The sequence below is a fragment of the Acinetobacter sp. YH12068_T genome, assembly GCF_024606005.1.
GTDB lineage: Bacteria > Pseudomonadota > Gammaproteobacteria > Pseudomonadales > Moraxellaceae > Acinetobacter > Acinetobacter amyesii.
Genome location: NZ_CP094555.1, coordinates 2592267 through 2649937 on the forward strand (window position 1 = coordinate 2592267; position 57671 = coordinate 2649937).

The 57671-nt window shown below is 41.0% G+C and carries 54 protein-coding genes, 2 tRNA genes, 2 rRNA genes and 1 pseudogene (2 of these 59 cut by a window edge); 28 read left to right on the top strand and 31 right to left on the bottom strand.

The window, feature by feature from the left end:
- The 6 genes from MST18_RS12360 to MST18_RS12385 form a co-directional block, all read right to left on the bottom strand.
- Positions 1-24: the 5' end (the start) of a nucleoside deaminase gene (locus MST18_RS12360; protein ID WP_180133685.1), read on the bottom strand. Its footprint begins 435 nt before the window's first position; only the first 24 of its 459 coding nucleotides appear in the window; its start codon is at positions 22-24; its stop codon lies off the left edge, out of view.
- Positions 25-63: 39 nt separating this feature from the next.
- Positions 64-708, bottom strand: a complete 645-nt coding sequence (gene bioD / locus MST18_RS12365; protein WP_180133684.1) for a dethiobiotin synthase — start codon at positions 706-708, stop codon at positions 64-66.
- Positions 705-1493 (bottom strand): malonyl-ACP O-methyltransferase BioC, encoded by a 789-nt coding sequence (bioC, locus tag MST18_RS12370; RefSeq protein WP_180077436.1) that lies wholly within the window; start codon positions 1491-1493, stop codon positions 705-707. The genes bioD and bioC overlap by 4 nt, the downstream gene beginning before the upstream one ends.
- Positions 1494-1500: 7 nt before the next feature.
- Positions 1501-2658, bottom strand: a complete 1158-nt coding sequence (locus MST18_RS12375; RefSeq protein ID WP_180133683.1) for an 8-amino-7-oxononanoate synthase — start codon at positions 2656-2658, stop codon at positions 1501-1503.
- Positions 2655-3947: an adenosylmethionine--8-amino-7-oxononanoate transaminase gene (bioA, locus tag MST18_RS12380; RefSeq protein WP_180133682.1), complete on the bottom strand. Its 1293-nt coding sequence runs from the start codon at positions 3945-3947 to the stop codon at positions 2655-2657. The genes MST18_RS12375 and bioA overlap by 4 nt, the downstream gene beginning before the upstream one ends.
- An 86-nt stretch (positions 3948-4033) precedes the next feature.
- Complete coding sequence (locus MST18_RS12385) at positions 4034-4795, bottom strand: hydrolase (RefSeq protein ID WP_180008174.1); 762 nt, start codon at positions 4793-4795, stop codon at positions 4034-4036.
- A gap of 193 nt (positions 4796-4988) precedes the next feature.
- Between MST18_RS12385 and MST18_RS12390 the strand changes: the two genes are divergently transcribed.
- Positions 4989-5522, top strand: coding sequence for a peroxiredoxin (locus MST18_RS12390; protein ID WP_373686677.1), 534 nt, complete (start codon positions 4989-4991; stop codon positions 5520-5522).
- A 57-nt stretch (positions 5523-5579) separates the two neighbouring features.
- On the opposite strand, the gene bfr is transcribed toward MST18_RS12390, so the two are convergent.
- The 3 genes from bfr to MST18_RS12405 form a co-directional block, all read right to left on the bottom strand.
- Positions 5580-6044 (bottom strand): bacterioferritin, encoded by a 465-nt coding sequence (bfr, locus tag MST18_RS12395; RefSeq protein WP_067762676.1) that lies wholly within the window; start codon positions 6042-6044, stop codon positions 5580-5582.
- 361 nt (positions 6045-6405) lie between these two features.
- Complete coding sequence (rlmF, locus tag MST18_RS12400; protein WP_180133680.1) at positions 6406-7380, bottom strand: 23S rRNA (adenine(1618)-N(6))-methyltransferase RlmF; 975 nt, start codon at positions 7378-7380, stop codon at positions 6406-6408.
- Between the two features lie 351 nt (positions 7381-7731).
- Entirely contained in the window at positions 7732-8220 is a 489-nt protein-coding gene (locus MST18_RS12405; protein ID WP_078194246.1) for an immunity 26/phosphotriesterase HocA family protein, read from the bottom strand.
- A gap of 243 nt (positions 8221-8463) precedes the next feature.
- Here MST18_RS12405 and MST18_RS12410 point away from each other — a divergent pair, with 243 nt between their 5' ends.
- On the top strand, positions 8464-9798 hold the full coding sequence (locus tag MST18_RS12410; RefSeq protein ID WP_016658832.1) for an ISNCY family transposase: 1335 nt from the start codon (positions 8464-8466) through the stop codon (positions 9796-9798).
- A 334-nt stretch (positions 9799-10132) separates the two neighbouring features.
- Positions 10133-11221, top strand: a complete 1089-nt coding sequence (locus MST18_RS12415) for an aldehyde reductase (RefSeq protein ID WP_257227553.1) — start codon at positions 10133-10135, stop codon at positions 11219-11221.
- 65 nt (positions 11222-11286) lie between these two features.
- Here MST18_RS12415 and MST18_RS12420 read toward each other — a convergent pair whose 3' ends face one another.
- Positions 11287-13467: a TonB-dependent siderophore receptor gene (locus tag MST18_RS12420; protein WP_180133922.1), complete on the bottom strand. Its 2181-nt coding sequence runs from the start codon at positions 13465-13467 to the stop codon at positions 11287-11289.
- A 422-nt stretch (positions 13468-13889) separates the two neighbouring features.
- Complete coding sequence (omp38, locus tag MST18_RS12425; RefSeq protein ID WP_180133921.1) at positions 13890-14942, bottom strand: outer membrane protein Omp38; 1053 nt, start codon at positions 14940-14942, stop codon at positions 13890-13892.
- Between the two features lie 377 nt (positions 14943-15319).
- On the opposite strand from omp38, the gene MST18_RS12430 reads away from it, so the two are divergent.
- From MST18_RS12430 to MST18_RS12440, 3 genes are all read left to right on the top strand, one after another.
- Positions 15320-15841, top strand: coding sequence for a GspH/FimT family pseudopilin (locus MST18_RS12430; protein WP_180133920.1), 522 nt, complete (start codon positions 15320-15322; stop codon positions 15839-15841).
- 113 nt (positions 15842-15954) lie between these two features.
- Positions 15955-17130 carry a thiolase family protein gene (locus MST18_RS12435; RefSeq protein WP_180133919.1) on the top strand — a complete coding sequence of 392 codons (1176 nt, stop codon included), beginning with the start codon at positions 15955-15957 and terminating at the stop codon, positions 17128-17130.
- Positions 17131-17336: 206 nt separating this feature from the next.
- The gene (locus MST18_RS12440; RefSeq protein ID WP_180133918.1) at positions 17337-17786 is read left to right on the top strand and encodes a VOC family protein; all 450 of its coding nucleotides are present in this window, start codon (positions 17337-17339) and stop codon (positions 17784-17786) included.
- Between the two features lie 69 nt (positions 17787-17855).
- On the opposite strand, the gene MST18_RS12445 is transcribed toward MST18_RS12440, so the two are convergent.
- The 5 genes from MST18_RS12445 to MST18_RS12465 all read right to left on the bottom strand — a co-directional run bounded on the left by MST18_RS12445 (position 17856) and on the right by MST18_RS12465 (position 25395).
- Positions 17856-18341, bottom strand: coding sequence for a DUF934 domain-containing protein (locus MST18_RS12445; protein WP_180133917.1), 486 nt, complete (start codon positions 18339-18341; stop codon positions 17856-17858).
- The gene (locus tag MST18_RS12450; protein ID WP_180133916.1) at positions 18334-19977 is read right to left on the bottom strand and encodes a nitrite/sulfite reductase; all 1644 of its coding nucleotides are present in this window, start codon (positions 19975-19977) and stop codon (positions 18334-18336) included. Before MST18_RS12450 ends, MST18_RS12445 begins: the two co-directional genes overlap by 8 nt.
- A gap of 265 nt (positions 19978-20242) precedes the next feature.
- A complete protein-coding gene (locus tag MST18_RS12455) occupies positions 20243-22648 on the bottom strand; it encodes a glucose/quinate/shikimate family membrane-bound PQQ-dependent dehydrogenase (RefSeq protein ID WP_180133915.1) in 2406 nt (801 codons plus the stop codon).
- Between the two features lie 170 nt (positions 22649-22818).
- Entirely contained in the window at positions 22819-24057 is a 1239-nt protein-coding gene (locus MST18_RS12460) for a carbohydrate porin (protein WP_257227554.1), read from the bottom strand.
- Positions 24058-24273: 216 nt separating this feature from the next.
- Entirely contained in the window at positions 24274-25395 is a 1122-nt protein-coding gene (locus MST18_RS12465) for a CaiB/BaiF CoA-transferase family protein (protein ID WP_078194258.1), read from the bottom strand.
- A gap of 210 nt (positions 25396-25605) precedes the next feature.
- Between MST18_RS12465 and MST18_RS12470 the strand changes: the two genes are divergently transcribed.
- A complete protein-coding gene (locus MST18_RS12470) occupies positions 25606-26616 on the top strand; it encodes an AraC family transcriptional regulator (protein ID WP_078190094.1) in 1011 nt (336 codons plus the stop codon).
- A 50-nt stretch (positions 26617-26666) separates the two neighbouring features.
- Here the strand turns inward: MST18_RS12470 and MST18_RS12475 are convergent, their stop codons facing one another.
- Positions 26667-27104, bottom strand: coding sequence for a hypothetical protein (locus tag MST18_RS12475; RefSeq protein WP_257227552.1), 438 nt, complete (start codon positions 27102-27104; stop codon positions 26667-26669).
- 38 nt (positions 27105-27142) lie between these two features.
- On the opposite strand from MST18_RS12475, the gene MST18_RS12480 reads away from it, so the two are divergent.
- The 3 genes from MST18_RS12480 to MST18_RS12490 all read left to right on the top strand — a co-directional run bounded on the left by MST18_RS12480 (position 27143) and on the right by MST18_RS12490 (position 31015).
- Complete coding sequence (locus tag MST18_RS12480) at positions 27143-28348, top strand: acetyl-CoA C-acetyltransferase (RefSeq protein WP_111885008.1); 1206 nt, start codon at positions 27143-27145, stop codon at positions 28346-28348.
- Positions 28349-28359: 11 nt separating this feature from the next.
- Positions 28360-30492, top strand: a complete 2133-nt coding sequence (locus MST18_RS12485) for a 3-hydroxyacyl-CoA dehydrogenase NAD-binding domain-containing protein (RefSeq protein ID WP_180133913.1) — start codon at positions 28360-28362, stop codon at positions 30490-30492.
- A gap of 184 nt (positions 30493-30676) precedes the next feature.
- Positions 30677-31015: a hypothetical protein gene (locus MST18_RS12490; protein ID WP_078190097.1), complete on the top strand. Its 339-nt coding sequence runs from the start codon at positions 30677-30679 to the stop codon at positions 31013-31015.
- Positions 31016-31091: 76 nt separating this feature from the next.
- On the opposite strand, the gene MST18_RS12495 is transcribed toward MST18_RS12490, so the two are convergent.
- Together MST18_RS12495 and MST18_RS12500 are read right to left on the bottom strand one after the other, a co-directional pair.
- Positions 31092-31517 carry a GNAT family N-acetyltransferase gene (locus tag MST18_RS12495; protein ID WP_257227551.1) on the bottom strand — a complete coding sequence of 142 codons (426 nt, stop codon included), beginning with the start codon at positions 31515-31517 and terminating at the stop codon, positions 31092-31094.
- Positions 31518-31528: 11 nt separating this feature from the next.
- Positions 31529-32751: pseudogene (locus MST18_RS12500) on the bottom strand (SAM-dependent methyltransferase).
- A 107-nt stretch (positions 32752-32858) separates the two neighbouring features.
- On the opposite strand from MST18_RS12500, the gene MST18_RS12505 reads away from it, so the two are divergent.
- Both MST18_RS12505 and MST18_RS12510 read left to right on the top strand, forming a co-directional pair.
- Complete coding sequence (locus tag MST18_RS12505; RefSeq protein ID WP_180011623.1) at positions 32859-33500, top strand: hemolysin III family protein; 642 nt, start codon at positions 32859-32861, stop codon at positions 33498-33500.
- A 145-nt stretch (positions 33501-33645) separates the two neighbouring features.
- Entirely contained in the window at positions 33646-34959 is a 1314-nt protein-coding gene (locus MST18_RS12510) for an MFS transporter (RefSeq protein WP_078194265.1), read from the top strand.
- A 291-nt stretch (positions 34960-35250) separates the two neighbouring features.
- Here the strand turns inward: MST18_RS12510 and MST18_RS12515 are convergent, their stop codons facing one another.
- On the bottom strand, positions 35251-36261 hold the full coding sequence (locus MST18_RS12515; RefSeq protein WP_180133911.1) for a metallophosphoesterase: 1011 nt from the start codon (positions 36259-36261) through the stop codon (positions 35251-35253).
- A gap of 104 nt (positions 36262-36365) precedes the next feature.
- Between MST18_RS12515 and MST18_RS12520 the strand changes: the two genes are divergently transcribed.
- Positions 36366-37985, top strand: a complete 1620-nt coding sequence (locus tag MST18_RS12520; RefSeq protein WP_257227549.1) for a phospholipase D family protein — start codon at positions 36366-36368, stop codon at positions 37983-37985.
- Positions 37986-38033: 48 nt separating this feature from the next.
- On the opposite strand, the gene MST18_RS12525 is transcribed toward MST18_RS12520, so the two are convergent.
- The gene (locus tag MST18_RS12525; RefSeq protein ID WP_180133923.1) at positions 38034-38855 is read right to left on the bottom strand and encodes a 1-acyl-sn-glycerol-3-phosphate acyltransferase; all 822 of its coding nucleotides are present in this window, start codon (positions 38853-38855) and stop codon (positions 38034-38036) included.
- A gap of 478 nt (positions 38856-39333) precedes the next feature.
- Between MST18_RS12525 and hflX the strand changes: the two genes are divergently transcribed.
- The 6 genes from hflX to MST18_RS12555 all read left to right on the top strand — a co-directional run bounded on the left by hflX (position 39334) and on the right by MST18_RS12555 (position 43500).
- Positions 39334-40602 (top strand): ribosome rescue GTPase HflX, encoded by a 1269-nt coding sequence (gene hflX, locus MST18_RS12530; protein ID WP_218952717.1) that lies wholly within the window; start codon positions 39334-39336, stop codon positions 40600-40602.
- 43 nt (positions 40603-40645) lie between these two features.
- Positions 40646-41017 carry a hypothetical protein gene (locus MST18_RS12535; protein WP_078190105.1) on the top strand — a complete coding sequence of 124 codons (372 nt, stop codon included), beginning with the start codon at positions 40646-40648 and terminating at the stop codon, positions 41015-41017.
- A 10-nt stretch (positions 41018-41027) separates the two neighbouring features.
- Positions 41028-41702 carry an LrgB family protein gene (locus tag MST18_RS12540; RefSeq protein WP_180077471.1) on the top strand — a complete coding sequence of 225 codons (675 nt, stop codon included), beginning with the start codon at positions 41028-41030 and terminating at the stop codon, positions 41700-41702.
- Between the two features lie 248 nt (positions 41703-41950).
- Positions 41951-42403 (top strand): DUF2147 domain-containing protein, encoded by a 453-nt coding sequence (locus tag MST18_RS12545; protein ID WP_180024995.1) that lies wholly within the window; start codon positions 41951-41953, stop codon positions 42401-42403.
- Positions 42404-42463: 60 nt separating this feature from the next.
- Entirely contained in the window at positions 42464-42913 is a 450-nt protein-coding gene (locus MST18_RS12550; protein ID WP_180102447.1) for a DUF2147 domain-containing protein, read from the top strand.
- Positions 42914-43053: 140 nt separating this feature from the next.
- Positions 43054-43500: a DUF2147 domain-containing protein gene (locus MST18_RS12555; protein WP_078194271.1), complete on the top strand. Its 447-nt coding sequence runs from the start codon at positions 43054-43056 to the stop codon at positions 43498-43500.
- A gap of 52 nt (positions 43501-43552) precedes the next feature.
- On the opposite strand, the gene MST18_RS12560 is transcribed toward MST18_RS12555, so the two are convergent.
- The 5 genes from MST18_RS12560 to MST18_RS12580 form a co-directional block, all read right to left on the bottom strand.
- Positions 43553-44398 (bottom strand): symmetrical bis(5'-nucleosyl)-tetraphosphatase, encoded by an 846-nt coding sequence (locus MST18_RS12560; protein WP_180133908.1) that lies wholly within the window; start codon positions 44396-44398, stop codon positions 43553-43555.
- A gap of 5 nt (positions 44399-44403) precedes the next feature.
- Positions 44404-45216, bottom strand: a complete 813-nt coding sequence (rsmA, locus tag MST18_RS12565; protein ID WP_180133907.1) for a 16S rRNA (adenine(1518)-N(6)/adenine(1519)-N(6))-dimethyltransferase RsmA — start codon at positions 45214-45216, stop codon at positions 44404-44406.
- 30 nt (positions 45217-45246) lie between these two features.
- Positions 45247-46056 carry a pilus assembly protein PilJ gene (locus MST18_RS12570; protein WP_180133906.1) on the bottom strand — a complete coding sequence of 270 codons (810 nt, stop codon included), beginning with the start codon at positions 46054-46056 and terminating at the stop codon, positions 45247-45249.
- 69 nt (positions 46057-46125) lie between these two features.
- Positions 46126-47109 carry a 4-hydroxythreonine-4-phosphate dehydrogenase PdxA gene (gene pdxA, locus MST18_RS12575; RefSeq protein ID WP_180133905.1) on the bottom strand — a complete coding sequence of 328 codons (984 nt, stop codon included), beginning with the start codon at positions 47107-47109 and terminating at the stop codon, positions 46126-46128.
- A gap of 90 nt (positions 47110-47199) precedes the next feature.
- The gene (locus tag MST18_RS12580; RefSeq protein WP_180009219.1) at positions 47200-47580 is read right to left on the bottom strand and encodes a hypothetical protein; all 381 of its coding nucleotides are present in this window, start codon (positions 47578-47580) and stop codon (positions 47200-47202) included.
- A gap of 191 nt (positions 47581-47771) precedes the next feature.
- Here MST18_RS12580 and rplM point away from each other — a divergent pair, with 191 nt between their 5' ends.
- Positions 47772-48200, top strand: coding sequence for a 50S ribosomal protein L13 (gene rplM / locus MST18_RS12585; RefSeq protein ID WP_004722943.1), 429 nt, complete (start codon positions 47772-47774; stop codon positions 48198-48200).
- Between the two features lie 12 nt (positions 48201-48212).
- Positions 48213-48599 carry a 30S ribosomal protein S9 gene (rpsI, locus tag MST18_RS12590; RefSeq protein WP_078190115.1) on the top strand — a complete coding sequence of 129 codons (387 nt, stop codon included), beginning with the start codon at positions 48213-48215 and terminating at the stop codon, positions 48597-48599.
- A gap of 62 nt (positions 48600-48661) precedes the next feature.
- Here rpsI and MST18_RS12595 read toward each other — a convergent pair whose 3' ends face one another.
- Positions 48662-48907 carry a hypothetical protein gene (locus tag MST18_RS12595; protein ID WP_180133904.1) on the bottom strand — a complete coding sequence of 82 codons (246 nt, stop codon included), beginning with the start codon at positions 48905-48907 and terminating at the stop codon, positions 48662-48664.
- A 165-nt stretch (positions 48908-49072) separates the two neighbouring features.
- Here MST18_RS12595 and MST18_RS12600 point away from each other — a divergent pair, with 165 nt between their 5' ends.
- From MST18_RS12600 to MST18_RS12630, 7 genes are all read left to right on the top strand, one after another.
- Positions 49073-49726: a glutathione S-transferase N-terminal domain-containing protein gene (locus MST18_RS12600; protein ID WP_180024986.1), complete on the top strand. Its 654-nt coding sequence runs from the start codon at positions 49073-49075 to the stop codon at positions 49724-49726.
- A 27-nt stretch (positions 49727-49753) separates the two neighbouring features.
- Positions 49754-50182, top strand: coding sequence for a ClpXP protease specificity-enhancing factor (locus MST18_RS12605; RefSeq protein WP_180133903.1), 429 nt, complete (start codon positions 49754-49756; stop codon positions 50180-50182).
- 18 nt (positions 50183-50200) lie between these two features.
- Positions 50201-50842 (top strand): hypothetical protein, encoded by a 642-nt coding sequence (locus MST18_RS12610; protein WP_180133902.1) that lies wholly within the window; start codon positions 50201-50203, stop codon positions 50840-50842.
- A 426-nt stretch (positions 50843-51268) separates the two neighbouring features.
- Positions 51269-51628, top strand: a complete 360-nt coding sequence (locus MST18_RS12615) for a hypothetical protein (RefSeq protein WP_078194280.1) — start codon at positions 51269-51271, stop codon at positions 51626-51628.
- Between the two features lie 86 nt (positions 51629-51714).
- On the top strand, positions 51715-52689 hold the full coding sequence (locus tag MST18_RS12620; RefSeq protein WP_180133901.1) for a hypothetical protein: 975 nt from the start codon (positions 51715-51717) through the stop codon (positions 52687-52689).
- 15 nt (positions 52690-52704) lie between these two features.
- Positions 52705-53250 carry an ATP/GTP-binding protein gene (locus MST18_RS12625; protein ID WP_180133900.1) on the top strand — a complete coding sequence of 182 codons (546 nt, stop codon included), beginning with the start codon at positions 52705-52707 and terminating at the stop codon, positions 53248-53250.
- A gap of 10 nt (positions 53251-53260) precedes the next feature.
- The gene (locus MST18_RS12630) at positions 53261-53671 is read left to right on the top strand and encodes a hypothetical protein (protein ID WP_078194283.1); all 411 of its coding nucleotides are present in this window, start codon (positions 53261-53263) and stop codon (positions 53669-53671) included.
- Positions 53672-53847: 176 nt separating this feature from the next.
- Here the strand turns inward: MST18_RS12630 and rrf are convergent.
- The 4 genes from rrf to MST18_RS12650 form a co-directional block, all read right to left on the bottom strand.
- Positions 53848-53962: ribosomal RNA gene (gene rrf / locus MST18_RS12635) — 5S ribosomal RNA — on the bottom strand.
- Positions 53963-54158: 196 nt separating this feature from the next.
- A 23S ribosomal RNA gene (locus MST18_RS12640) occupies positions 54159-57052 on the bottom strand.
- 413 nt (positions 57053-57465) lie between these two features.
- A tRNA-Ala gene (locus MST18_RS12645) sits at positions 57466-57541 on the bottom strand.
- Positions 57542-57615: 74 nt separating this feature from the next.
- Positions 57616-57671, bottom strand: a tRNA-Ile gene (locus MST18_RS12650) (it continues 21 nt past the right edge of the window).

The window sequence follows — 57671 nt, forward strand, 5'->3', positions numbered from 1 at the left end:
TTCTATAAACGCATGATCCGTCATAAATACGCCCAATCATTGTTAATATAAAGAGTTAGCCCATTATGCCAATACAGGAACATCAATCCATAACGCCCCTGAAAAGTGTTTGGCTAAATATGCTTTTAAATATTCAGCAGTATCTTTAGAAATCAATGCATCTTGCGATTCATCATTTAAATTATAAGCCAGTGCATAAAGCACTAAGCCACGACTTTTTAGTGCTTCCAAACTTAAAATCGTATGGTTAATGCTGCCCAAACGACCTGATGTCACCAAAATAATGGGATATTGTTTCTCTACAACATAGTCGATGGTTAAAAGATCCGTGGTTAATGGCACCATCAACCCACCCGCACCTTCGAGTAAAACGTTGTCATATTTTTCAGTTAAACGTTTTGTCGCGTATTCGATTTTAGCAAAATCGATTTCACGCCCATCGAGTTTGGTGGCGAGATGTGGCGACGCAGGATAACTAAATATTTCAGGCATCGTGAGTTTGGTTTCATCTTCGACCAACAACCCCGTACCCATAATTTGACGATGTTGTTCTATATCCTCAGAAATATCGACATTGCCTGTTTGGATCAACTTTTGCGTGATCGTTCGCGCCCCTTGTTCATTCCATATTTTAGCCAAATAGCCCGTGGTATATGTTTTACCGATGCCTGTATCGATCCCACTAATGAAATAAACTTGCCCTGTCATGGCATTCTCCGTGCAATACAAAAAATCGGATGATAGGTCAGTGTATAACGCATCTGCCCAGTTTCATCACGCAAAGAAAACTGTTGATATGCTGAATAAAAATCAAAGAGCGATTGTTTCGTCCAACGAAAATGTGAGGCTGTCGCAGTCACACCTGTCGCTTTTAAATGCTGCAAAACCTGCTTTGGATGATCAAAATATAATGCCGCTGTCTGCTCTGAAAGATGCAGAATTTCAAAACCATTTTGACTTAATATAGCTTGAAGCATGTCGATATCGAGGTAGTCCAAACCCTGCCCAGTCAAAGCTTTTATTTCCTGTAAATTCTGCTGTCCAAAGGTCGAAAAACAAAAATATGCCTCTGGATTTAAACTTTGAAAGGCTTTTTCAACAATGCCCGCAAAGTTCCCTACCCATTGCAAAGCCGAACTCGATGCGATCAAGTCGATATGCTGTGGAAATTCAAGTTGTTCGATATCTCCAAGTCTGTACTGAATCTGCGGACTTGACTGAAAATGCTGTTGAATTTCTGCATATAGATCATTTAAAACCAAACGATTGATTTGCATATTTTCCAGCATTAAATGGCTTAAATTCCCCGAGCCACATCCAATTTCAAAAAGCGTTTCCACAGGATGATTTTGCAACTTTGGACAATACTGCTGCATCAACTCAAATAAATGTTGAGCAATCTCTTTTTGTGCTACGGCATGTTCAGCATAGCTGTGCCCTGCCTGAGCAAAGCGTAACGCCACTTGGGATTTATCAATCTCAAAATTATTCACAAGTCACTCACAACAATTGAGTCAACTGATCCAAATCAGTTTGTGTAATCTGAGCAGTGAGTGAAATGCGTAAGCGCGAACTATGCTGCGGCACAGTGGGTGGACGTACAGGCATGATATAAAAACCTGCCGCTTGCAAAGCTTGAGCCTTGGCAACTGTTTTATTCGACTCGCCAATAATGACAGGCACAATATGTGATGTAGATGGACAATCAAAACCTTTGGCTTGCACAGCTTGTTGCAAATTTTGACTGATTTGCTGTAAATGGTGACGCTCTGCTTTTAAATTTAAAACATTCTTGAAAATAAAATCTGTCCACGCCATACAGATCGGGGGCTGTGCGGTACTAAAAATCAACGGTCGCATCGAGTTAATCAAATAGTCACGAATAATCGCATGACAGATGAGATATCCCCCTATTGAAGCCAGTGCTTTACCAAATGTCCCGACTAAAAGATCAATATCATCCATCACCCGATATTGCTCAGCACAGCCTAAACCACGCTCACCGCGCACACCGATCGCATGCGCCTCATCGACATACAACATCACTTTGGAAAATTGTTTTTTGATCCGTACCAGTTCAGCCAAATCGGTTTCATCACCATCCATACTGAAAATCGATTCAGTCACCACAATGATCCGCTCAAAAGCCTCATCTTCATGATATTTGCATAAAAGCTGAGAAAGATGCGCCAAATCATTATGGCGATAACGTACATATTTCGCAGTCGATAATCGGATGCCATCAATCAAACTGGCATGAATTAACTTATCCGCCAATATCAAGGTTTTACTGTCTGCCAGTGCAGGTAAAATCCCGATATTCATGTGATAGCCGCTGTTAAATAACAGTGCAGATCGGCCATGAAAGGCATCACTTAATGTTGATTCAAGTTGTTCATATTCAGGAAAGTTTCCTGTCAATAAACGCGATGAGGATGAACTCATCCAACGCTGTGCGTTCGGGGTTTCATCAAAGAATTGTTCACGTAGGTGTAGGTTTGAAGCCAAACCTAAATAGTCATTTGACGCTAAATTCAACATGGTATGATCGTGAATACTAATGTAACGATCATGCTGATGATTTGAAGTGAACTGACGTAAGTTGCCTTGCTGTTTTAGTTGATCAAGTTGATCTGAAAAATGGTTGAGCAGATTCATGCTGGCTGCACCTTGTTTTTCACCACCTCAACCATGTGTTCTAACAAATTTTTTAATTCATGCTCTGAAATAATATATGGGGGCATAACATAAACCAGCTTACCGAATGGACGAATCCAAATACCACGACGGACAAACTCCTGTTGTAGGGTTTTCATATCTACATTAAAGGTCAATTCCACCACACCAATTGCACCAAGTATTCGCACATCTTTGACATGTTCAAGCGATGAAAGTGCTGGTAAATGAAACTTAAATTGTGTTTCGATACGTCGAATATTCGCTTGCCAATCTCGAGACAGCAGCAGTTCGGTACTTTTTACAGCCACAGCGCAAGCCAAAGGATTTGCCATAAAGGTTGGCCCATGCATAAATACACCTGCCTCACCTTGACTAATGGTTTCTGCGATATACTTGGTAGTCAGAGCTGCTGACAAAGTCATATATCCGCCAGTCAAGCCTTTGCCAATACACATAATGTCCGGCTCAACTTCAGCCCATTCCCATGCAAATAATTTTCCGGTACGGCCAAAGCCTGTGGCAATTTCATCAAAAATCAATAAGACCTGATATTTCTCACAGAGTAATTTAGCTTGACGCAAATATTCAGGGTGGTAGAAACGCATGCCTCCCGCACCTTGCACAATCGGCTCAAGAATCAATCCCGCAATATTTTCATGCTGTTCAGAGAGAGTCTTTTCTAGTTCAGCAATATCCGCAGGATTCCACGCTTGGTTAAAGCCAACTTGCGGCGCAGGAACAAAAATTCGATTTGGCAAACTTGGGCCAAAAATTTGATGCATCCCAGTCACGGGATCACACACAGACATCGCATTCCAAGTGTCGCCATGATAGCCAGAACGTGGTGTGACAAAATTGGTTTTATTCGGTTGATGTAAAGATGCCCAATACTGCACTGCCATTTTCAAGGCTACTTCGACAGCAACCGAACCTGAATCGGCAAAGAAGATTTTATCTAAACTGGGCGGTGTGATTTTTAACAGTAATTTAGCCAGTTGAATCGCGGGATCATGTGTCAATCCACCAAACATGATATGAGACATCTGTTGCAGTTGATCGGTCACAGCTTGATTTAGCTCAGGATGGTTATAACCATGAATCGCACACCACCATGAAGACATACCATCAATCAATTGACGACCATCTTCAAGCTCAATCATCACCCCTTGCGCACGTTTCACTTTAAACGTTGGAAGGGGCTGAGTCATCGATGTATAGGGATGCCAAATATGCTGCTGATCAAATTGTAGATCGGTTAAATTGGCCATCCCTCACTCCATGTATCAGGCTAAAACATCAATGTGGCAAGATGTTACCCCCACGGCAATAAAAAATAAATTGCCGTAAAGCCCAGCTAGTCAGAGATTTGTTCTATTTTCTTTAAATATTGGCATATTTTGCAACTTATGACTTCAGATTGAAACAATGGAAAGCCATGTGAGCCAGAAACCAATTCTGTCTCCAAAAACTTTACAGCCAAATTACGCAATAATCGCTCAACTTTGTAACTAACCAAATAATCTTGCTTAGCAAAAATATGGTATTGATGACCTGTGTAGTTTTTCAAGATACTGACATTATTGAGCTTCTCCAAACAATTCAATCCAGCTCGAAGCACATCTAAATTTTGCGCTTGAATCAAACTTTGCAAGATGATGAAATCTTGCTTGGTGCTATCAGTACCCTGACAAACCATATAACCAAACTTCTTTAAGGTAGAAATCGCATCCTGCTCGAAAGATTGTTTGAAGCTTTGAAAACTTGCTTGATCCATCGCAACAGGCCACTGTTCATCAGCCACAAAACTTGGATTTGAGCCTAATGTGATCAGCACTTTCTGTTGTTGATATTTTTTTTGAATTTCATCTACCAAAATCGTCGCCAATTGACCACCAAGAGACCAGCCAATAATCACATCAAATTGCTGCGCAAATTCAACTTTCTGTTCGAGCACTTCTAAATTTAAGGCATCAAAAATATTCCATAATTCAACCTGATAACCTTGTGCGATCAATGCCTGCTGTAAAGGAGCAAGTAATTTACGACCGCCGCCCCAGCCAGTAATAAGTAAAATATGTTGATTCAATACAAACTCTAAAATTAAACGATTCCACATAGTATAAAAGTTCAAAGCACGTTTGATAGTGGCATTTCAGCACAACAACCGATTTGCCAAAAGACATTCGCAATCGACTTTGATAAATATAAAATCAGCCTGCCTACAGTGCTTTAAAATTTGCTAAGATCGGATAAAGAACAATATAAACTGATGCTCTATGAAAGTTTCTTCATTGCTTAAAATCTGTTTCATGACATGTGCTTTAATAGCAACTACCCAAATCACAGTTGCTGAAACATCAATACTCAGCACCAGTCAAAACAAACAAAAACAATGGGTAGGCACACCGGCACCCAACTTTAAATTGCAAGATCAAAATGGAAAATGGCACGAACTGAAGCAATATCAAGGGAAATGGCTCGTTCTGTACTTTTATCCCAAAGACAACTCACCCGGTTGTACAGAAGAAGCCAATCAATTTAAAACCCTGTATCCACAATTTTTAAAAACTAATGCGGTTGTTTTGGGCGCAAGCTTAGATGATGTTGCATCACATCAAAAGTTCTCTAAAGCACTCGGACTTCCCTTTCCAATTCTTGCCGACCAACAGCATAAGCTGGCGACACAGTTAGGTATTGTACGAAACTTAGGGATTTTGAAAGTTGCCAAACGTGAAACCTTTCTGATTGATCCGAAAGGCATTATTGTGTATCACTACAGTAGTGTGAATACACAGACACATGCGGCGCAAGTTTTGGCAGATATCAAAAAACTACAACAATAGTTTTCATGACTTAATAAAAAACCCAGCTTGTGCTGGGTCTTTAGATTCTTTCGCAATTTACATTTGAGACTGAATATAGTTTGGTAAGCCAATCAGTTCGATCAAACGCATTTGCTTTTCAAGCCAGTAGGTATGATCTTCTTCAGTATCCGACATTTGCTGACGTAGCATGTCACGGGTCACATAGTCACCTTTTTCTTCACACAATTTTACGCCTTGTGCTAGTTTCTCACGAACATGATATTCAAGCGCCAAATCTGCTTTTAAACAGGTCACGACGTCTGTACCGACTTCAATATCATCACGATTCATATTCGGCGTACCTTCAAGGAACAATACACGACGAATCAATGCATCTGCATGTGAGCCTTCTTCTTGGCTTTCATGATCGATACGTTCAAAGATTTTACTTAAGCCCCAATCTTCATACATACGGGAATGAATTAAGTATTGATCACGAGCAGCCAGTTCGCCACCGATCAGCATATTTAAGTAGTCTACGACTTCTGGATTGCCACGCATTTTCTTCACTCCATACCCTTTTCAAATATTATGGACAAGTTTCAAAATGAATGCAAAATATAATTTTTGTAAGTTTATGATTTATATAAAATTTAAATGATAAACATACGCATTTGCAGTTCAATTCCGCGCATTTTTCACATATAAAAGAAGCCCTTGCAGAATATTCAAGGCATTTAGAACACGTAATAATCAAAAATCGCTGTATGCTGTTTTTTGTAACAATTAACAATGCGTCTTGTTTAGCAAAAATATCTCCAGATTGATTCAACACACTGTGCTTATCGCTATGGGAAACTTTATATTGATGCTCTATGCATTGCTGTCAAAGACAAGGCGAAAATCTCCAAAGAAGACAGACTTAAGCTGAAGTCCAACGTGCATTCTTCCACGCTTGCTGCTGCCTTGAATCTAAAAAAGTCCAAGCGACAAAACGGCTTTCTTTTTGTCCCTGCGTCATTTTAATGGTTTTCACATCCACTGCACCGCTCTTCGCTAAGGCCTTTAAAAGCACTGGCAATGTTGTTTTCTTGGAAACCAGCGTACTAAACCAAAGACATTGTTCAGCAAACTGGATGCTCTCTTGTACCATTTGGCAGACAAATCGCTCTTCGCCGCCATCACACCAGAGTTCGTTCTTTTGACCGCCAAAGTTTAATACCACCTTGCTCCGATCAACTGGCTTGCCCAGTTTTCTTAATTTTTGCGTTGCTGTCGCGTTGGCTTCATCTTGCGAGGCATGAAATGGTGGATTACACATGGTCAAATCAAAACGATCTGAAGGTTTAATCACACCATTAAAAATATTGCTCACTTTTTTTTGCAATCGAATCTGAATGCCTTTACGCAGATTCGGATTTGCCTCCACAATAAATTGAGCACTTTTAACCGATGCAGCATGTATGTCTGAGCCGACAAATTTCCAGCCATAGCTGCGATGACCAATAATCGGATAAATACAGTTCGCACCCACCCCAATATCTAAGACTTGAACGGTGTGTCCTGTTAGAATCTGCCCTTTGTTGTTGGCACTTAACAAGTCAGCCAAATAGTGAATATAGTCCGCTCGCCCCGGAATAGGCGGGCAAAGAAAATCTTTGGGAATATCCCAATATTGAATGCCATAAAAATGCTTGAGCAATGCTTTATTCAGCATTTTCACAGCGTGTGGATCAGAAAAATCTACCGATAAATCATTATATTTATTTGGGCTGACAAAAGGCGCAAGTTCCGGACAGCTCTTGATGAGTTGAGGAAAATCGTAACGACTGCGATGCAGATTTCGTGCATGTAATTCCGATTTTTGCTGCGGAAAAGATTTCTTTGCTTGCGCCATGTGTATGCCAATATTCAACGGGAGAACAGAATCAACTGATAAGGCAGGATCTATACCTGCAAATTAATCGATATTGTACGTGAATTTGACCATCAATGACGCCCCAATCCTTTTATTTGTCTATCTGCAAAATTAATAACAACTAAGATATTTATGCTTATTTTATCTAGACATTTTTGTTTGCTATATCATTAAACAAAACCGCGGAACATTGATTGAATAATAGTCGCGAAACATGAAGAATCAACAAAAAAAACCAATCAGTGTTGATTGGGCTTTTTATATAAATATAAGATATTGATTTATATGAAATAAAAAATAGAATTTCGTATAAGGTGTATTATGTTAATTTTAAGATGCAGAGGGTTTAGGGCGTAATTGTTTAACCCACTCATTCGGAACACCATTAAAATGATCTCTTAAACGATCTTCTACATGTTCAGGATCCCATACAGCAGCACGTTCCAAATCTTTTACTTCTTCATATGTTGCTGGAATATCGATACCTTCAGTTCCATCTTCATAATAAATAGAAATTGAATGATCAAACATATCTTGCTTAAAGAAGTAAACCTTCTGTTTTAAATCGTCATTTAATTCTACATTCCCAATAATATGCCATTTCTCGGATTTAAATGCGTAATTCATGACAGGTACTTTAAACAAAATCGAATGTGATGTTATGAAATTAACATTCAATTCTAAATTTTTCGTCTGTAAATTGTAGAACCCTGCCAATGGAGATTTTAAAACTATGCCATAGCCATAGCTTAGATTCCCCAAATTAATTGCAATCACATCACCTTCTTTAATTCTCTTACGTTTTGTTCTTTGTTCCATAATTTCTGATCTACTTACCAAAATCTCAAATACATTCCTGCAAATAATAAGGTTCTGTCACATTAAGAAACTAGCTTAATTTACTATTGAGCTTTACAGAAGCTAATAGAAATAAACTATTTAACATAATGGCTGTTATACGAAATGAAGATGTTAGAACCCATTTAAAGTGTCTATATTCTCACCAATAAAAATGTCTAGTTTATGATGGTTTTTATCACCATGGACTGGATATAAATATAGATGCTGATCACTATGTCTGACAAAGAAATTCAACGACTTGCAGTTCTGCAAGACGTTCGAGATCATCGTATTACCCAGGTCCGTGGTGCTGAAATCCTCAATCTTTCAACCCGTCAAATTACCCGGTTATTACAAAAGCTCAATCAAGATGGTGTCTCAGGTATGGCACATGCCAGTCGTGGTCAACCAGGTCATCGTCGCCATGATGATTTATTAAAATCAAAATGTCTTTCCATTATTTCTGAACATCTGCTTGGATTTGGACCCACCTTGGCCCATGAGAAGCTCAGCAGCATGTTTGACCTAGATATCCCGGTAGAAACGCTTCGGCGCTGGATGACTGCAAATGACCTCTGGATTCCGCGATCCAAGCGCCTTAAACGTCCATATCAGCCACGTTATAACCGGGATTGCTTCGGTGAGCTGATCCAGATTGATGGCTCATATCATGACTGGTTCGAAGGACGCGCTGCTAAGTGCTGTTTATTGGTGTATATCGATGATGCCACTGGAAAGCTGTTGCATCTGCGCTTCTGTGAGGCGGAAACGACCTTCGATTATATGCTTTCGACTAGAGCCTACATTGAGCAATACGGCAAGCCTCTGGCCTTTTATAGCGATAAACACTCGGTCTTCCGAGTGAATCAGAAATCGAGCCAGGACAGCAAGATCACGCAATTTGGGCGGATTCTGAATGAGTTAAACATTGATATTATCTTTGCCAACTCACCACAAGCAAAAGGACGTGTGGAACGTGCCAACAGGACACTTCAGGACCGTCTGATCAAGGAGATGCGCCTGGAGGGTATCAGTTCGATTGCCGAAGCAAATGCCTGGCTGCCCTGCTTTATTGAGCAGTTCAATCAGAAGTTCGCCAAATGTGCGCGAAACTCAAAGAATTTACATCGACCATTAACCGAATCTGATGCTGAGCTGGAGGATATTTTTACTTGGCAGGAACCGCGTAAGGTCACGAAGAACCTGACCATCACTTATGACAAGTGTATTTATATGCTTGAGCCAACAGCACTGAATCACAAACTTGTTGGGCAATACATTTCATTTCTGGAGTACCCGGATGGCACTGTAGCCATCATGCACGAAGGCCGAAAGCTCAATTACAGCATCTTCAATAAATTGGCTGGGCTACAGCAAAATGAGATTGTTGAGAATAAAAGATTAGGCTCAGTTCTGGCGCATATCCAGCAACAGCATGAAGAGTTGGAAAAACAAAATAAACGTTCCCGCCTCAAGAAAAGTATGCCGAGTCGTAAAGCTCAGAAAGCTGTTATTGAACAAAGAAATTTAAATCCTGTTCTTGACTCTTGCAGTTAAAAACAGGACATTTTAAATGGTTTATCGCATAGACATTTTAATTGGTGAATAACAGAAGAAGCCTATAACTCTTATCTAGGCTTTAAATTAAAGCTCACAAGTTAGATATGACTCTTTGTCCATTTATTTGTGAGATTTTGCGTCCATAATCATAATAATATGCATCTATCCAACATTCATCCCATATTCACACTTTTTAAGATCATAAAAAAGTACTTTTACAGCATTCACATGCATTCTCTGCTGAATTTAGTGCGCATTAAACCCAATCATCAACATATATTTTTTCAAATCAATCAAAGACAAAACTAAATATTCTCAATATGATAAAAAAATGCGTCAATTAAAGTTGAAGAATATGAATAGCAAGACAACAAGACAGATACTCGTCACAGGCGCGACAGGCTATATTGCCAGTTGGGTCATTAAAAACTTACTTGAATTAGGTCATACAGTGCATGCCACAGTTCGAGATCTGAATAAAACATCAGGATTTGCACATCTCGAAAAAATTGCAGCTAAAACAACTGGCGCTTTAAAACTGTTTCAAGCCAATTTATTGGATGAGGGTGCATTTGATTCAGCCATGCAAGGTTGTGACATTGTGATCCATATGGCATCCCCTTTTGTTGTGACCAACTATAAAGACGCAATAAAAGACATTATTGAGCCGGCTATTTTAGGCACTGAAAATGTACTCAACAGTGTCAATAAAACAGAATCTGTACAACGTGTTGTCGTGACTTCAAGCATCGCATCAACCTATGGTGATGCTATTGATATTCTACAGACCGAGCATAATGAATTTGATGAATCGCATTGGAACACTTCTAGCTCTGAGACGCATCAGCCTTATCCGTATTCAAAAGTTATGGCAGAGCGAAAAGCATGGGATATGCAAAAAGCACAACAACGCTGGAATTTGGTTTGTGTAAATCCAGCCTTAGTGATGGGCCCTTCATTAACAGCATCAACTCAGTCTGGCAGTGTTGAGGTTTTACAGCAGTTTGCCAACGGTATGACTTTGGCGGGTGTTCCACCAATGTGGAATGGAATTGTCGATGTCCGTGATGTCGCCGATGCGCACGTACAAGCAGCATTAAACCCTAAAGCATCAGGTCGTTATATCATTAGCGGTGGTACTTTAAGTTTATTAGAAATGGGGAAAATATTACGCTCGCATTTTGGTAATAAATTTCCATTTCCGCGCAATACCTTACCGAAGTTTGCCTTTAAAGCATTTGGCCCTCTTGTAGGTTTCCCACGAAAGTTTGTTGAACTGAATATGGGTTACCCAATTTACTTTAATGCTGAAAAAAGTAAAAAAGAATTGGGCATTGAGTACCGAAATATTCAACAAAGTGTGGTTGAACATTTCCAACAATTACTCGATGACGGTGTGGTTAAGCAATATATTCCGTAAATCATTCATTTGCAAAAAAGCCACCTTGAATATGTGGCTTTTTATATTAAAAAAACTAATCTAACTTAGAAATCAAAAGTCACGCCGACTTTATAGGTACGTGGACCACCCACTAAGGCATAACCTGAGTTGAATGTACCTTCCCAATATTTCTCATCAGTCACGTTAGCAATATTGGCTAAGAATGTAGTATTTACACCACCCAAATTGGTTTTATAACGCGCACCTAAATCTAAGATTGTATAGTCTGGTAGTTTAAGACTATTAGTTTCATTTAAATATTGTTCACTCACATAATTTGCACGCGCATTCACATTTAAACCATCTACATAAGGTACCGCATAATCTAAGCCAAGCGTTGCGGTAAAGTCAGGAATACCATATACCGTATTGCCTTGATTAGTTACACCATTTTTCACCGCTGCTTTGGTATATTCAGCATCGATATAAGCCATGCTGCCCATCAGATTCAACCCTTGATAGATTTCACCTGAAAAAGCCCACTCTATACCACGTGAACGTGTTTCAGCGCCATCCGTTGTGATTTGGGTGATATCACCGTTGGTTGGGTCTCTATAAGTGTCGTCAACCATCGTGCCCGGCTTTTCTATCTGGTATAGCGCAAATGTATTTAGCCATGAACCATTTTGGTATTTTGCTCCAACTTCGTATTGCTTAGTTTGAAATGGCGCAAAGGTCACATTATGATTGGCATCCTTTTGATTGTTTACCGTTGAACCTTCAGCTAGACCCTCAACATAGTTGGCATAGATTGAAAGGTTGTCGCCGAATGGTTTCACCACCACGCCTAAGCTTGGTGAAATTTTATCTTCCTGATATTCAGTCTTGTTTTTTAAATTCTTGGTATCAATATCTTGATAACGTGCACCAATGATTAGTTGTAACTTGTCATCTAACATTGAAAGCTGATCTGTCAGGGTATAACTGACATATTGATTATCCAAAAGTGGTGTCATCACTGGTTTTATCGCAGGCATATCGCCTGCAAGAATTGGGTCATATAAATTTGTTTCAAATGTAACTGGCGTTGAGCCTTGACTGCTGTGCTGACGGGTTTCACGGCTGAGGTAATCTGCACGCAGACCAACTTTGTGTTTGATTTCCGCCGTTTCAAAATTACTTTCAATCCCTAAGTTTGCAGTGGTATTTTTTTCATCCATTCCTACACGATAGTACTGTGAGGTTGCATGACCATCTTCACCCCCCACAACCAATCGTGTACCAAAAATGTGCCCACGATAAGCTTTTTCTACATGCCCTACACCAGCAGAAATCTTGGCTTCAGGAGTCATGTGAAACTCACCACTTAGACCAACAAATTCGCTATCCGTGTGACCTGTTAAATTTTTAAAATAGTTGCTATCGCCTTTCGGTGCATCCAGCACACCATTGTAAATATGCTTATGCGCATCTGCCACGCCAAATCCGACCATCGCAGGTGAACCACCATTACGATCATCACGTACCGCATAGGCATCAAAATTAAGTTTTAACTTATCCGTTGTATAGTCTGCAGCAATTGCACCTGATGCATGTTTATCTTCCATGCCTTCAATAATGTGCTCACCTTGACCATAAGCACCATTCACACGTAGACCAAATTCTTTTTCAGCACCAAAACGTCGCGAAACGTCAAAATCTGATTGGTAAAAACCACCTTCTTCCATTGAAGCTGAAACTTGAGTTTTTTCTTTATCTGCACGCTTAGTTTTAGCGATGACCACACCACCGACTCCGCCAGCAGGCGACATACCTGCAACCAAGGCATTCGGGCCTTTTAAAACCGTTACCGAATCTAGAAATTCAGTCGGTACGCGTCCATAAGGCGCCATACCGTACATACCATTGAGTGCAATGTCATCGTGATTGATGTCAAAGCCACGAATATTAAAGTTTTCGTTTAAATGACCTTGGTTGGTTGTAATACGGATACTCGCATCATTTTTTAATACTTCACCAACAGTCGTAGCCTGCTGTTCTTCAATTAACTTTTCACTATATGCAGCAACGCTAAATGGCGTATCAACATTTTTTTTATTTCCCAAAGCACCAAGTTCTGTCTGCGCTTTCAACTTACCATTTGCAAGTTGCTTTTCTGCAGGTACCTCAATTTCAATTGTTTCAAGCACGGTTCGCTCTGCTGCATTTACTACTGCAGATGTGCCCACCCCTAAGATCGCGATTGAAATCGCACGGACTAAATGAGTTTTTGGAAAATTGATCATTGTTGAACGCTTAATTTATTTGAATAAGAATCATTATTATATTTAGAATAATTCTTAACTGCATCATGAATCCCGATAATTATATTTTTTTAATGAAAAATATAAATATTCATTTTTTATAAATTGTAGATAAGACAAATGTAAATAATTGTTTATTATTGATTTTATAAAAAAATAAATACAATCTGTGTATGTTCAATTAAAGCTCTTAGGCAAACAAATGATTAATTAACATACAAATAATTTGAATTTTTACATGCTTTATTGCCTTTGAATAGATGTATCCATTTACATCCTACGATTATTCAAAAGTTAATAAGGCATTTTGGTTAGTGCCTGTTAGCCTAATTTAAGTCCCTTTTTTAAATTAAAAAAAAGCGGCTCAAAAGAGCCGCTTTTTTCTAACCGAAGTTAAACTCAAATTATTGAGCTTGACCAGGTTGAGCCACTACAGTACGGCTACCAGAAATCGTAGCGAATACGCGACGGTTCATAGCACGGCCTTCTTTAGTGTTGTTGTCAGCGATCGGTTGATCCCACGCGAAACCTTGAGTAGATAAACGAGCTGGGTCAACGTTGTATTCGTTAACAAGTGAAGATTTAACAGAGTTAGCACGAGCTAGTGATAAACGTTCGTTTAGAGCACGTGGACCAGTGTTGTCTGTGTGACCTTCGATTTTAGCTGTAGCATTAGGGTATTCGCCTAATTTTTCAGCTACTTTAGCGATTTCAGGTTTGTATTGATCTTTGATGTTTGATTTGTTTGTATCAAAGAACACACGAAGTTCCATGTTAAGATCTTCAGTCAACTCTTGAGGAGCTGGAGCAACTGGAGCAACTGGAGTTACAGGAGCAACTTCAACTACAGGAGCAGCAGGTTTCAAGTGACCGCCAAGAACTACGTTAAGACCAGCTAAAGCTGTGTAGTTCCAGAAATCTTCATCGATGTTGTAAGTAGCACGAGCTTCAGTACGTAGCGATAAAGCATCATTTAAGCGCCAGAAAGCACCAAGACCAGCATTACCTAAAGTACCTTCTTCAGTAGTACCACGATCTACACCAGCAACACCACGAGCACGAGCTTCGTCAAATTTGTATTTGTAGTGACCAGCACCTAACAATACATATGGCTTAACTTTGCTGTCATAGTTTTTAGTGATCAAATCAGAGGTAGCATAGAAGTTACCGTTAATTTGGGTTTGTTTGTATTCGCCGTGATCAACGTCTACATCACCTTTAACTTGGTTATATTCAGCTTCGAAACCTAACCATGGAGTTAATTCAACACCAAGTGCTGCACCAACAAACAAGTCGTCTTGTAGCTCTGGACCTTCAGTAAGGTTACCACGGCTGTTGTTGTGTTGAGAATCTTGGAAAGTGTAACCAAGCATTAATGGAGTAACAGTTACGCCTGCGTTTGCAGCTGCTAAAGGAGCAGCTACGAGCATTGCTAATGCAATACGACTCATTTTCATGGATTTATCCTCCAGAGATAACAATTGTTGTTCAAGCTCAAGCCGAAAAATTGGCTATCCTGAGATAGGCTTTCTTATACCCCAGTTTTTTTTTAAGCTATTCACGCTGAATCATACAAACACTTTTTTCTTTTTCCAAGTGCTTGATTAATCTAATCAAGTAAATTATTGACAAAATTACTTACAATTTCCGTTGTAATTCGGTAAATTTTTACTCAATTTTGAGCAGTGAATCGCCTATTGTCACTTGCTATTTTCATTTTAACAGCTTTATCTAAAATTGAGTAATAAAATTCTATACTCAAAATTAATATCGCCATTAAAAACACATATAACATTAGACATATAAAAATAATATTAAATTTTGGATTAAATCAATGCTTTACAATAAAGAAACCGGCTTTACGTTATTTGAACTTTTGGTCTCAATTGCGATTATGGTCATTATCGTGACGATAGCTTTACCACATTTCAACAATTTAATGGCGCAGCGAGAAGCGAATAACATCAAATCGACTATTCAAAATCACAATGCATTCGCACGAGCTCAGGCCACAATTTATCACTCCAATATTGTGATTTGTCCTAGTCTTGACTTTAAACTTTGCCAACCTAACAACTGGAACAGTGGACTGATCATATTTATTGACAGTAATAAAAACCGTCAAGTCGATGCAAATGAAAAAATATTACGACAAGACAAACTCAATTTAAAATATGGCGATCTCTCTTGGCGTGGGACTCTACACATTCCAAGTCTCACCTTTCAAGCCAGCTCCGGTTTACCCAATGGTTCAAATGGTAGTTTCTACTACTGTTCGAAATCAACGCTTCAACCGATCCGAGCAGTCTTAAGTCGAATGGGACATTTACGATTTGAAAACCCAATCAGTTGCTAATTTGAGAACCGGTGAGTCCAAAGCAGCCTTTTAAATTTGCTTTATTCCTGTTCAATTTTACTTATACTGCTGACGTATTCAAAAATTAATGTATAAGAAAATGGAGACATGTAATGACTGATATCGTCATCGTGAATGGTGCCCGTACAGCAATGGGTGGTTTTCAAGGGAGTTTAGCCGCTGTCACTGCACCAGAATTAGGCGCAGTTACGATTAAAGCAGCCATCGAACGCGCGGGTATACAACCGACAGATGTTGAAGAAGTCATTATGGGCTGTGTGCTTCCGGCTGGTCTGAAACAAGGTCCTGCCCGTCAAGCGATGCGTAAAGCCGGTCTTCCAGATTCAACTGGTGCCGTAACCATCAACAAGCTGTGTGGTTCAGGTATGAAGGCCGTGATGCAAGCGGCAGATATGATTAAGGCAGGTTCGGCTCAAGTCGTGGTTGCAGGTGGTATGGAGTCAATGACCAATGCCCCTTATGTTTTAACCAAAGCACGAGCTGGCTACCGTATGGGCCACGGTGACGTTAAAGATCATATGTTCTTAGATGGTTTAGAAGATGCAGAAACGGGCCGACTCATGGGTTCTTTTGCGCAGGATATGGCAAACACAAAAGGCTATACACGTGAACAAATGGATGACTTCGCCATTCGCTCGCTTAAACGTGCGCAAACTGCAATTACTGAGGGTTATTTTGCTGACGAAATCGTGCCTGTCACTGTTTCGAGTCGTAAAGGCGATGTGATTATCGATAAAGACGAACAGCCTTTTAACGCTAATATCGAAAAAATTCCAACGCTGCGCCCTGCTTTTGCTAAAGATGGAACGATTACCGCTGCCAATGCCAGTTCTATTTCTGATGGCGCATCTGCTTTAGTTTTAACATCAGCAGATCAAGCTTCAGCAAAAGGTTTAAATCCGCTCGCAAAAATTGTGGCTTATGCATCAAATTCACAGCATCCTTCAGAATTTACCATTGCACCTGTAGGCGCAATTCAAAAAGTTCTAGATAAATCGGGTTGGAATGTTGCTGATGTCGATTTATGGGAAATTAATGAAGCTTTTGCCATGGTCACGATGTGCCCTATTGATGAATTTAAATTAGATGCTGAAAAAGTAAATATCAACGGGGGTGCTTGTGCGCTTGGACATCCTGTTGGTTCTACAGGTTCACGCATTATCTTAACGCTGATCCATGCATTAAAACGTACAGGCGGTAAACGTGGTATTGCAGCGCTGTGTATTGGCGGTGGTGAAGCGACTGCTGTGGCGATTGAATTGCTTTAATCCTCTGCTGACTCCCTTCACAAAGGCCGATTTAGAGGGAATATTCTTTAATCCTCCCCTAACCCCTCCTTTAATAAAGGAGGGAGACTGAAAATCCCTCTGTAAGAGGGATTTTTTATGCTTACATTTTAGACATAAATTGTTCACATACAGCTCAGCCAAGGCTCTTAAAATAAATGTCGACATAATAAAAATGGATGACCACCATGCAGCTCAATCACTACTTGAATTTTCAAGGCAATACCGAGGCAGCCTTTAATTTTTATCGTTCTGTATTTGGTGGAGAGTTCCTCAATGTGATGCGTTATGGTGATATGCCTGCTGAGGAAGGCATTTCACTATCCGATGCAGATCAGCAAAAGATTATGCATATTTCCCTACCGATCAATGAATTTACCGTGCTGATGGCCTCAGATGTCAACGAACAATTCTGTGCGCAATCCAATCAACCCTTTACCTTAGGCAGCAATCACTATATTTCGATTAATTTAGACAGTAGTGAACAAGCTGAAGCCAAACGATTGTTTGATGCATTGTCCAAAGGAGGCTCTATAGAAATGCCTCTCGAAAAGACCTTCTGGGACGCGCTGTATGGCGCATTTACCGATCAGTTCGGTATTAAATGGATGGTCAATTGCCAGCTTAAAAATGAATAATCACTCATTAAAAGTATTTCGATCAATAAAAAAGCCTCCGAATGGAGGCTTTTTTATTGATCAAGGCACTTAAGCACCAGTTTGATAATGCGCTTGCGGCACTGCAGTTGAAGCTTGATATGGATTGGTAAAATCACCTAAGCCAGCAGCAGCTTCAGCAATATCTTTACTTTCTTTCACTACAAAAGTATCGAAACCTGAACGCTTCATGTAGTTCAACACGTCTTTGAATACATCACCTGTCGCACGTAGTTCGCCTTGGAAACCTTGGCGACGTAACAATGCAGCAAATGAATAGCCACGACCATCGTTAAAACCAGCAAACTCGATAAAGATTGCATCTAACTGATCAAGCGGGAATTCATTGGTTTCAGGTGAAGCATCAACCGTGACGAAAAGTGCTTTTTTACCAGACACATTCGCAAGTTGATCTAACTGCTCAACTGTTAAAACCACGTCACCTTGTGGCAACACACCATCTTCACCAATGACTTGGTAAGTATTGTCTGCAATCGAGCCATCTTTAGAGAGGACTTGTAGTGCTGTATTAAGCATATGCACGCTCCTTAAATGGTTGGATGCCAATACGGCGGTAAGTATCAATAAACTCTTCGCCTTCTGCACGCAGGTCTAGATAAGTATTTAAGATTTCTTCAATGATGTCTGGTACAACTTCGGCTGCAAATGATGGGCCTAAGATGTCACCAATTGATGCATCATGGTCTGCATTACCACCCAAAGTGATTTGATAGAACTCAGCACCCTTTTTATCTACACCTAAAATACCGATATTACCGACATGGTGGTGACCACACGCATTCATACAACCAGAGATGTTCAGATCCAATTTACCTAAATTGTAAATGGTATCTAAGTCATTAAAACGACGTGTAATGGCTTCAGAAATTGGAATCGATTTCGCATTTGCCAATGAACAGAAATCACCGCCTGGGCAGCAAATGATATCGGTTAAGAACCCAATATGCGCACGTGCAAGATTGTGTTGATCAAGGATTTTCCATAGATCAAACAAATCTTTTTGCGGTACATCCACAAGCGCAATATTTTGCTCATGTGTGGTACGGAACTCACCAAAGGTATATTTGTCAGCCAAGTCAGCAATCAGGTTCATTTCTTCAACAGTCATATCGCCCGGTGCAATACCCGCACGTTTCAAAGAAATCGTAACGATGCGGTAACCTTTGACTTTATGTGCATTGGTGTTGATGTTGAACCATTGTTTAAATTTCGGCTCTGCGGCAAATTGCTCTGCGAAATCTTCATCCGCATAATCTTGGTAATCAAATGGTGTGAAGTTCTCATCCATTTTCGCCAAGGTATCAGCATCAATTTTTAAAGTTTTGATGGTATGTGCAAATTCAGCTTCCACTTTCTCTGCAAATACTTCTGGTGTTAATGCTTTCACTAAAATTTTGATACGCGCTTTATATTTGTTATCACGACGACCGTGTAAGTTGTATACACGAAGTACCGCTTCTAAATAAGCAATCAAATCTTCACGTGGCAAGAAGTCACGAATAAAGCTACCAATCACTGGGGTACGGCCTAAACCACCACCAACTTTGATTTTATAGCCAATCTCGCCTGCTTCATTTTTCACGATATACACACCGATATCATGGAAAGACGTTGCCGCACGATCAGTTTCTTCCAGTGCTGAAACTGCAATCTTGAACTTACGTGGCAAGAAAGCGAATTCTGGGTGGAAAGTTGACCATTGACGAATCAATTCACACGTTGGGCGTGGGTCAGCAATTTCACCCGCAACCACACCTGCATATTGGTCAGTGGTGGTATTACGAATACAGTTACCCGAAGTTTGAATCGCATGCATTTGAACAGATGCGAGCTCTTGTAACATATCAGGCACATTTTCTAGTGCAGGCCAGTTAAACTGAATGTTTTGACGAGTAGATACGTGCGCATAACCACGGTCATAGTCCTGAGCCAATGACGCAATTTTACGTAATTGTTTAGAATTCATCAGGCCATAAGGTACTGCAATACGTAGCATCGGTGCATAACGCTGTACATAAAGGCCGTTTTGAAGACGCAGTGGACGGTATTCATCTTCCGTCAATTTACCTGCTAAATAACGTTCCGTTTGATCACGGAACTGTGCAACACGTTCATTAACCAGTTGCTGGTCAAAATCAGTATATAAATACATGGCGTACAGCTAGTAATTTCTATTATAACAATGCACAGCATAACGAGATTTTATCTATCAAGAAAATGCGTTTTTTACATATTTAATAGCGATTTTATTGATAAGACTGTCGCAATTTCACTGATATAGCGGATTCCGGTCATTTACTTTTTATTTATTAATATATTGAATTATTTCTCCATTACTTAGCATAAATTTACATAAAGAATTTAAGCCAATAAAAAGCCCGATAAATCGGGCTTTTTATTTAGCGATGTAAAATCACTTATTTTTTATCTGGTAAAGCATACGCAACAAGGTAATCACCAAGTTTTGTACCAAATGAACCATGACCACCAGCCATGATCACAACATATTGTTTACCATTTGCTTCATAAGTCATTGGAGTCGCTTGACCACCTGCTGGTAGACGACCTTCCCACAAAGTATCACCATTCGTTACATTGATTGCACGGATATAGTTATCTTGTGTTGCGCCTACAAACATGACATTACCAGCAGTCGAGATTGATCCACCAAGACCCGGTACACCAATTTTCACAGCAGGTAATTGGAACAATTTCGGTAAACTATCACGAATTGTACCTATACGTTTTTTCCAGACCACTTCATGTGTATTTAAATCTACACCTGCAGTAAAGCCCCATGAAGGTTGTTTACAAGGTAAGCCAAGTGGTGACAAGAATGCTTTGATTTCCACCCCATAAGGTACGCCATACATCGGTTGCACGCCTTGTTCAGTACCCGCACCTTTCGCAGTTTGCTCACGGTTTGGATCTGTAGGAATCAACTTAGTCACAAATGGCAAGCCAATTGGGTTCATCACAGCAACTTGACGGTCTTGGTTCACCGACATACCACCCCATTCAAATACCCCAAGGTTACCAGGGAATACCAATGTGCCATTTTCAGAAGGTGGTGTATAAATACCGTCGTAGTTTAATGATTTGAAATACACACGACACATCAACTGGTCAAACATAGTGGCACCCCACATTTGTTTATCAGTCAATTTATCTTTTGGTGCTAAATCAAAATCAGAGAACGGTTGAGTTGCAGAATAATGCTCACCTTTAGTTTGTGGACCACGTCTTACAGTTTGTGGAACTGCTTTTTCGGTGATTGGCACAATCGCTTTACCGGTACGACGGTCAAGGACGAATGCATTACCTGTTTTGGTTAAGACATAGATCGCAGGAACAATATTACCTGATTTATCTTTGATATCTGCCAATGAAGGTTGTGATGGTACATCCATATCCCACAAATCATGATGTGTGGTTTGGAAGTTCCAGATCAATTTACCAGTCGATGCATTGATCGCAAGCATTGAGTTTGCATAGCGTTCATCTAAAGGCGTACGGTGACCACCAAAAATGTCTGGTGTGCCTACACCTGTTGGCACATAAACGATGTCAAGTTTTTCGTCATATGCTAAAGGTGCCCATGCATTCGGTGAGGCTACAGAGTATTTTTGACCTTCGCCTGGCATGGCATTTGGATCTTCCGCCCCTGTATCAAAGATCCACAATAATTCACCGGTATTGACATCATAACCACGGATGACACCAGATGGCTCTTTAGTCGAGAAGTTATCGGTAGTTGAACCGCCAATCACAATGGTTGTGCCAGTAACCACTGGAGGTGAAGTTGGGATATAACCGCCCGGATACGGATAAGGCATATCTTTTTGTAGATCGACTTCGCCGTTATGACCAAAATCACTACATGCTTTACCTGTGTCAGCATTGACTGCAACCAAACGACCATCATTTACAGGCAAGATCACTTTACGCGGACATTCAGTTGAAGTCGAGCGTTTGTTCTCTAAGCTTTTTGCAAACTGAGTGGTATTTGCTGCGTCAAAATAAGACACACCACGACATGTTAAATGTTGATAGGTATTGTCCGCTTTAAGTTTTGGATCGAATGCCCATTTTTGTTTACCTGTCTCAGGATCAAGTGCAATTAAACGTTGGTGAGTTGTACACATAAACATGTCATTGCCGACTTTAATCGGAGTGACTTGGTTTGTGGTTTCACCTGAGTCATTTTCTGTTGGTAACTCACCTGTACGGAAAGTCCACGCTACTTCTAAATCTTTAACGTTGTCGCTATTGATTTGGGTGAGTGGAGAATAACGTACACCACCTTGTGTACGACCATAGGCAGGCCAATCTTCAGGAGCAATACCCTCAATCGCTTTGGCTGTTTGAGGTTGTGCATTTTTAATTTCACCGTGAATTTCTTGCGGATCATTAAAAATTGAATAGATCATCACGATAATCGCAATCACCAGTGTGCCTGATAATGTAATTTTCGCAGTTTTGCCATTTTCCATACCGCGTGTCACGGCAGGAATCAGTAACCAAAGGCCCAATAAGCCTAAAATATCAAAACGCGGTGCAAGTGCCCAAAAGTCAGAACCTGCCTCCCAAAGTCCCCAAATCACTGTACCCAGCATCAACGCTGCATAAATGTATAAAGAACTGTTTTGAATTTTTCTTAAGTATATTGCTGAAGCCAGCATTAACAGGCCGGCGATTATGTAGTACCAAGAACCGCCAAGGACTGCCAGCCAGATACCACCAATCAATAGAACTAAGGCGAAAATTGCCATCACAACGACGGTAAATGTTCGCATCCCAGTTCCGGTAGATGGGTTGCTCATGTTGACCACCTCTATTGTCGAATGTTGTATTTGGTGCGTGAAACACATTCAACACACCACCGTTTTTATGTCGCAAAGAGAAGTTGTTACAAAAACAATTCAAGGGGAAATATCGTAATTTTTCTCAGAATTACCGAATTGCTTTTATAAGAACTCTAATTGGACATCAATTAAAATGCTGTTTGAAATTTGATACCGCCGACCCACGCATTCTCACCATTTTTGTAAGCACCGACGTGACGGATATATTGAATATTAGGACGAATAGTTAGCCAGTTTGCCGCATGAATACCGTAGTAAATTTCTGCGTCATACTCTTCACTTTGTAGACCGCGTGCATCAATGCTGTTATTGGCAATATTAGCGTCATTCACATCATCATTAATGCTGATACGACCTAAGCCAATCGCGATTTCATCTTGAGGACGTGCATCGAATGCGCCTTTGTATACCAAGCCAATGTTTTGCATATCACTCACATTGTTGGTGTCTGAGTCATGCACAGTGACATTTACAAAACCACTTAAGCCACGTGAGGCATCGTCTTTGTGTGCTGTCAGTTGTTGTTTCGCCACAATCCAACCGCCTTGATGGTGATCTTTTTCATTTAATGGGCTATCAATGACATCGGCATCAGCGGTACTGTAGTAGTAACCTGCACGGTATTCACCCGGAAGCTTTTGTGTCCCCACTTTTGGAGTCCACACCACTTCAGCAGGAATAATCGCACCTTTAGAACCATCGGTACTCAAGTTCCAACCTTTACCACGTTTTAGATTTTCAGGGTTGTATTCATAAACCCCGACTTGTGCGTAGAGTTCAGGCTGAATGTTATATTTCACGCGAGCAGCCCATTGGCTGACTGGCCAGTTGTACCATTGGTCACCGACCCAGTTACCCACTTGTGAGCCACAAAGTGCTAAGTTTTGAAAGTCACAGTCAAAGCTGTTGAAATCTTCACCTTCACCGAAACGACCGACTTTAATATCTAATTTTTGGTCTAAGAATTTTTTCTTGATCCAAAAATCAGTCAAACGCCAAGTTTGACCACGACCCCACACTTCTTGTGTTGCACTTAAATGACCATTTAATGCATCTGAAGTTTGAGACAATGAACGGCCATTACGTTCAGTGATATTGATTTGCGCTTCGGTATCTTTCCAACCCGCAATTTTTTCTAAATCGAGATGTGCCCCGATCGCGAATTGGTCCGCATATTCAGTGCCATGACCAGAAGCATGCTTTGCATCTAACAAAGTGGCTAATTCGCCACCATAACTAAAACTAAAATCGTAACCTTTCTGTTGAAGCGCTGTTCGTTGACCGTTCCAATCACCGAACATCCATGGGCTTTCAGAACTGAAAGCATCTGCAGTAGTTGCCGCTTGGGTTGCTGAACCCGCAAGCATTATTCCGAGGCTAAGATATAAAGATCCAAGTTTACTCACAGCTATTTTCATTTGGAGACCTATATACCAATTGTGTTAATAGTTCATATAATACTCTCACATTTGTATAATTTATTTATTTTTTTGTTAACAACTCTCAATATTTACATAGATGTTTATCTAATTAAGAGATTTTAAAGGTTTTATTGTTTAACTTATCACCTTTTTTTATACCATTCATAACCAATTATCCGCACCTAAAGTTTTACCCACATGGGTATAAATCAATGCTGATCTAGAAAATTTAATCGGACATGCCAGTTGAGTTTGTGTCATTGTGTCGCCTTCTTGTAGCGGAACTTCAACACACCAATGCCGCTCTTGGGCCAATTGTGAATTTAGAGCTTCGTCCAAACTTAAAACTGGTTCCACACAGACATCTTGAGAGGCAAAAATCTTTTTCCACTCAGCCCATGTTTTGGTTAGTATTTTTCGGGCAATTGCATGCTTAATTTCAGTCTGATCTTGTGAATCAAATGACATGCCTTGCGTCGCTAAAGCGGGTAAATCTAGAATTTGCGCCAATCCATGTAAAAACTGTGGCTCCAAACCACCTATAGACAGATAGCGACCATCTTGAGTTCGATAATAGTCATAGAAACTTCCGCCATTCAGATGCGCCGTCTCTGCCGCGGTTACCGCATTGGCAGCCAATACGCCAGCTGCAGCCATATTGTTCAATGCGACGGCACAATCGGTCATGGAAATATCAATATATTGTCCTAAACCGCTACGGTAACGCTCAATCACCGCAGCTAAGATGCCAGTAATCGCATGCATTGATCCGCCTGCGACATCGGCGATTTGAATCCCCATTGGTGGCGGGCCACTATCTTGGCGTCCGCTATGACCTGAAATGCCCGATAAAGCCAAGTAATTGATGTCATGCCCTGCGCGGTCTTTGTAATGTCCGGTTTGACCATAACCCGTAATCGAGCAGTAAATAAGTCGCGGATTAATTTCGGCCAAAACTGCATAATCCAAACCCAAGCGTTGCATGACACCTGGACGAAATTGTTCCACCACAATATCAAAATCTGAAATTTTGGCTTTGATCAATTCAATACTTTTCGGATCTTTTAAATCCAATGCGATGGATTGTTTATTGCGATTTAAATAACTATGCGCTGTGGCTTGCCCATTGGCATAAGGTGGCATCAAACGAACCAGATCGGGACGCGTCGGTGACTCAATATGCACAACTTCCGCACCCATGTCAGCCAAATACAAGGTCGCAAATGGCCCTGGGAGTAATGTCGAAAAGTCGAGTACTTTCAATCCTTTTAAAGCAGCTTCCATGGATATTTTTCTCTAATTGTGTAGATTTTTTATCCATGGTAGAAATATAAAATGATTAAAACAATGTCATGTTCAGCCATTTACCTTGATAGTTTCGGCAATTTACCATGTAAAAATGGCAAAACCGCTGTTGTAAATTGCCATGATTTCTTTTTTTAGCGTCATTTAGGTCAAACATTTGTGAACATTAAAGAGACTGAAGGATTAAACATGAGTCGTGATACGATCAGTATCCATTTCGTCAACGCAGCCTTAACTGGTGTGAAACGTCTCGGCATGGATGTCGAAACTTTATTGTCTCATGTTGGCATTGAGGCTGAACTTCTACGCCAACCCAAAGCGCGTATTTCACCTGAACAATACACACGTTTTATTAAAATGTTGTGGATGGTGACTCAAGACGAACATGTCGGTTTTGATATTCAACCGCGCCGCTTGGGTACTTTTGCCATTATGTGCCAATTGATTATTCATGCAAAAACCCTCGGTGATGCACTCGAATTGTCTTCGCAGTTCTACAAACTGTTTGGTGATGAATGGTCGGTGACACTAGAACGTGATAAGCACGAAGCACGTTTAGTTCCTCAAATTCCGAAATCTATGGACCCAGACCATTTCATTACAGAAAGTATGCTGATGATTTGGCATGGTCTCGCTTCTTGGTTGATTGAACGTCGTCTGCCTTTAGAGCGTGTTCACTTCGGTTATGAACGTCCTGAACATGCTGACGAATATGATGCCTTGTTTTTTGCACCTGTCATGCAGTTTGATACACCACGAACTGAAATTACATTTGCAGCGGATTATTTAGATTTACCCATTCGTCAAAACGAAGAAACGCTTGAAGAATTCTTAAAAGCGGCTCCTGCACAGTTATTGGTTAAATTTAAAAATACCAATTCATTAACATCTCGTATCCGTGATGTGCTGAAGAGTCAAATTGGCGAAGAAATGCCAACCTTGAACGATGTTGCTTCAATGCTGTATCTATCTCCGCAAACACTACGTCGTCGTTTAGCCGCTGAAGGTAAGAGCTACCAAGGTGTAAAAGATGCTTTACGTCGAGATGCTGCAATTCACTTATTGCTTAACCCAGACTTAACGCTTGAAGATGTTGCACAGCAAGTCGGCTTTAGTGAAACCAGTACTTTCCACCGTGCATTTAAAAAGTGGACCGGTGTAACACCAGGCCTTTACCGTCAACTGCATGGTTATCACTAAGCAATAATCAAAACTAGCATTCTCTAAAACCTGATCTCGATCAGGTTTTTTTATTTCGGAAAATCTGCGCGTTGTTTTTGGCAAAGTATTGGATCGACGGGCGTGATCACGCGTTTGCCATCCTGTATCCGATACATTTCTGCCTTAGTCACATGATCATTGCGATCATACTCACAGGCTAAGCCGCCAGTCCCTTCATCTGAAGGATGAATGCCATAGATCATATAAATATAAAAACCGATCAAGCATACAAAACCTAAGCAGCCTAATAGTACTAGCCAAGCTAGACCTTTCAACACTCGCTTCACATTTTTATGTATAAGTAGATCTTCAATTTGAACTAAATCGATAGCAACTGATCTTAACCGATCCTCGCTTTCAATATGCAGGTTGATTTTTATCTTATTCAGCAGCAAGCGTTGACCAAAAATATCAAACGACTCACCCGTTCTCATCATTGCACTGGTTTGATTAATCCGTACACTCAAAAAACCAATAAAAATTTATAGATCAAAGGGACAGGATTATGAGCGAGGCTTACATCATTGATGCCATTCGCACACCGCGCGGCAAAGGAAAAAAAGACGGTTCACTACATGCCGTTAAACCGATTAGCCTACTGACCGGTTTATTGAACGAATTACAAAACCGACATCAATTTGACACCGCTGCAGTAGACGACATTGTACTGGGCTGTGTAACCCCCATTGGTGACCAAGGCGCAGACATTGCCAAAACCGCAGCCATTGCAGCCGGTTGGGATAATGATGTTGCAGGCGTTCAAATCAACCGTTTTTGTGCATCAGGTTTAGAAGCTGTGAATATGGCAGCGCAAAAGGTCCGCTCTGGTTGGGAAGACCTTGTGGTGGCTGGCGGTGTAGAGTCGATGTCTCGTGTGCCGATGGGCTCAGATGGCGGCCCTTGGGCGCTCGATCCTGAAACCAATATGGCTTGTGATTTTATACCACAAGGCATTGGGGCAGATTTAATTGCCACCATTGACGGTTATAGCCGAGCAGATGTGGATGCCTTTGCAGCCAACTCTCAGCAAAAAGCCGCAGCAGCTCAAGCCAATGGTTATTTTGACCAATCTGTCGTTCCTGTTAAAGACAAAGCAGGCGTGACAGTTTTAGCCAAAGATGAATTTATTAAACCAACGACCACAGCAGAAGGCTTAGGCAAGCTCAACCCAAGTTTTGCCATGATGGGGCAAATGGGCTTTGATGCCATTGCCTTGCAAAAATATCCTGAAGTCGGCGCAGTCAACCATGTACACCATGCAGGGAACTCATCGGGCATCGTTGATGGTGCTGCCGTAGTATTGCTTGCCTCTGAAAAAGCGATCAAAGAACAAGGCCTAAAACCGCGTGCCAAAGTGCTTGCCACTGCATTGGTGGGTGCAGACCCAACCATTATGCTGACTGGCCCTGCACCTGCTGCACGTAAAGCCTTAGCTAAAGCTGGCTTAACCATTGATGATATTGACCTATTTGAAGTGAACGAAGCTTTTGCAGCAGTCGTGATGCGTTTTATTACCGAACTCAAGGTTGACCCTGCCAAAGTCAATGTGAATGGCGGTGCAATTGCATTAGGACATCCGCTGGGTGCAACAGGCGCCATGATTTTAGGCACCCTGATGGATGAACTGGAACGCCAAGGTAAAAAACGCGGCTTAGCAACACTTTGCGTGGGTGGCGGTATGGGCATCGCAACGATTATTGAGTTGGTATAAGGAGAATAAAAATGAGCGCAATTCAATTTGAAAAAAATGCCGACAATATCGTCATTTTAACTTTAGATTCTCCGAACCAATCTGCCAACACCATGAATACAGACTTCCGCACGGCACTGGCTGAAACGGTAGACAAACTGCAAGCAGATGAAAATATTGCAGGGATTATTTTCCGTTCCGCAAAAAAAACCTTCTTTGCCGGCGGCGACTTAGACGAACTGATTCAAGCTACACCTGAGCATGCGACAGAATTCTTCAATATGATTGAAGAGATGAAAGCCAAACTGCGTTATATCGAAACCCGTGGCATTCCTGTTGTTGCAGCTTTAAATGGCACGGCGCTTGGCGGTGGTTGGGAGTTAGCTCTTGGCTGTCATTATCGAATCGCACTGAATGATGCTAAGGCAAAATTTGGCTTACCTGAAGTAACCTTAGGTTTACTGCCGGGTGGTGGCGGTATTGTTCGTATGGTACGTTTATTGGGTCTGCAAAATGCATTTCCGCTCTTGATGGAAGGCAAACAAATTGGTGTCGAAAAAGCCAAATCATTGGGGCTGATTCAAGACACTGCAGATAGCCTTGAAGAATTGATGGACAAAGCCATTGCGTGGGTGAAAGCCAATCCAAAATCACAGCAACCCTTTGATGTAAAAGGCTATAAAATTCCGGGCGGGACGCCATCGACTCCTGCTGTGGCGCAAATGCTCGCCATTGCCCCCGCTATGCTACGTGACAAAACCAAGGGCTGTTACCCTGCGCCTGAAGCCATTATGTCGGCTGCTGTTGAAGGCGCTCAGGTCGATGTTAATACGGCGCTCACGATTGAATCACGTTACTTTACTTACCTTGCAACCGGTCAAATTTCTAAAAATATGATCGGCACCTTCTGGCATGGTCTCAACGCTATTAAGTCTGGTGCAAGTCGTCCAAAAGACGTCGCGAAATGGCAAGCCACCAAAGTTGGTATTTTAGGCGCAGGCATGATGGGTGCAGGCATCGCTTATGCCACAGCATCAAAAGGCATTGCAGTTGTACTTAAAGATATCTCTGTAGAAGCTGCTGAAAAAGGCAAAGCCTATAGCCAAAAACTGCTGGATAAAAAAGTAACTCAAGGCCGTTTAAGTGCAGAAAAACGTGATCAAGTCTTAGGCCTGATACATGCCACTGCAAATGCGGCAGATTTACAAGGCTGCGACTTGATCATTGAAGCTGTATTTGAAAATGTCGAATTGAAAGCCAAAGTGACACAAGAAGCAGAAGCCTATCTGGCAGAGAGTGGTATTTTTGCATCCAATACTTCAACCTTGCCAATTTCAGGCTTAGCCAATGCATCTCAAGATCAAGCTAAATTTATCGGTCTACATTTCTTTAGTCCTGTCGACAAAATGCAATTGGTCGAAATTATTAAAGGTAAAAACACATCGGCTGAAACCTTAGCCAAAGCCTATGACTATGTACAGCAAATTGGCAAAACACCAATTGTGGTGAATGACAGCCGTGGCTTCTTTACCAGCCGTGTCTTTGGCACTTTTGTACAAGAAGGTTTACGTCTGCTTTCTGAAGGCATACACCCTGCCCGCATTGAAATGGCAGCGTTAAAAGCCGGCATGCCTGTAGGTCCATTGGCCATTCAAGATGAAGTGTCTTTAACACTCTCTGAACATGTCGCGGCCGAGACACGTAAAGCCTTGCAAGCTGAAGGCAAAGACCTACCACGTTCAGGTGCGGATGAGGTGATTCAGACAATGATTCATGAGTTCGGACGTAAAGGTAAAGCTGCCGGCGCAGGTTTTTATGAATATCCTGAAGGCGGTAAAAAGCACCTCTGGGATGGCTTGAGCAAATGGCAGAATGATAATGCTATTTCTGAACAGGAAATGATTGACCGCTTCCTGTTTGTACAGTCACTCGATACCTTACGCTGCCTAGAAGAAGGTGTTTTGGAATCGACTGTTGATGGCAATGTCGGATCAATCTTCGGGATTGGTTTTGCCCCTTGGACAGGTGGTGCACTTCAATTTTTAAACCAATATGGTTTGGAAAAAGCGCTATTACGTGCCAATACACTAGAAGCAAAATATGGCGAACGCTTCAAAGCACCGCAATTGCTGAAAGACAAAGTAGCTAAAGCTGAGCAGATTTAATTATTCATTTTGAGCATGCAAATTTTGCTGTTCAATCACATCAAAAGGAGCTTCGGCTCCTTTTAATTTTCCTTCGCATTCGCGTGTTTGCAAACAAGTCTAGATTTTACGCGAACTCTCATCTGTTTTATGTTATAAAGTAACAAGTTTTTTGATTTCTTTTTATCCGATTGAGTAGCTTGTTATGACTGATCATACTTCTCCTGAAAAATCACCGTGGGGCTGGAAGGCACTGATTATCTTCTGTATTTTAGGTGCGCTATTCATGGGTATTTTCTGGCTTGCTGTGACCAATGAACCAGACTATATGCCGAGCCAACAGAAAAAAGACAATACTCAACAGCATGCATTTAAAAATGCCCCTGTGATGTCAGAAGAAGCGTTGAAAAAGGCGCAAGCTGATCAAGCAGCTCGTGAAGCTTCTGCGCCGACTGCAGCAGATATGCATATGACTGAAGAACAACATGCACATATGGATGACATGAGCCCTGAACCTACTGCATCGAATGATCATGGCCACTAAGCTTTGACCCAATCTATGCAAAAAAACGCTTAAAATTTTAAGCGTTTTTTATTTATAGCTGTCCAATTTTAAGTATTTAAGCCAAAGCCATATACATATCTTGATGCGGAATACCACAATCTAAATATTCATCACCTTCAACAACAAAACCTAAAGTTGCATAAAACGGTATAGCATGCACTTGTGATGATAGTTTTAAATATTCACGTTGCTCTAATTTCGCTTGTTCGATAATGGCTTGCATCAAGATTTTACCAATACCCTGACCGCGATAGGCCTTTAAAACAGCAACACGACCTATACTGTTATTTTTCAACAAACGAGCAGTTGCAACAGCTTTCATCCCATCATGAACAATAAAATGCAGTGAAATCGCATCTTCTGCATCCCACTCATCCGCGGGCGATATCTGCTGTTCTAAAATAAAGACCTGTTCACGTATCGGTCGAGCTGCAGATGCCAGTTGCTCCCACGGTCCGAATTGAATATTTAACTGCTGCATCCCTTCATCCTTTAGCATTTACAGCCAATATCTTGCTGGTCCCATTGATCATTTAACAATAATTCCAATGAATGCTTTTGAATGCCATACATGTCTTTTAAAGCTTGAATCTGTGCCAATACCGCTTGATCAGGTTCGACATAGTCTGCACGTTTGGTTGCCAAGATCATTTTATTTTTACTGGTATGTTCAAGTGCCACAAATTCAAAGACTTTGGTTTCATAACCATATACTTTCAATAAAAGTGCACGAATCGTGTCAGTAAGCATCTCTGCTTGCTGGCCTGCATGAATACCAAATTGCAACATCGGTGCAAGTACTTGCGGCGCTTTCAATTGCGGACGCAGTTCTTTATGACAACACGGCGCACACATGATCATTTGCGCATTTAATCGAATACCGGTATGAATCGCAAAGTCCGTTGCCACATCACAGGCGTGCAGCGCAATCATGACATCTAAGCGCTCAGGCGCATAGGTACGAACATCGCCTTGGAAAAAATCCAGTTGGCTGAAATTCGACTGCTGAGCAACGCTTTGGCAAAATTCCACCATTTTTGGATTCAGCTCAACCCCAGTCACTTTAGGCACTTGCTGGTGTTTTGCTAAATAATCATATAATGCAAAAGTTAGATATCCCTTGCCTGAACCAAAATCTACAACATGTAGAGATTGATCAGTCTCTTTAATCTGACATAAAGCGCCTGAAAAAATTTCTACAAATTTATTAATTTGTTTCCATTTACGCGCCATGCTCGGAATAATTTGTGCTTTTGCATCCGTAATACCGAGTGGCTGTAAGAAATAACTGTTTTGATCGACATAGCGGTGTTTCGCTCGATCATGTCCTTGCTGCTCCGTAGGATTTTTCCCTAAAGCAGGCTGCTTTTTGCTAATGCTTAGCATGGCTTTCTTTTTATTTTTTTGAGCTGAATTTCTTCATCCAAGGTCATCAGGTTGGCTTGCTTACAACAGCTCAATAAACTTTCGACTTGTTGATATGCAGCTGCCATTGGATAGTTTTTGGTGATGTCTTGGGTTTTATAACGATATAAACAACTGAGAAATGACTCACCTTGCAGCGAAATGACTCGCAAGGTCATTTTTTCTAATTGGTCTAATTCACCTTTATACTGACTCAAGATCATGCGATCAAAACGCTGTGTTTCAATGGCTTGCTGAAAGGCTGCTAAAAATTGCTGCTCTTGCGTAGAGGAAGAAGCCAATGATGACATAATATAAACCTAGATAAATTTGCAAAACAATTTTAAATCTTCTTACACCAAAAGCAAAATTGAATTACTATACACTTGTATATTTAAATTATTATAAAAGATACGTTATGAATGCTCCCCACCTTTTAGCTTATGACCCAGCTGAAGAAAGACTGAATTTCTATACCCATGCTTTCGGTGCAGCGTTGTCGGCCATCGCAGGTATCCTACTGATTTTAAAAGGATCATATCTTCCAACTGGACAATGGCTTGCACTTTGGGTGTATGCATTCAGTATGCTGTTATTGTTTTCAGCGTCGAGTCTATATCACTTCGCAGAATCTCCTGAGCGCCGTGGTTGGTACAAAAAACTCGACCATACCGCAATCTATTATTTAATTGCAGGCACTTATACCCCGTTTCTGGCAATCGCACTGCCTACCGCAAAAGCGCATTATTTACTCATTGCACTGTGGGTTATTGCCGCTATTGGAACACTATTCAAATTAATTTTCATTCATCGTTTTCAAAAGATTTCGTTGATTGCTTATTTGGTGATGGGATGGCTTGCAGTACTGGTAATGGATGATATGCAACGCTTTTTATCTGATCAAGCTTTAACCTACCTGATCATTGGCGGGCTATCTTATACAATCGGTGCATTGTTTTATGCCTTAAAAAAGGTAAGATATACACACGCTATCTGGCATATTTTTGTATTGATAGGTGCAGGATCACATTTCCTGTCGATTTATCTCTACGTGATATAACCCACTGACACTGCATTCTTTAGTGACCCTAATTCCGCAGTCCGTAAGTTGGTATTTCGTATTTTTTTAAGAAATTACGCCTTTTTTAAAAAGATTACGCTTTTAAAACTAAGTTCAATTATTTTTAGTAAGTGTAAGGTCCACCATGGCGTCTTCAAGTGCTGCTGCCACTGAACAGCAACCAACAAATTCAAAATTCCGCGTACTTACAGCAAGTCTTGTAGGTACCACAATCGAATTCTTCGATTTCTACATCTATGCAACTGCGGCTGTAATTATCTTCCCGCATCTGTTCTTCCCTGCAAGTACAGATCCAACAACCGCAACAATTCAATCTTTAGCAACGTTTGCGATTGCCTTTATTGCTCGCCCGATTGGTGCAACATTCTTTGGCCATTTAGGTGACCGTATCGGTCGTAAAGCCACATTAGTTGCCGCTCTCCTCACCATGGGGATTTCTACAGTATGTATCGGCTTGCTTCCAACCTATGCTCAAATTGGTATCGCTGCTCCGCTCATGCTTGCACTTTGTCGCTTAGGTCAAGGTCTTGGTTTAGGTGGTGAATGGTCAGGTGCCGTGCTGCTTGCAACTGAAAATGCGCCAGAAGGCAAACGTGCTTGGTATGGTATGTTCCCTCAATTGGGCGCGCCAATCGGCTTTATTCTTGCAACAGGTTCATTCTTGACCTTAGGTCACTTCATGTCTGAAGCTGAGTTTATGCAATGGGGTTGGCGTATTCCATTCATTGCAAGTGCGCTATTGGTTATTGTCGGTCTGTGGATTCGTTTAAAACTACATGAAACACCAGCATTCCAAAAAGTTTTGGATAAGCAAAAAGAAGTAAATATTCCGTTCAAAGAAGTGATCACTAAGCACTGGGGAATGTTAATTCTCGGTACGATTGCTGCGATTTGTACATTCGTTGTGTTCTACTTAACCACAGTATTCGCTTTACAATGGGGTACAACCCAGCTTGGTTACACACGTGAAGAATTTTTAAAACTTCAACTGGTTGCCACACTTTGTTTCGCTGCCTTCATTCCACTTTCTGCTGTATTTGCTGAAAAATTTGGTCGTAAAACGACTTCGATTGCGGTATGTGTTGTATCTGCATTGTTTGGCTTAGTCTTCTCAAGCATGCTTGAGTCTGGCAGTACTGCGATGGTGTTCTTATTCCTATGTATCGGTCTTGCGATCATGGGTTTAACCTATGGTCCAATTGGTACGGTATTGTCTGAAATCTTCCCAACGTCTGTACGTTACACAGGTTCAGCTTTAACCTTTAACATGGCTGGTATTTTTGGTGCATCTTTCGCGCCATTGATCGCAACTAAACTTGCAACTGGCTATGGTTTATATGCAGTAGGTTACTACCTAACTGCGGCATCAATCCTTTCATTGATCGCGTTCTTAATGATTCGCGAAACTAAAAATGATGATGTGAATAATCAGGTTTAATCTGCACATAATAAAAAAGCCAGCACCTATTGCTGGCTTTTTTATGTCTCAAATTGAGTCAATGACCTGATTAGCCACTCTATAGTTGACATCATTTCGATTTTATTCATGAATGCAGCTTAGATCCAACTGAGCAATACACATCATCTGTTCCAATACACGGTCATTCACTTAATTTCAAACAGCAAATGAATGGCACGATTCAATTTTATTAACCAAACAAGGCCTGTAGCTCTACATCAAGAAGAACATTCACCAAACCGTTTAGCGATAATGAACGGTAGTTTTTGATTAAACCAACTCGATAATATCAATGGTCGGTGGCACAAGAAAACGGAAAGGTACCCCAACCATGCCCGTACCAACAGTGACAAAGACATCTGCATTGTCATGCTGATATAGCCCTTTTTTATGACCTAAAATCGACACTTTTTTCATTACATAATCGGTCAACCATGGCAATTCCACTTGTCCACCATGGGTATGACCCGACAACATCAATGGTCGTCCCGGAAGTTTAGGTACCATATCGACGGTATCTGGATTGTGCGACAAAATGATCCAAGGCTTATCCTGTGGCAATTCTGGCAAATAGCGCATATCGGCTTTACCAGCCCATAAGTCCCCAACGCCTAATAAGCGAAACTCATTAAACTCAACCACTTGCCCTTCGATATCCACCACATGATTACTTTCTAATGCATGTTTTAATAACTCTTGAATAGGCGGACCGGGATATTGCTCATCATGATTTCCATTCACCGAATAAATCGGAGCAATAATTTTTTTCAGTACAGCCAGTTCTTCAGCTAACTTATTTTCTGGCTCATAAGTCCAATCCCCTGCAACCACGACCAAATCAGGATTTTGTGTATTGATTTTATCTACGATCATTTTTAACTGACGTTCATGGCCCGAAAATAAACCAATGTGTAAATCACCAATTAAAGCAATGCGTACAGGCTTTAATAATTGTCGTGTTTCATGCAATTGATATTGACATTTTTTCACCTGAATCATGTGCGGCTCGATAAATCGGGCATAGCATAAAAGCCCCGTAACAGCACCGACAAAAATAGCTTCGTGTAATGAATAATATCCACTCCAGCCTGCATAAAAGCTAAAGAAGAATAAAGGGATAAGTAAATACGAGAGATAAAATGCCAACAAATGTACGAAGGCTTTAAACGGATGAATCGTTTCCGTGCGTGACTGGCTTAACCAAGCTTGGGATATTGCCCAAACGCCCAGCACAGCCAACCCGATATAAAAATACATCACTACGGAATCTAATTCCCACATACATTTGCTCTACAATTTGCCTAACGAGAAAACTCGATCACTATATTTATCTTTTCACAGCTGACACTTATACTCAAATCAAATTTTTTAGTATGTCTAACAGTATGAACTCAGCTACACCGAAACAGCAAAATTTGCCCTTCATACACAACCACACTAAGGCGGTTTTGCTGAGTTGTAGCCTTGTTTTGACTTTATCTGCATGTAGTACCTTGCCTAAACAGCAAACTCAACCTGTGGAATATGCCTTTAATACTCCCACTGACGATACTAGCCTTGCGAAAATTGTGCTGCCGCTACGTGAACAAAATCCTAATTTAACTGGTTACCACGTTCTGTATGACCCATTAGAAGCCTTAGCGGCTCGAATCGAGCTAATCAATAAGGCCGAAAAAAGTTTAGATTTACAATACTATATTTGGGATAACGACAAAATTGGTGCTTTGGCCCTACACGCCATGATCAAAGCTGCAGATCGTGGGGTGAAAATTCGTTTATTGGTCGATGACAACAATGCCAAAAAAATGGAAGGCATTTATATGGCACTCGACCAACATGCCAATATTGATGTCAAACTGTATAACCCGTACCGCTTCCGACATTTCCGCCCTGTCGATATGGTGCTGGATCTAAAACGCATCAACCGCCGTATGCACAACAAAAGCTTTATTGCAGACAATCAAATCGCATTGATTGGTGGTCGCAATATGAGTAACCAATACTATAACGTCAGTGATAATTATCAATTTTCCGATGTCGACGTCATGCTGGTCGGTGCGGCATCCGATGAAATCATCCATTCTTTTGACGAATATTGGAATGATGACTATGCCTTTCCAGTACGCCTATTGGTCAATCCACGCCACTATAGTTTGCGCTTTGACAGTCTCAAACAACAACTCGATGACTATAACCAAGAAGCCACTGTGGTCAATTATTTGGACTTAGCTAACCGTTCACATGCGTTTGATGACTGGCTCAATAATAAAATCCAATTTGACTGGGTCAAAGCCGAAGTCGTCAAAGACTCCCCGAGCAAAATTAAATCTAAGGCTAAAAAAGAAGAGCATCTCAACTTTCAGCTCCTCAACCGTTTAGATAAACCGGAACAAAGTGTTGATATCGTTTCGGCCTACTTTGTCCCAGAAAAAAAAGGGGCTGAACGCCTAAAAAACCTTCGTGCAGATGGCGTAAAAGTCAGAGTCTTGACTAACTCATTCCAGGCCAATGACGTGCCATTGGTTCATGCTTTTTATAGCAAATATCGTCAAGATCTCTTGGAACACGACGTTCAACTCTATGAATTTCTCTCTAGACCTGATGCAGAAAACCTCAACACCAATACCAAAGAGTTGGCGGAAAAATCTAAAGTTAGTCTAAAAGGTTTAAGCCGTTCAAGCCTGCATGCCAAACTGATGGCAATTGATGAAAAACAAGTCTTTATCGGCTCATTTAACTTTGATCCACGTTCAGCATATTTAAATACTGAAATTGGGGTATTACTGAATAGCCCACGCTTAGCCAAAGCCGTCCACTACACCATGGATGAAAATTTAAGTAAATATGCCTATAAGTTAGTGCTCAATGCAGACCAACAGATCAATTGGAAAATTAAGCTGTCAAATGGTCAAACGCGTATTTATCCACGTGAACCGAAAATCAAGTGGTGGCAAAAAGCAGGGGTGAAATTTATCTCTTGGTTGCCGCTCGAAGGCTTTATGTAAGGATTGTGCTGCAAAGGTATCCCCCTTGCAGCATGTATCATTAATTCATTATGCATCAACTGGAACTGGCGCTTTAAGAACTTTAGCTTGAAGCTCTGCTAATCCCTGATTCATTTTTTGCTGCACTTCTTGTGTCAGGCTGTCAACAGTATGACCTGCCGAATCAATTGCGGGCAATGTCATGAGATGCGCAGTGACTTTCGGCATTTCTAAGACATTTTTGACATGTCGATCAAAGCTAATGTCTCCGACGTAGGGTGCAATATTATCGAGTTCCTCGTCCTGATTCACATAGCAAATTAAGCAAATTTGGACTGGACGTTCGGCTTCAATCGCAGCACCTAAAATACGACCATGAATTTTTTTAATTTTGCTGCCATCTGAAGTGGTGGCTTCTGGGAAAAAGAGTACCGGCGTATCTTGTTTTAAGAAGCCTGTAATTTGTTCTTTAATTTTAATCGAGTCGCCAGAGCCACGCTTAATAAATAAGGTGCCACCGCCTTTCGCCAATTTACCCAGCACTGGCCATTTTTCAATTTCAGCTTTCGCCAAAAAGAAAACACGTGCTCCAGAACCCAAAACTGCCACATCTAACCATGAAATATGATTACTTACCCAAAGGGCTGGTTGACGTGGAATTTCGCCATGCACTTTGACTTCAAGATTAAATACTTTGCATAACTTGCGACAAAAATACTGCACATAGCGGGTATTTTGCGGGTTATTCGGGTCTTTATACAATTGATGACGATAAACCAAATAAAAACCCTGCGTCACGGCAACAGCTGCTGCACCGACTTTTTTACAATACAAATAAAATTTTGAAAACACATTAATTTGCGGTGTATTGACGATTTGAGGTTGATTCATAAACGGTTCACTAAAAGGACACGGTGCCACAATTTGGCGTAAATTTTCATCATCATATACCGAAGACAGTTTTTTTGCATTGATCATAAAAACCGAAGTCGAAGATAATATTTTCCCATTTTAATCGTTTTTAAAAATCAAATATTATTTTTATATCGGTTTTTAAGGTTATGAATTATGAATCACTCACATTCGGACAATCCCCCTATTTCTTCATGGCAAGCTTTAAAAGCCATTGCTGGTTTTTCATTGATATATATGAGTGTGCTTTTTTTATTGGCGCTGAGCTTTCGCAGCTCTCTCTAATTGAACAACAGGTCATACAGTAACTTAGTCATTAATCCCTCACTTAGATTAACCCTCGCACTCCATTTTCGCCTAAAATGAATCTTTAAACAGGAGTGTGTGCTGAGTGGAAAATTTAAATCAACATCAAGCGAGCGGTGAACGCGTAATTTTAGTCAGTGTGGCAGTACAAATGCTCGCAGACCTTGATGCCGAAGAATTCCACTTACTAGCTCAATCTGCAGGTGCCAATATTCTGCAACATGTGCATGCTCAGCGTATTAAGCCGGATGCCAAATTATTTATCGGCTCAGGGAAGGCTGAAGAAATTGCAGAAGTGGTTGCAGAGCATGAAGCCGAATTGGTCATCTTTGACCATGCCCTCACCCCTGCCCAAGCACGTAATCTTGAACGCATCATGCGTTGTCGTGTGGTCGATCGTACAGAATTAATTTTAGATATTTTTGCCCAACGCGCACGTACCTATGAAGGTAAATTGCAAGTTGAATTGGCCCAATTACAACATATGGCTTCACGACTGATTCGTAGTCGTGGCGATCTCGATAGCCAAAAAGGCGGGATCGGCCTACGTGGACCAGGTGAAACGCTGCTGGAAACTGACCGTCGTCTACTCAAGCTGCGTATGGGGCAACTCAAAGCGAAACTTGAGAAAGTCCGCCAAACACGTATGCAAGGTCGTGTTGCACGTCAAAAAGCTGCTGTTCCAACCGTGTCATTGGTGGGTTATACCAATGCGGGTAAATCGACCTTATTTAATAATTTAGCAAAAAGTGATGTCTATGCAGCAGACCAACTTTTTGCGACACTTGATCCGACCTTACGCCGTCTACATTGGGATGGTATCGGCAACTTAGTTCTCGCAGATACTGTAGGTTTTGTGCGTAATTTATCGCACTCACTGGTCGAGTCGTTTAAAGCCACCTTAGAAGAAACGTTGGAGGCGACCTTATTGTTACATGTCATTGACTCCAGCAGTCCTGACATGATGGAACAAATCGAGGCTGTCGAAAAAGTACTGAAAGAAATTGGTGTAGATGTTCCTATTCTGCGCGTCTATAACAAAATTGATGTCAGTGGCGAAGATCCTAAAATCATCTATGGTAAGCCACATCAGCCTGAACGTGTCTATGTCTCAGCACATAGTGGTAAAGGTCTTCCCTTATTACGCCAAGCGGTTCAAGAATGCTTGATGGGCCAAATTCAAAGCTTTGAAGTCCGTCTAAAACCAGCTTATGGCAAATTAAGAACACAACTGTATGCGCTCAATGTGATCCAAAATGAAAGTTATGATGAACAAGGCAACTTAATTTTGCACGTCATCATTGCCCCGCATAAGTTAGAACAACTGATTAAACAGGCGCATTTACCCATCAAAGAAATTTTGGGAACACGTGCGCAACAATTCCAACGTCCACTTGAAGAATTTGAAATTAAAGACTAAATCGGTTAAAACTTGATTAGTATAATTTTAACGAAAGACAAAAATGGACTGGATCAAGCGCATCGACTGGAAAGCCTGGATAGGCACTATTGCATTAATTATTATTTTCCGTGAAGGCGCGGTCTGGGTCATGAAGCAATTCAATCACCCAGAATTAGGCAATCTAGTCGGTTTGATTAGCCTCTTGATCGTGCTTTCATTTTGGAGAAAATTCAACAAAATTCCAGCCAGTTTGGTCGATACCAATAATAAAATCATGAAAGAAAGTGCCTTTGCCTTCCTACCCATTAGTGCAGGCTCATTGCTAATGATGATGCATTTAGGCGATGAAATTCCGATGTTTTTGATTGTTCTCTTTGTCAGTACCCTCATACCGCTATGGGTCTACGCAAAAATGTCTAAGAAATGGCTATAGGAGAATCAACATGCTTTCAATCATCTCTGGATTCATCATTACCCTGATCGCCTATCTTGTCGCAAAACCTATTAATAAAAAATTACCGCAAATCCCCGTGATTGTGATTGGGATGTTTTTCGTCATTGGTATGCTCTATCTTTTTGGCATTTCCTATGAAAGTTATATGGCACACGTGAATCCACTGTTCAATAACTTACTCGGCTATGTCACAGTGGCCTTGGCCATTCCTTTAGCAGCGATGCGCTACGATGACTTGCCATTAAAAGCCGTGGGCGGGATTTTAGTCTTTGCCAGTATCAGTGCCGTTGCCCTCCCTATGGGGCTGGCTTATTTGCTGCATTTGTCAGATCCAACCATTATGGCTTTTGCTACACGGGCAGTGACCACCCCTATTGCCATCAACATTGCCACGCTGCTGCATTCCCCGATTCCTTTGGTTATTTTGATTGTGATTTTATCAGGGGTGATTGGTGCAGCATTTTCACCCATCATACTTAAAAATATTCATGATGAACGTGCATCAGGACTCGCCTTAGGACTTGCTGCACATGCGATTGGCACAGCTCAAGCTTGGCAGCGCGGCAGCATTGCTGGGCGCTATGCGGCATTTGGCATGGCGGTAAATGCAGTCTTCACAGCAATCTGGTTGCCAACTTTCATACTCTATCTACAAAATATGTGACTGAGCAATCACTTTTAAATGATTGTTTTGTATAAAAAATAAACTTAATATAAATTCTAGGGTACACCACAACACATTGAACGATGTGCTGTGGATGTTACATTTTTGGTAAAGGCACTTTTGTGCAACATGTCAACTTTCCCGAATAAAATGTAAATATTTATGCTTAGAGTAGTTGCTCTAAGTTCAGATATTACCTAGTATGATCAATAAACCCTCACAAAGTGTATTGATAAAGGATTATTAATATGATCGAAAAAAGTTTGAAATGGGCTGCATTATTCGGTGCTGTAGTAACAAGCTCTGCACTCTATGCTCAAGATCTTACAGGGACTTGGCAACAAATTGACGATAAAACCGGTTCGCCTAAAGCACTGATCGAAATTCGAAAAGATGCCAAAGACACCTATACCGGCAAAATTGTCAAAGTGACGCCACGTCCGGGTTATACACCAAAGGAAAAATGTGTGAATTGCCCTGCACCTTATACCAACCAGCCTATTTTAGGGATGGATGTATTTAAGGGGCTGAAACTTGAAAGTGAAAACACCTACTCTCAAGGAAAAATTATTGATCCTTTAGCAGGCAAAATTTACAGCTTAAAAGGCAAAATTTCTGCCAATGGTAAGCGCTTACATTTACGTGGATATCTGGGGATTTCCGCGATTGGTCGTACACAGACATGGATTCGCGTTGAATAAATTTTAAATTTATTCAGTAAATTGATTTGATATAGGTGAACCACCTACAGGGAATATCTGATGAAAAAATTAAAAGTGAGCCTCTTATTCTTAGCTGCTGTAATGAGTGGTTCAGCTTTTGCTCAAGACCTTTCAGGGACTTGGCAACAAATTGATGATAAAACAGGTTCACAAAAAGCCATTATTGAAATCCGTAAAGAAACTAATGGTACATTCGTGGGTAAAATCATCAAAGTGACGCCGCGTCCGGGTTATACGCCACGTGACACCTGCGTAAACTGTCCTGCACCTTATAAAAACAAACCGATTTTAGGCCTTGATGTGTTAACTGGTTTAAAACATGTTGAAGGGACCAATAATTACGACAAAGGCCGTATTATTGACCCACTATCTGGCAAAATTTACGACACAAAAGTTCGCTTAAATGCCAGTGGAAAACGTCTCACGCTACGTGGCTATATGGGTGTTTCAGCACTCGGTCGTAGCCAAACTTGGATTCGCCAAGAATAAGCTCAGTGTCATAAAAACCGCCATGTTGGCGGTTTTTTTATGCCTAAGATATTCAAATTATTTTAAAAATAAAGTTGACTATTCTCGTAAACTTTCTAACATACGTGCTCATAAATCACGCTTCTAGGGGAAAAGCGATTATGTTTAAAAAAATATTATTCAGCCTATGCACATTCGGTTTGATGAATGGCGCATTTGCAAATGACATTGCTGGCACGTGGCAACAAATTGACGATAAAACAGGAGCGGCCAAAGCGATTATTTCGATTCACAAAGAATCCAATAATACCTATACCGGTAAAATTATTAAAATTACACCACGTCCTGGCTATACACCACAAAAAAACTGTAATAAGTGCCCTGCGCCTTATACCAACCAACCGATTCTCGGCATGGAAATTGTTAAAGGTTTAAAGCAAATTAATAATACGAATAATTATGAAAAAGGTCGTATTATCGACCCTCTTTCTGGCAAGGTTTATGATGCTAAAGTGCGCTTAAACAGCACAGGAAAACGTATTTCGATCCGTGCAAGTATTGGCGTTTCAGTCTTGGGCCGTAACCAAACTTGGATTCGTTTAGACTAATCCTCACACCAATAAAAAGCCGCATCAATGCGGCTTTTTTATTTTTAAATACTTACATCACAGGATTATCGACAGCAAACATGGTTTGATCTTCCAGACGATAGGCCATCAACTGATTACCCCAGACACATCCGCCATCCACATTTTGGATTTTTGCTGAAATGCTTTTTCCTTGCAAAGCCGCCCAATGACCAAAAAGAATTTGATGGGTCTGCGCTGCTTGTGACTCAAACTCAAACCATGGCTTAAAACCCTTCGGCATAGGGTCATCGAGTGAGTCTTTAAAACTAAACTCTAAACGGCCTTCAGCATCGGTTAAGCGCATGCGGGTCAGATAGTTGGTAATACAGCGTAAGCGCGCATGACCCGACAAATCATCCGACCATAGGTTTGGCTCTTTACCGTACATCACTTGAAGAAACGCATCAACCACATCAAAGTCGTCATGACCAATCACCGCCTCCACCTCTTTTGCCAAGTCTACGGTTTGCTGCGCAGTCCAATTCAAAGGAATACCCGCATGAGTCAAAATGGTTTGCTCATTCGGAAATAGACACAGCGGCTGCTTGCGTAACCAATCAATCAAATCATCACTTTCTAAAGCGTGAATCACATCATCGATATTGTCTTTAGGATTGATATCCTTAATACCACGAGCGCATGCCAGCAAAGTCAGATCATGATTGCCCAGTACCGTCGCCGCAACTTCACTATCCACTAATTTTTTGATGAACCGCAAAGCGCCTACCGAGTTTTCACCCCGTGCGACGAGATCACCGGCAAACCATATAAAATCTTGGTCTGCATCAAACTTGATCTCTTTCAGTAAAGCTTTTATTGCTTCAAAACAGCCTTGAACATCACCAATGACATAGTTATAGCGAATAGTGCGAGTCATAATTATTAAGCCACCATTTGATCTGCTAATGCGACAAATTCTGCAAGTGTTAGGGTTTCTGGACGCGCCATTGGATCAACCCCTGCATTTTCAAAACCATCTTCAACCAACATGCCTTTTAAGCTGTTACGCAAGGTCTTGCGGCGCTGAGTAAAGACATGTGAAACCAAACGCGCAAGCGCTTTTTCATCTTTCGCCACAATCGGTTTAACAGCATAAGGCTCTAAACGGAATACCGCAGAGGTGACTTTTGGCGGCGGATTAAATGAGCCCGGCGGCACCTCAAATAAAAACGTCGGTTTGCAGAAGTATTGGATCATCACCGATAAACGACCATATTCTTTAGTATTCGGTGAAGCGGTAATACGGTCCACAACTTCTTTTTGCAGCATGAAGTGCATGTCTTTGACTTTGTCGCCAAACTCCAAGAGATGGAACAGCAGCGGTGTTGAGATGTTATACGGCAAGTTACCAACCACACGCAGAGGACGGCCTTCGGTAAACAGCTCGGTAAAGTCATATTTCAGCGCGTCGGTTTCAACAATGGTCAAGCGCTCAGGATGCGGCACACGGCCCGGCAAACCTGCGGCTAAGTCACGGTCCAGCTCAACCACAGTTAAAGCATCACATTCACCAATTAAAGGCGATGTAAGCGCAGCAAGACCGGGACCAATTTCGACAATATTGTCACCAGTACGCGGATTTACCGAACGTACAATTTTGGCAATAACACGTTGATCATGTAAGAAATTCTGTCCAAACCGCTTACGCGTGTGATGCCCTTCATCTTTTGGGTTTAGGGCATTAATTTGATACATAAAATTCTCCGCATAGGTTTATTACAACGATTACTGACTTGATTCAAATTCACTCAAGCGAGCAAAAATTTCTTCGGACTTGGTCACATTATCCCGAGCCGCTTTAATTACACTGAGCAATGGCTCTCTTTGTTGCAACAAAGCCATTGTTTCAGATTTCATCATTTCTTCAGTTTCAGCCTGAATGGAGAGCAAACTTTCACGCATTTCAGCATTGTTTACGCGCTCTACACCCAGTTCGGGATTACCATTCAGTTGAGCCTTCAAATAAATATTGAAAGTTTCAAAATCTGCTAAAAAGTCATCTAAATCGTCTGGATGAATAGAATTCACATCAGTTAACTTCAGCAAAGAACTCAACATTCGTCCCGCAATATAGACTTGATTTTTGGCAATCATTGCTTGAATAGCTGAATTGTTTCCTCTAGCCATCATATCAGCCAGAATGTTATATTCAGCTTGAATACCCGGAATGGTTTCACTTACAAGAAGTTGAGATTCATATAGCGCACTCAGGCTATTTTGATGCTGTACAAGCAGATCAATATTAGCATTGATTGCCTGTCCATCTTGAAGCATTTTATCAGCACCATCACGATTCGCATATTTTTTATGCACCGCAGTCAGCGCTTGATTAAATTTTTGCTGATTATGTTTAAAGCCATCCACGGCAGCCGGTGATGCAAAACGTATAAATCCTTCCGTCTGTTTTGGAATTTGCAGCGATAATACTTTTAATTCACAAGAATGATGATCTGTAGCGAGCGTTGAGCATGCTGACAGCATCAACGCTAACGCAATCCCAAAAAATGGGCGAATGATCGATTTCACCCTAAGCATCTTGTTATTTTCCTGTTTTATTTTTGATATTTTTTTACTATTATTCATATAAAATTCAAACCTTTATTATTAAGTTTCGTTATTTTTCGCACGTGCTAATTCTAAAGCCAAATCAACCGCCACCTGTAAACTCGAACTTTTAGCAAGACCAGTTCCAGCCAGTGACAGTGCTGTGCCGTGATCCACTGAAGTCCGAATAAACGGTAAGCCCAAAGTGATATTAATGGCTTCGCCAAAGCCCTGCGACTTTAACACAGGTAAGCCCTGATCGTGATACATCGCCAAAACCGCATCGGCATCTTTTAAATTTTCAGGGGTAAATAAGGTATCAGCAGGTAAGCTCAGGCTCATATTCACTCCTTGAGCGCGATAACACTCTAGCACCGGATTGATCACTTCAATCTCCTCCATGCCCAAATAGCCATCTTCACCCGCATGCGGATTTAAACCGCAGACTAAAATATGCGGATGATCTTTTTTAAATTTGGTTTTTAAATCATGAATTAAAATATCGATGACTTGATGCAATCGTTCTTGAGTAATGGCATCGGCTACATCACGAAGCGGTAAATGTGTAGTTGCCAATGCGACACGGAGCGTTTTGGTCGCAAGCATCATCACGACACGATCAACGCCTGCAAATTCTTGATAAAACTCCGTATGTCCGCTGAAATGGATACCGGCATCATTAATAATCGACTTTTGCACAGGTGCAGTTGCAACACCTACACTTTTGCCAGACATCGCATAATCTGCAGAACGACGTAATTGTTCCAACACATAGGCTGCATTATTCACATCTAACTGACCTGCAATAACAGGTGTAGTTACAGGTACATGTTCCACATAAAGCTGACCTAGAGCTGCCGAACCCTCCTGCCCAACATAGTCAATCAGTTCAACTTCGAGCTTTAACTGTTGAGCACGCTTGAGCAGCAAATCTTTATCAATAAGAACCACAAGTGGCCTTTCATCTATTCGATTGGCTAAGCTCAAACAAATATCAGGTCCGATACCTGCGGGTTCACCGCTCGTGATATATAAAGGCAGCATGGGTCTATCCTGTGTGTGCAATAGCATTATTATACTGTGTGATGCACATGACAGACCTAATTTTATTGACTAAAAATATCGGACTAAAACTCAAAAATAAGCGCGTTGTGCGACATTGTATGGGATGAAATCGAAAGCAAAACCTGAAATGCCAATGATCCAAATCAATGCAATAAGAATTACAATGCCGCGCTGAACGGCTGACACATGTTGCGGGTACTTCGTTATCAGCCAAAAAGACATACCACCCACAAGCAATAATCCAATCAACAGATAAACCAATAAATAACTAAGGAAAAATAAAGTGAGCATCATTAACCAAACGATGATCGCACCATCCGCCCCGTGCAAATACACCAAATACAAAAAAGTTGGGCTTAAAACCAAGGCGCTACATAAGCCCATTAATTGCAACCATTGCCGCCAAAATGAGGGTTCAGATGTGTTTTTTAACAGATTAGAATTCGACATGATTTACTTTCATCCGCTTTTTTTATAATTTCTGGATTATCTGCTGTTTATTGCTGAAGAAATACACTACAATACAGCGCTTGAAATTTTATATTTTCATTTGTGATTCTTCACGTATTCGTATAGAATCGCGTCTCCTTTTGTTTGGACAGCTTCCATAGTCCAAACCAACTATAATAGGTAGTGGTTTAATGAAAACTCTCAGCGCTAAGCCAGCTGAAGTTCAACACGACTGGTACGTTGTTGATGCTTCTGGCAAAACTTTAGGTCGCCTTGCGACTGAAATCGCTCGTCGTTTACGCGGTAAGCACAAAACTTCTTATACTCCTCACGTTGACACTGGTGACTACATCGTTGTTATCAATGCTGAGCAAGTTCAAGTGACTGGTAAAAAATCACTTGATAAGAAATATTATCGCCACACTGGTTTCCCTGGTGGTATTCGTGAAACTAATTTCGAAAAATTAGTTGCTCACAAACCAGAAGAAATCTTCGAACGTGCTGTAAAAGGCATGTTGCCAAAAGGTCCTCTTGGTTATGCAATGATCAAGAAAATGAAAGTGTACGCTGGTACTGAGCATCCACATACTGCTCAACAGCCACAAGTTTTGGACATCTAAGGGATACAGCACATGGCTACTAACTATGGTACAGGTCGCCGTAAGACCGCAACTGCACGTGTTTTCCTATCAGCTGGTACTGGTAAACTCGTAATCAACAACCGTTCTTTAGAACAATATTTCGGTCGTGAAACTGCTCGTATGGTTGTTAATCAACCACTTGAGCTTTTAGAAGCTACTGAAAAATATGACCTTTACATCACTGTTGCTGGTGGTGGTATCGGTGGTCAAGCAGGCGCTATCCGTCACGGTATTACTCGTGCATTGATCGCTTCTGACGAAACTCTTAAACCTGCTCTTCGTCAAGCTGGTTTCGTTACTCGTGATGCTCGTGAAGTTGAACGTAAGAAACTTGGTTTACGTAAAGCTCGTAAACGTCCTCAATTCTCTAAACGTTAATTCGTTTACCGAATCGGACAAAAAACCTTGGCTTATGCCAAGGTTTTTTTATGTCTTAATTTTTATGAAGATGATGCAAATAGAATAACGATCCGATAAACAAAGAGACTCAAACTCGCAATAAAACATATAACCGACAGTGTTAGTGTAATTGTACAAATGGTCATTTTGCTTTTTTGTTCAGGACTATCATCCTCTGCTCCATAATCAGAGGCATAACCTCCAGCGAGTGCCGTATAAAAGCCAATGCCCATAAAAATAACAGCAGCTAAAAATAATAATTTTTGTACAAGTGCAATGGTCATCATGCGGTGACGATCAGGTAAATGAATGACATGAAAAAGCTATCAGATAAAATCAAATAAAACAAAACTGTAATTTTCACTGTAGCTGCATTGATATTGCTAAAGTCCCCGTGATTTTACTGTCTAATTTTAGTATCCTATCTTATTCATTTCTCATCGTCTCGGATTATGTCAGTCGAAAATGCACCTCTCCAAGGGATTACGCTTTACAGTCATGCGGATGACTTTCGCTCACACTGGATACGCTATGTACTTGCAGAGAAGCAAATCAAACATAATTTAATTATTGCTGATGATGAAGACGAAGATCTTGCGAGTTTAAATCCCTACAATCAACTTCCGATGATGATTGAAAATGGCCTAAAACTCTATAACAGCAGTATTATTGCCGAATATCTGGATGACCGATATCGTCAAAATAAACTGTATGCAGATGCACCCATGCCTCGTGCAGAGCAACGTCAATATGTATGGCGCTTCGAACAAGATTGGTTAAGACTTGCCGATATTATGCTTCGCCATCCCGATACCCTCAATGAAAAAGCCAAGCAAAAAGCACAAAAACAATTGCGTGATACACTCATTTCACTAACCCCCTTGTTTCAGCATTATCCTTATTTTATGTCTGAACAATTTAGCATGTTAGACTGTATGCTCGCACCTGTATTTCTGCGCCTAAAAGCCATGGGGATTGAGCTTCCCAAACAGCAATGCCGCCCTATATTTCTCTATTGCCAACGCATCTTTAGCCGTCCTGCATTTATCAAATCGATGACATTGCAGGAAAAAAATCGCTATAGCGAGCTTTTAGCAAAAAATTAATTTCCCATAAATATTCGAGTAAGCATTATGTCTGAACAGGAACTACAACTCACTCCAACGCGTCCATACTTAACACGGGCACTTTATGAATGGATTTGTGACAATCAACTAACACCGTACCTACTTGTCGATGCGACACAGAATGGTACGATGGTGCCAGTTCAATATATCCAAGATGGCCAAATTGTCCTGAATATCGCACCTCATGCAACGCATGCGCTACACATGAGCAATGAGACGATTACTTTCTCTGCACGCTTTGGTGGCGTTTCGCAAAACCTCTATGTCCCCTTTTCTGCTGTTCTAGGTATCTATGCACGTGAAAATGGTCAAGGCATGTTCTTCGATCCTCAAGAATATGAAGGTATTCAGAATGATCAAAATGCTTTAAAATCAAACGACCAAGAACAACAAGAGCAGCCGAAGAAAAAACCAGGTTTAAGGTTGCTCGATTAAAGAATAAGGAAGCGAATAATGGCTTTTGATTTAGTACAATATTTTGTCGAACAAATAGAATCTCAAAAGCCTACGCTTTTAAGTCATTTAAATCGTGAAGAAAAACGTCAATATATACGTGAAATTAATGCATTAACTTTAGGTGAATTGATTCATCAGCTCCGCAATAATGCTCAAAAGGTTTATCAAGAAATTACTCATCCTGATGAACTCTATATTCAAGAAGTTTCACGCCATCTGACCACCAATCCATCGAATGCATCAATATTAGAACGCTCTGAACTTGAACACCTAACAACTGAAATTTTTCATTTACAATTAAATGAATTAAAGCAACTTCATGATACCGGCTCACACTCACCACAAAGCATTCAAGAATTACTCAATGGACAAATTGAACACCTTTCTGGTCAAGCGGATGATTGGGTTTGGTCAACAAACAACCTAACAGAGCTTCTTGGTTCTAAACCAAATCTGCAAGAAGAGATATCATTAGAAGCATCAATGAAGGAGTTCAATCAAATGGTTAATCAACAACATACTCAAGAAGATGTGACAACAGAAGTACAAGTTCCAACTTGGTCAAAAATTGTAGAGCCTATTGTTGCAGTGGTGATTTTATGGATTTTGGCATCTGCAGCTTGTAATATTTTTTCTTAAGTGGCTTCATTTGTCTAAATCAATGACCTGCTTTTTAAGCAGGTTTTTTTTAAATCGAATATTCTAAATTACACGCCTTTAGATCACTTTTTGTTTTCTTTATGTAAATCAGTCAGCTTTATTCTGCAAAATCGAGTTTTATTACAATATTTACAAAACTTTACATTTGAATTTTTGGTAAATTTTAAATCATAAATGAAGTCCGAAAACACATAAAAAAATATATACAGCAAATTAAATCACATTTTTTAATCCAAAAACTAAACACTATAATTAGAAAATATTATCATTTTAAAACAAAAAATTAATTTTATTGCAAAGCCACTTACGCTTCCTATAATTAAATTATGTAGTTAAAAACGCTAGTTTAATTACCTAAATATCTACAAATAATAATCATGTATAACCTAAAAGAGGGGCATAAAAATGGCTAAAGTTTCATTAGAATCACTCACAACAATCGACGGTTTTTATGCAGCGGCACTGGTAGACGGTGAAAGTGGCCTAGCTATGGCGACACAAGGCGGTGGAGATATTGATTTAGAATTAGCAGCTGCTGGAAATACTGAAGTGGTTCGCTCCAAAAGACGTGTTGCTCAATCACTCAATTTAGATGATCACATTGTCGATATTTTAATTACCTTAGGAAAGCAGTATCACTTGATTCGTCCACTGGAAAATAATGAATCCATATTCTTATATTTAGTACTTGATCGTGCCAAAGCAAACCTAGCCATGGCTCGACACGAATTAAAAACCTATGAAAAAAGTTTAGATTTTGCTTAATTTCACCTAACCCTCTTATGCCAATAAGAGGGTTTTTTATTCCCAAAATGTTTTACAGGTTTGAATAAAATTAGTCGAGGAACACCATGAATAAGCAATATATCAATATCGGCATTGCAGGATTAAGTATTCATGATTCAGATCAACTCAAACATCAGCTTTACGCAATTTTTCCACAGCACTTTAATATCCAATGGAAAAGTGCATCTGATGTGAATCTCGATTGCTTATTTATTCATGAGCGTTTTTTTGACACCGAAGGAATTCAAAAAATATTAACTCGCCGCGCTTTACCTTGGCTCAAGATCTCGAAAGACAACCAACAATCAGGGCGCGTCAGAAACAATACTCTATTCCTTCCCGTTGATGATAATCAAGAGCTCTATCAATGGATTGATAAACATCTCGTCAGCCATAATGACCTTAACGAATCCATTAAGCATGCTCAACATGATCAAATCCAGAGCTTTATCGATTTTAATTTGGAGGATGATTACTTCAAAAAAATGTATGCAGAAGATAATCATCAAAAATTACACCTATATGATGATCTAGGCACAATAGCGGTAATCGATACCGCGCAAAATATAGCTTGGCTCAACCTCGAGCGTCAACTTCAACACACAGATGCTAGTTTTAAATATGATTTCGCATCAATTGAAGATATGACCCATGTAAGTCGAAAGCATCCCGTCATCCTTCAAGACTGGATATGGAATCTATTTTGGCAAACTCCGAATTTTTACCAAACAGTTCCTGAAGATGGTCATTTTCGAATTTTAAGCTGGCCAAAACCTGCTGAACATTTATCTCATAAACAAATTTTTCAACTTTCTGCATGTTTTATCCAGGGTGCAAAGATATCAACCATTGCAGAACAATACGATATTCCCCTCAGCACTGTTCGACAGTTCATTGCTGCGAATATGGCATCACTGAATATAAAAAAAATAAATCTTTGGGATAAACATTACACGCCACCTGAAAAGCATGAAACAACAGAACAAAAGAACTTTGTACAAAACTTCTTTAGTAAGTTACGCCGTAAATTTGGATTTTAGAATAGGACATCAAACATGATTCTTCAGCAATATAAAATTGTCTTTGCTGGTTCTATAGGTGCTGGAAAAACTGAAGCGATCCGTTCACTTTCGGATATCCCTGTTTTACTTACTGAAGCGCTTAACACTGACCAAGCCAGCCATCAAAAACTCGAAACCACAGTGGGTATCGACTACGGAGAAGTGACCTTAGAAGATGGTTTAAAAATAGGTTTATATGGTACCCCTGGACAAAGTCGTTTTGATTTTATTTGGCCTGTGATTTGTCAAGGCGCAATCGGTGCAATTATTTTGATTGATCATAATGTTAATGATCCCCTAAGTGAACTCGAAAGCTATTTAGAAACCTTCCAAAACTATACAGATAACATAGCCATTGGAATTACCCATACAGATGAAATCACAAGTTCGACAAATACCGCTATCTACAAAGATTGGCTGATTAGTCAGGACTTATATTCGCCCCTATTCTTTATTGACTGTCGCAAAAAATCTGACGTTTTACTGCTACTTGAAGCTTTAATTACCTCAATCGAAGTAAATCACTACATTACCGCATAAGGAGCTATTAATGTTTAATGTCACAAAACGCACCGCTTCGAATGAGTTAATACAACATGCCCGTGAACAAATAAATAATATTATTAACAATGCACGAGGCGTTCATTTCATCATGGTGTGTTCAACAGATGGATTTGAGTTAACAAGTGTTTACAAACGTGGGCAATATAACAATAGCAAGTTAGCTGCGGTTAGCAGCTCTATCCTTGCAATGGTGTCAGCATTTATTAAAGAAATTCATTTGGTCGGTTGTCAAAATATAACCTTAGATGCCGAAAATGGAAAAGCGATACTTGCATCTGTTGCTGCACAAAATCATCCCATGATTATTGTAGCATTGACAGATAAGGACATTTTATTAGGCCAAGTCTTATATATGCTTAAAGCTGCAACGCAATCCATTATTTCAGCGGATCAATAAACTTTATAGAAATATTGAAGACTATTAACTTTATATTTGATTCAGAAATATTCATTTATTCGTCACTTTAACTTATTCATTTTCCTATTCTATTCTTCTGCTTTTCTTCTTCCCTCTTTTCCTTCCCCGCATAAAAAAACACCCCCTGAGATATCAGGGGGTGTTTTCGAATAATGAGCTGGCGATGACTTACTCTTACATGGGTAACCCCACACTACCATCAGCGCTAAGAGGTTTCACTTCTGAGTTCGGGAAGGGATCAGGTGGTTCACTCTTGCTATTGTCGCCAGCACAACTGTTATGGATACTTGCTTAGTCTAATCTCAGAGCAGTGCTCTTCGTGCTAAGTTTTCTACCAAATGAGTTATTAACAGAAGTACTTGAGTTAATTTAAGGTGTTCATTTTATCTAGCTTTTCAACTAAATCAAGTTTGATTGATTATATGTGAATCAATTGATGCTTTACATACAACTGTTTGGGTGTTGTATAGTCAAGCCTCACGAGCAATTAGTATTGGTCAGCTTCATGCGTCACCGCACTTCCACATCCAACCTATCAACGTCGTAGTCTTCAACGGCTCTTTAGTGGACATAAAGTCCAAGGGAAATCTTATCTTGAGGTAGGCTTCCCGCTTAGATGCTTTCAGCGGTTATCCCTTCCGAACATAGCTACCCGGCGATGCGACTGGCGTCACAACCGGTACACCAGAGGTTCGTCCACTCTGGTCCTCTCGTACTAGGAGCAGATCCTCTCAAATTTCCAGCGCCCACGGTAGATAGGGACCGAACTGTCTCACGACGTTCTAAACCCAGCTCGCGTACCTCTTTAAATGGCGAACAGCCATACCCTTGGGACCTGCTTCAGCCCCAGGATGAGATGAGCCGACATCGAGGTGCCAAACACCGCCGTCGATATGAACTCTTGGGCGGTATCAGCCTGTTATCCCCAGAGTACCTTTTATCCGTTGAGCGATGGCCCTTCCATACAGAACCACCGGATCACTAAGACCTACTTTCGTACCTGCTCGACTTGTGGGTCTCGCAGTTAAGCGCGCTTTTGCCTTTATACTCTACGCGTGATTTCCGACCACGCTGAGCGCACCTTCGTACTCCTCCGTTACTCTTTAGGAGGAGACCGCCCCAGTCAAACTACCCACCAGACATGGTCCTCGCTCCAGATAATGGAGCAGAGTTAGAACCTCAATATTACCAGGGTGGTATTTCAAGATTGGCTCCACCGAAACTAGCGTCTCGGTTTCAAAGCCTCCCACCTATCCTACACAAGTAAGATCAAAGTTCAATGTCAAGCTGCAGTAAAGGTTCACGGGGTCTTTCCGTCTAGCCGCGGGTACACCGCATCTTCACGGCGATTTCGATTTCACTGAGCCTCTGCTGGAGACAGCGCCCCCATCATTATGCCATTCGTGCAGGTCGGAACTTACCCGACAAGGAATTTCGCTACCTTAGGACCGTTATAGTTACGGCCGCCGTTTACTGGGGCTTCGATCAAGAGCTTCGCTTACGCTAACCCCATCAATTAACCTTCCAGCACCGGGCAGGCATCACACCCTATACGTCCACTTTCGTGTTTGCAGAGTGCTATGTTTTTAATAAACAGTTGCAGGGGCCTGGTTTCTGTGGCTGCTCTCAGCTCAGGAAGCAAGTTCCATCACCAAAAGCAGCGTACCTTCTCCCGAAGTTACGGTACCATTTTGCCTAGTTCCTTCAGCAGAGTTCTCTCAAGCGCTTTGGTCTACTCGACCTGACCACCTGTGTCGGTTTCGGGTACGATTCCAGTGTAACTGAAGCTTAGAGACTTTTCCTGGAAGTATGGTATCAGCCACTTCACTGTACAAGTACAGCTTGCTGTCAGATCTCAGCATAGAGTACCCCGGATTTGCCTAAGATACATGCCTACTTCCTTTCACCTGGACAACCAACGCCAGGCTGACTTAACCTTCTCCGTCCTCTCATCGCATTACACTGAAGTATTGGAATATTAACCAATTTCCCATCGACTACGCCTCTCGGCCTCGCCTTAGGGGTCGACTCACCCAGCCCCGATTAACGTTGGACTGGAACCCTTGGTCTTTCAGCGAACGGGTTTTTCACCCGTTTTGTCGTTACTCACGTCAGCATTCGCACTTCTGATACCTCCAGCAGACTTCTCAATCCACCTTCATCGGCTTACAGAACGCTCCCCTACCACTTACACTAATGTGTAAATCCGCAGCTTCGGCATATAGTTTTAGCCCCGTTACATCTTCCGCGCAGGCCGACTCGACTAGTGAGCTATTACGCTTTCTTTAAAGGGTGGCTGCTTCTAAGCCAACCTCCTAGCTGTCTATGCCTTCCCACATCGTTTCCCACTTAACTATAATTTTGGGGCCTTAGCTGGCGGTCTGGATTGTTTTCCTCTTGACTACGGACGTTAGCACCCGCAGTCTGTCTCCCGGATAGTACTCATTGGTATTCGGAGTTTGCATCGGTTTGGTAAGTCGGGATGACCCCCTAGCCGAAACAGTGCTCTACCCCCAATGGTATTCGTCCGAGGCGCTACCTAAATAGCTTTCGGGGAGAACCAGCTATCACCGAGTTTGATTAGCCTTTCACCCCTATCCACAAGTCATCCCCTGGCTTTTCAACGACAGTGGGTTCGGTCCTCCAGTTAGTGTTACCCAACCTTCAACCTGCTCATGGATAGATCACCCGGTTTCGGGTCTACACCCAGCAACTAAACGCCCTATTAAGACTCGATTTCTCTACGGCTCCCCTAATCGGTTAACCTTGCTACTGAATGTAAGTCGCTGACCCATTATACAAAAGGTACGCAGTCACCAAACAAGTTGGCTCCCACTGCTTGTATGCATGCGGTTTCAGGATCTATTTCACTCCCCTCACAGGGGTTCTTTTCGCCTTTCCCTCACGGTACTGGTTCACTATCGGTCAGTCAGGAGTATTTAGCCTTGGAGGATGGTCCCCCCATATTCAGACAAGGTTTCACGTGCCTCGCCCTACTCGACATCATTATCTAAGCCCTTTCGTGTACAGGACTATCACCTACTATGGTCGCACTTCCCAGAGCGTTCCACTAAAGCTTAGATAACTTAATGGGCTTTTCCCCGTTCGCTCGCCGCTACTGAGGGAATCTCAATTGATTTCTTTTCCTAAGGGTACTGAGATGTTTCACTTCCCCTCGTTCGCCTCATAAACCTATGTATTCAGTTTATGATACCCGCCTTATAGCGGGTGGGTTTCCCCATTCAGAAATCTCCGGATCACAGGATATTTGCCGCCTCCCCGGAGCTTATCGCAGGCTATTACGTCTTTCATCGCCTCTGACTGCCAAGGCATCCACCACATGCACTTAATTACTTGACTATACAACCCCAAACAGTCGTTTGATCCTACAAGTAGATCAACCAACATTACAGTTTAGAGCTTCGTGAATTTAATCACTGTACAGCTTCAATTAGATTCATATACCAAAACGCTTGATTCAGTTAATTTCGCTAGTAACTCATTTCATTCAACTTTCACAATTGCTTGTTAAGTTAAATCAAACGAGTATGAACAAATTATTTCAACTCAAATATATTCTGTTAATGATTTTTCCAGCCTTCGTCAGGTCAGGAAACTGTGATAAATCACAGAGCTTAATAACAATGCAGCGAATCATACGCCACTTTGTTGCTAAGCTCTATAACCTAAGCACTTGATCGCTTAAGGACTAAGCTAACAATCGCTTGATTGTTTATTTTAGCTTCGTTCTTTATACATTCCGAAGGAATGTATGGTGGAGACTAGGAGAGTCGAACTCCTGACCTCCTGCGTGCAAAGCAGGCGCTCTACCAACTAAGCTAAGTCCCCAGCTTATCAATAAGTCAATGTTTCTGATTCTCTGTTTGCTTCCGTATTTTATTCAAATACTTCGTTAGTCAGAATGGTGGGTCTGACAAGACTTGAACTTGTGACCCCACGCTTATCAAGCGTGTGCTCT

Bases quoted from the DNA above. Each gene is read 5' to 3' on its own strand.
- MST18_RS12555 (WP_078194271.1), top strand. From the start codon at position 43,054: ATGTTTAAAAAAATATTATTCAGCCTATGCACATTCGGTTTGATGAAT.
- MST18_RS12410 (WP_016658832.1), top strand. From the start codon at position 8,464: ATGCTGATCACTATGTCTGACAAAGAAATTCAACGACTTGCAGTTCTG.
- MST18_RS12495 (WP_257227551.1), bottom strand. From the start codon at position 31,517: ATGCAGCAGTTAAATATTCAATTCGGACCGTGGGAGCAACTGGCATCT.
- MST18_RS12630 (WP_078194283.1), top strand. From the start codon at position 53,261: ATGTTTAATGTCACAAAACGCACCGCTTCGAATGAGTTAATACAACAT.
- MST18_RS12535 (WP_078190105.1), top strand. From the start codon at position 40,646: ATGGACTGGATCAAGCGCATCGACTGGAAAGCCTGGATAGGCACTATT.
- MST18_RS12610 (WP_180133902.1), top strand. From the start codon at position 50,201: ATGGCTTTTGATTTAGTACAATATTTTGTCGAACAAATAGAATCTCAA.
- bfr (WP_067762676.1), bottom strand. From the start codon at position 6,044: ATGCGTGGCAATCCAGAAGTCGTAGACTACTTAAATATGCTGATCGGT.
- hflX (WP_218952717.1), top strand. From the start codon at position 39,334: ATGCTCGCAGACCTTGATGCCGAAGAATTCCACTTACTAGCTCAATCT.
- MST18_RS12545 (WP_180024995.1), top strand. From the start codon at position 41,951: ATGATCGAAAAAAGTTTGAAATGGGCTGCATTATTCGGTGCTGTAGTA.
- MST18_RS12520 (WP_257227549.1), top strand. From the start codon at position 36,366: ATGAACTCAGCTACACCGAAACAGCAAAATTTGCCCTTCATACACAAC.
- MST18_RS12405 (WP_078194246.1), bottom strand. From the start codon at position 8,220: ATGGAACAAAGAACAAAACGTAAGAGAATTAAAGAAGGTGATGTGATT.
- MST18_RS12550 (WP_180102447.1), top strand. From the start codon at position 42,464: ATGAAAAAATTAAAAGTGAGCCTCTTATTCTTAGCTGCTGTAATGAGT.
- MST18_RS12600 (WP_180024986.1), top strand. From the start codon at position 49,073: ATGTCAGTCGAAAATGCACCTCTCCAAGGGATTACGCTTTACAGTCAT.
- MST18_RS12420 (WP_180133922.1), bottom strand. From the start codon at position 13,467: ATGATCAATTTTCCAAAAACTCATTTAGTCCGTGCGATTTCAATCGCG.
- MST18_RS12455 (WP_180133915.1), bottom strand. From the start codon at position 22,648: ATGAGCAACCCATCTACCGGAACTGGGATGCGAACATTTACCGTCGTT.
- MST18_RS12450 (WP_180133916.1), bottom strand. From the start codon at position 19,977: ATGTATTTATATACTGATTTTGACCAGCAACTGGTTAATGAACGTGTT.
- bioD (WP_180133684.1), bottom strand. From the start codon at position 708: ATGACAGGGCAAGTTTATTTCATTAGTGGGATCGATACAGGCATCGGT.
- MST18_RS12375 (WP_180133683.1), bottom strand. From the start codon at position 2,658: ATGAATCTGCTCAACCATTTTTCAGATCAACTTGATCAACTAAAACAG.
- MST18_RS12460 (WP_257227554.1), bottom strand. From the start codon at position 24,057: ATGCTTGCGGGTTCAGCAACCCAAGCGGCAACTACTGCAGATGCTTTC.
- MST18_RS12430 (WP_180133920.1), top strand. From the start codon at position 15,320: ATGCTTTACAATAAAGAAACCGGCTTTACGTTATTTGAACTTTTGGTC.
- MST18_RS12625 (WP_180133900.1), top strand. From the start codon at position 52,705: ATGATTCTTCAGCAATATAAAATTGTCTTTGCTGGTTCTATAGGTGCT.
- rpsI (WP_078190115.1), top strand. From the start codon at position 48,213: ATGGCTACTAACTATGGTACAGGTCGCCGTAAGACCGCAACTGCACGT.
- MST18_RS12435 (WP_180133919.1), top strand. From the start codon at position 15,955: ATGACTGATATCGTCATCGTGAATGGTGCCCGTACAGCAATGGGTGGT.
- MST18_RS12605 (WP_180133903.1), top strand. From the start codon at position 49,754: ATGTCTGAACAGGAACTACAACTCACTCCAACGCGTCCATACTTAACA.
- bioA (WP_180133682.1), bottom strand. From the start codon at position 3,947: ATGGCCAATTTAACCGATCTACAATTTGATCAGCAGCATATTTGGCAT.
- MST18_RS12560 (WP_180133908.1), bottom strand. From the start codon at position 44,398: ATGACTCGCACTATTCGCTATAACTATGTCATTGGTGATGTTCAAGGC.
- omp38 (WP_180133921.1), bottom strand. From the start codon at position 14,942: ATGAAAATGAGTCGTATTGCATTAGCAATGCTCGTAGCTGCTCCTTTA.
- MST18_RS12580 (WP_180009219.1), bottom strand. From the start codon at position 47,580: ATGTCGAATTCTAATCTGTTAAAAAACACATCTGAACCCTCATTTTGG.
- MST18_RS12515 (WP_180133911.1), bottom strand. From the start codon at position 36,261: ATGTGGGAATTAGATTCCGTAGTGATGTATTTTTATATCGGGTTGGCT.
- MST18_RS12510 (WP_078194265.1), top strand. From the start codon at position 33,646: ATGGCGTCTTCAAGTGCTGCTGCCACTGAACAGCAACCAACAAATTCA.
- rlmF (WP_180133680.1), bottom strand. From the start codon at position 7,380: ATGGCGCAAGCAAAGAAATCTTTTCCGCAGCAAAAATCGGAATTACAT.
- MST18_RS12490 (WP_078190097.1), top strand. From the start codon at position 30,677: ATGACTGATCATACTTCTCCTGAAAAATCACCGTGGGGCTGGAAGGCA.
- MST18_RS12505 (WP_180011623.1), top strand. From the start codon at position 32,859: ATGAATGCTCCCCACCTTTTAGCTTATGACCCAGCTGAAGAAAGACTG.
- MST18_RS12525 (WP_180133923.1), bottom strand. From the start codon at position 38,855: ATGAATCAACCTCAAATCGTCAATACACCGCAAATTAATGTGTTTTCA.
- MST18_RS12620 (WP_180133901.1), top strand. From the start codon at position 51,715: ATGAATAAGCAATATATCAATATCGGCATTGCAGGATTAAGTATTCAT.
- pdxA (WP_180133905.1), bottom strand. From the start codon at position 47,109: ATGCTGCCTTTATATATCACGAGCGGTGAACCCGCAGGTATCGGACCT.
- MST18_RS12595 (WP_180133904.1), bottom strand. From the start codon at position 48,907: ATGATGACCATTGCACTTGTACAAAAATTATTATTTTTAGCTGCTGTT.
- MST18_RS12570 (WP_180133906.1), bottom strand. From the start codon at position 46,056: ATGCTTAGGGTGAAATCGATCATTCGCCCATTTTTTGGGATTGCGTTA.
- MST18_RS12440 (WP_180133918.1), top strand. From the start codon at position 17,337: ATGCAGCTCAATCACTACTTGAATTTTCAAGGCAATACCGAGGCAGCC.
- MST18_RS12480 (WP_111885008.1), top strand. From the start codon at position 27,143: ATGAGCGAGGCTTACATCATTGATGCCATTCGCACACCGCGCGGCAAA.
- MST18_RS12470 (WP_078190094.1), top strand. From the start codon at position 25,606: ATGAGTCGTGATACGATCAGTATCCATTTCGTCAACGCAGCCTTAACT.
- MST18_RS12390 (WP_373686677.1), top strand. From the start codon at position 4,989: ATGACATGTGCTTTAATAGCAACTACCCAAATCACAGTTGCTGAAACA.
- MST18_RS12385 (WP_180008174.1), bottom strand. From the start codon at position 4,795: ATGTGGAATCGTTTAATTTTAGAGTTTGTATTGAATCAACATATTTTA.
- MST18_RS12485 (WP_180133913.1), top strand. From the start codon at position 28,360: ATGAGCGCAATTCAATTTGAAAAAAATGCCGACAATATCGTCATTTTA.
- MST18_RS12415 (WP_257227553.1), top strand. From the start codon at position 10,133: ATGCGTCAATTAAAGTTGAAGAATATGAATAGCAAGACAACAAGACAG.
- MST18_RS12540 (WP_180077471.1), top strand. From the start codon at position 41,028: ATGCTTTCAATCATCTCTGGATTCATCATTACCCTGATCGCCTATCTT.
- MST18_RS12445 (WP_180133917.1), bottom strand. From the start codon at position 18,341: ATGCTTAATACAGCACTACAAGTCCTCTCTAAAGATGGCTCGATTGCA.
- rsmA (WP_180133907.1), bottom strand. From the start codon at position 45,216: ATGTATCAAATTAATGCCCTAAACCCAAAAGATGAAGGGCATCACACG.
- MST18_RS12465 (WP_078194258.1), bottom strand. From the start codon at position 25,395: ATGGAAGCTGCTTTAAAAGGATTGAAAGTACTCGACTTTTCGACATTA.
- rplM (WP_004722943.1), top strand. From the start codon at position 47,772: ATGAAAACTCTCAGCGCTAAGCCAGCTGAAGTTCAACACGACTGGTAC.
- MST18_RS12615 (WP_078194280.1), top strand. From the start codon at position 51,269: ATGGCTAAAGTTTCATTAGAATCACTCACAACAATCGACGGTTTTTAT.